The following is a 57,671-nucleotide window of genomic DNA, read 5'->3' as shown; positions in this document are numbered from 1 at the left end:
TGGATATCAAACAGCTCTGGATCAACGTCCTGGACCTTTGGGGTGCCCTCGACCAGCACCCGCTCTTACATTCCAGCCTGGCGCTGCTGCTGTTGCTGGCCATTGCGCTGTTCCTCGGACGGGTGGCGCGCTACCTCATACTGCATGCGGCAAAAATGCTCAGCCGCCAGCCGGCCCTGCACTGGGTCAATGATTTTCTACAGAACAAGGTGTTTCATCGCCTGGCCCAGATCACGCCTTCGCTGGTCATCCAGTTCGGCCTCAATCTGGTGCCGGACCTGAGCAAGACCAGTCTGAATTTCCTCGGCAACGTCGCCCTGTCCTTTACCTTCCTGTTTCTGCTGCTGGCGGTCAGCGCCCTGCTCAATGCCCTGCTGGACATCTACGCCCGCACCGAACACGCCCGCACCCGCTCGATCAAGGGCTATGTGCAACTGGCAAAAATGGTGCTGTACGTGTTTGGCGCGATCATCATCGTCGCAACCTTGATCGACCGCTCGCCGCTGTTGCTGCTTTCGGGCCTGGGTGCCATGTCGGCGGTGATTCTGTTGGTCTACAAGGACACGCTGCTGTCGTTCGTCGCCAGCGTGCAATTGACCAGCAACGACATGCTGCGGGTCGGCGACTGGATCGAAATGCCCCAGGTGGGCGCCGACGGCGATGTGGTGGACATCACCTTGCACACGGTCAAGGTGCAGAACTTCGACAAGACCATCGTCTCGATTCCGACCTGGCGCCTGATGTCCGAGTCGTTCAAGAACTGGCGCGGCATGCAGGCTTCCGGTGGCCGCCGGATCAAGCGCAGCCTGTTCATCGACGCCAGCGGCGTGCGCTTCCTGCGCGACGACGAGGAGCAGAAGCTGTCGCAGGTGCACTTGCTCACCGACTACATGACTCGCAAGCAGGCCGAACTCAAGGCCTGGAACGAGGCCCAGGGCAACGTCGCAGCCATGTCGGCCAACCGCCGGCGGATGACCAACATCGGCACTTTGCGCGCCTATGCGCTGGCCTACCTGAAGAGTCACCCGGGGATCCAGCCGAACATGACCTGCATGGTCCGCCAGATGCAGACCACCGCCCAGGGCATTCCACTGGAAATCTACTGCTTTACCCGCACCACGGCGTGGGCCGACTACGAGCGGATCCAGGGGGATATTTTCGACTACCTGCTGGCGGTGCTGCCGGAGTTCGGGTTGAGCCTGTATCAGCAGCCGAGCGGGACGGATTTGCGGGCGGGGATATTGCCGGCGGTACTGGGCGCGAGCCATCTACCCGAACTGAAAAAGACGCCATGAAATGCTGTACCCGCCACGCGCGACCTGCCCATCAGCAAACGTAGGCGACACCAAGGCTATATCGGTATACTTGATCCCTTTGGCAGATGCATCGAACAATGCTCAATTCCATTCAAACATTACGCGCGCTCGCTGCATGGGTAGTGGTCTTCCACCATTACATGCAGTTAGTCCATAACTTTCAACTAACCGATCCGGTGTCCGTTTCGATGCAACGGTATGGTGCCATCGGCGTCGATTTGTTTTTTGTCATCAGTGGCTTTGTGATTTACCTTTCCGCTACCGGCAAAAAAATTTCCCCTGCAACATTCGTCCGCCATCGATTAGCAAGAATTGCCCCCGCATATTGGATGTTTACCTGTATCACTGCAGTGACATTGATTTTTTTACCCGGTTCGGTACCACTGACACTCTATGAACCCGTATTCCTGCTCAAAAGCCTGTTTTTTATCCCCGCACAGAACCCATCGGAAATCGGTTTTTATCCATTGATGACGGTTGGATGGACACTCAACTATGAGATGGTATTTTACGCCGTCTTTCTGGGCAGCCTGTTTTCCCCTGAGAAGTTCAGAGTACCCACGATCATTCTTGGCATTTTCCTGCTATACAAGGTGCTGCCGCGCCTTGGCGGCGACTTTGTTTTCTACCACAACCCCATAGTGTTTGAATTTACATTCGGAATAATCATTGCGTACGCATACCAAAGAAACCTTGTACAACGTATCCCCTTGGCTCCAGCACTGATAATGGCAGTGGCCGCCCTCGGAGTTATTATCCACTACGGTCAGACGGTTCACTCACCATGGAAATCGGGACTACCTTGCGCTGCCATTTTACTTGCTGCGCTGTCTCAAGAACGTTTCTTCTCTAGAATCGAACTGATCAATAAACTGGGCGATTGGTCATACTCGACCTACCTGTGTCATGTACTGGTGATGTCCTACATGATAAAAATCCAACAAGCTCTAAACCTCAGCCACCTCACCACGCTGGCAATGATTCTTGGGTTGATTGCTGCGATTTCGGCATTGAGTTTCAACCTCATTGAAAAACCGATATCCAGACGGGTCAAGATACGCGAGAAACGCGCATGCGCTGTCCCAACAAGCTCCCCCCAATAAAACGACAACACCTGAAGCGCTGATTGATCTTCAGGTGTTGATCCTCCGGAGGCGGTCAGCGCATCTCGGTATCGTTATGCAGTAATAGAGCAGATCGCGCGCCCAACCGACTGACCCACACCGCCAGCAAAATCACCGAACCGCCGAGCAACAATCGCCCCAGTTCTTCATGCTGGTTCCAGATCAGCAGATTGATCAGCAACCCCACGGGCACATGCAGGTTGTTCATCACCGCCAGGGTCCCGCCATTTACCATGCACGCCCCCTTGTTCCACCAATACAAACCCAGCGCAGTCGAGACCAGACCGAGGAACAGCAGCACGCCCCATTGCAAAGGCGCTTCGGGCAGGAAGTTCTGTTTGCCGAACAACAGAAACGCCGGTAATGCCACCGCCAATGCGCCAAGGTAGAAGTAGCCGAAACGTCGGTAATGCGGCAGATCGCTCGGGTGGCGGGCGACCAGGTGTTTGTAGAGCACCTGCCCGGCGGCGTAGGTGAAGTTGGCCAGTTGCAGCAGCAGGAAACCCATGAAGAAATCCGGGTTGATCCGGTCAAAGCGAATCACCGCCGCCCCCGCTACCGCCACCAGTGCCGCGACCAGGGCCCAGGGATTGAAGCGACGATTGAGTGCATCTTCGATCAGGGTCACGTGCAGCGGCGTGAGGATGGTGAACAGCAACACCTCCGGCACCGTCAGTACGCGAAAGCTCAGGTACAGGCATACGTAGGTCACCCCGAACTGCAACGCGCCGATCAGCAGCATGCCGCGCATGAACGCCGGCTCCACCGAGCGCCAGCGGGTCAGCGGGATGAACACCAGCCCTGCCAGGAGCACACGCACCAGCACCGCGAAGTAACTGTCGACATGACCGGCCAGGTATTCGCCGATCAAACTGAAGGAAAACGCCTGGATCAGCGTGACAAAAAGTAGATAGCCCATGCTCGCCTCGTTTTGAATGGCGGCGACGATAGCGGGTTTTGCTACTGATCGCGAACACCCAAACCATACAAAAATCCATTGTGGGAGCGAGCTTGCTCGCGATAGCGGTGGATCAGTCAACATCATTGTCGACTGACACTCAGTCATCGCGAGCAAGCTCGCTCCCACAGGTTTTTTAGGTGCTTGTTAAATCACAGGCAAAAAAAAGCCCGATCTCGCTAAAGCGTTCAATCGGGCCAGAGCACTCAGGAGCAACAAGTGCGAAGGGAGGTTCGATGCGCGTACAGGCTTGAAGGGGTGCGCCAGGTCACTAGACCATCCAGCGATTATCTGGCGATTAATGGGTCAGGCCACTTGCGCAAGCCTGGCGTTCGCCTGGTTCAGGCCTTTCTCCTGGAAGTCACCGCCCAGGTTCATGCCTTCGGCGTGGATGAACGTCACGTCGTGGATACCGATGAAGCCCATGACCTGACGCAGGTACGGTTCCTGGTGATCGGCGGTGCTGCCGGCATAGATGCCACCACGAGCCGTCAACACATAGGCGCGCTTGCCGCTGAGCAGGCCCTGTGGACCGGTTTCGGTGTACTTGAAGGTCACGCCGGCACGCAGCACGTGGTCAAGCCAGGCTTTCAGCGTGCTGGGGATCGCAAAGTTGTACATGGGCGCGGCCATGACCAGTACATCGGCGGCGAGCAATTCGTCGGTCAGCTGGTTGGAGCGTTCCAGGGACGCCTGTTCGATGTCGCTGCGCTGCTCGGCGGGTTTCATCCAGCCACCCAGCAGGTTGATATCCAGGTGTGGCACCGGATTGACGGCCAGGTCCCGGACAGTGATCTGGTCATTCGGGTGAGCGGCTTTCCACTGGCTGATGAACGTCTGGGTCAGTTGACGGGAAACCGAGTCTTGCTGACGGGCACTGCTTTCGATGATCAGAACGCGGGACATGGGATGTAGCCTCCATCTGAGAATGCTGTAGGTCGATGGAGTGAAGGTTAAACAGAGTCATATCGATGAAAAAGCGCAAATAACTGCTATAACCCATCAATAAATTCGTTTATAAGCTCAACATACCCTGTGGGAGCGAGCCTGCTCGCGAATAGGCCGTGTCAGTCGACATCAACGTTGAATGACACACCGCTTTCGCGAGCAAGCCCGCTCCCACAGGAGATTGCTGTCATTTCGGGGTACAGCTCAGCTCGATGCGCAGCTTGATGATGTTGCGGCTGAATTTGGCGGTGGCATTTTTGTGCTTGCCGGCCGGTACGTCGATCTTGCGGGTACGCGGCGCTTCCGGGCCATTGATGAAGACGGCCTTGCAGCTTGCATCGACGTCGCCGTAGTTGGCCACCTGGATGGAGCCGATGTCGTTATCCGTGTCGTAGGTCTGGTAATCGATCTTCATGCCGTTGAGGTCTTTCTTCACATCGATCGGGTAAGCCATCGCCGTCAACGGCAGCAGCGCCAGCAGCACACAACAGATTTTTTTCATTCAGCAGCCTCCAGTAAGGGCTGCCAGCTTAGGACAAGAGGAGCTCAACATGAAAGCGCCCCGCGTGACCCTTGATCAATGGCGAACGCTGCAAGCCGTGGTCGATCACGGTGGTTTCGCCCAGGCCGCCGAGGCGCTGCATCGCTCGCAATCATCGGTCAGCTACACCGTGGCACGCATGCAGGATCAGCTCGGCGTGCCGTTGCTGCGCATCGACGGACGCAAGGCCGTGCTGACCGAAGCCGGTGGCGTGCTGTTGCGCCGCTCCCGGCAACTGGTGAAACAGGCCAGCCAACTCGAAGACCTGGCCCATCACATGGAACAGGGCTGGGAAGCCGAAGTGCGCCTGGTGGTCGATGCCGCTTACCCAAGCGCCCGCCTCGTCCGCGCCTTGACCGCGTTCATGCCGCAAAGCCGTGGCTGCCGGGTGCGCCTGCGTGAAGAAGTGCTGTCGGGCGTGGAGGAAGTCCTGCTCGAAGGCGTGGCCGACCTGGCCATCACGGGCTTCAGTATTCCCGGTTACCTGGGCGCGGAATTGAGCGACGTCGAGTTCGTTGCGGTCGCCCACCCCGAGCACCCCCTGCACCGCCTCAACCGCGAACTGAGCTTCCAGGACCTGGAAAGCCAGATGCAAGTGGTGATCCGCGACTCGGGCCGTCAGCAACCTCGGGACGTCGGCTGGCTCGGGGCCGAACAGCGCTGGACCGTAGGCAGCCTGGCCACCGCCGCGACCTTCGTCGGCAGCGGCCTGGGTTTTGCCTGGTTGCCCCGGCACATGATCGAACGGGAACTGAAGGAAGGTACGCTCAAGCTGCTACCGTTGGATCAGGGCGGCAGCCGCAACCCGAGTTTTTACCTGTATTCGAACAAGGACAAACCACTGGGACCTGCCACGCAGATTCTCATCGAACTGCTGCGCACCTTCGACACCGCACCACTGGACGCCCCGTTCGCCGCCCCCGAACAAGCCTGACACGGAGTGTATGCATGGCCTATTTCGAACACGAAGGTTGCAACCTGCACTATGAGGAGTATGGCCACGGCACGCCGCTGCTGCTGGTCCACGGCCTCGGTTCCAGCACCCTGGACTGGGAAAAGCAAATCCCGGCACTGGCCACCCGCTACCGGGTGATCGTCCCGGATGTACGCGGTCACGGACGTTCGGACAAACCCCGGGAGCGCTACAGCATTGCCGGTTTCAGCGCCGACCTGATCGCACTGATCGAGCACCTCAATCTCGGCCCGACACACTATGTCGGTTTGTCCATGGGCGGCATGATCGGCTTCCAGCTGGGTGTGGACCAGCCGAAACTGCTCAAGAGCCTGTGCATCGTCAACAGTGCGCCAGAGGTCAAACTGCGCAGCCGCGACGATTACTGGCAGTGGTTCAAGCGCTGGAGCCTGATGCACGCACTCAGCCTGCGCACCATCGGCAAGGCATTGGGCAGCAAGTTGTTCCCAAAGCCCGAACAGGCCGACTTGCGACAAAAAATGGCCGAGCGCTGGGCAAAAAACGACAAACATGCTTATCTCGCCAGCTTCAATGCCATTGTTGGCTGGGGGGTCCAGGAACGACTTTCCAAGGTCACCTGTCCAACCCTCATCGTCAGTGCCGACCGCGACTACACACCGGTGGCGCTGAAGGAAAACTACGTAAAACTGCTACCCGATGCGCGGCTGGTGGTAATCGCCGATTCACGCCACGCCACGCCACTGGACCAGCCGGAACACTTCAACCAAACGCTGCTGGATTTTCTGACCGCAGTCGACACCACCACTCAGGATCACTGACCCATGCTGAAAAAAATCGCCCTCGCCGCTGGCACCGTCCTGTTTGCCGCCAACCTGATGGCCGCAACGCCCGCCAAGGCGCCGCACGTTTTGCTGGAAACCACCAACGGCCAGATCGAAATCGAACTGGACCCGGTCAAGGCGCCGATCAGTACCAAGAACTTCCTTGAATACGTCGACAGCGGCTTCTACAACAACACGATTTTCCACCGTGTGATCCCAGGTTTCATGGTTCAGGGCGGTGGTTTCACCCAGGCCATGCAGCAAAAAGACACCAAGGCGCCGATCAAGAACGAGCACAACAACGGTTTGGTCAACGTTCGTGGCACCTTGTCCATGGCCCGTACCTCGGTACCTGACTCGGCCACCAGCCAGTTCTTCATCAACGTCAAGGACAACGACTTCCTTGACCAGGGTGACGGCTACGCGGTGTTCGGCAAAGTGGTCAAAGGCATGGACGTGGTCGACATCATCGTCAATTCGCCAACCACCGTTCGTAGCGGCATGAAGGACGTGCCGGCCGACCCGGTGTTCATCAAGTCGGCCAAGCGCATCGACTGAGACTAAGCTGGACAAGGATGTCCGAGCCGTTGCCGGTGTTTGCCGGCAACGCTCAAAACGTTAAAAGGAGAGCCCGCTCGCGGGCGAACAACCCATGCTTTATCGCCGCTTTGAAAAACTGATCGATGTTTTCCGTGAAGCACCGACGGCGTCCCCGCCAGATCGTGTATTCCCTTTTTATACCTACTACCTCAAGCAGGTCTGGCCGAGCTTCGCCGCCCTGTTGATCGTCGGCCTGATTGGTGCATTGATCGAGGTGGCGCTGTTCAGCTACCTGAGTCGCATCATCGACCAGGCCCAAGGCACACCGAACGCCAATCTGTTTCGCGAACACGCCCTCGAACTGACCTGGATGGTGGTGGTGGCGCTGGTGTTGCGCCCCATATTCGTGGGCCTGCATGACCTGTTGGTGCACCAGACCCTGAGCCCCAGCATGACCAGCATGATTCGCTGGCAGAACCACAGCTACGTGCTCAAGCAGAGCCTGAATTTCTTCCAGAACGACTTCGCCGGGCGCATCGCCCAGCGCATCATGCAAACCGGCAACTCACTGCGTGACTCCGCCGTGCAAGCGGTGGATGCGTTGTGGCATGTGCTGATCTACGCCATCAGTTCGCTGGTGCTGTTCGCCGAAGCCGACTGGCGCCTGATAATTCCGCTGCTGACGTGGATCTTCGCCTTCATCGGCGCCCTCTGGTACTTCGTGCCACGGGTCAAGGATCGCTCGGTGGTAGCGTCCGATGCGCGCTCCAAACTCATGGGGCGGATTGTCGACGGCTACACCAACATCACCACCCTGAAGCTGTTCGCCCACACCCACTTCGAGCAGCAATACGCCCGCGAAGCGATCAAGGAACAGACCGAAAAAGCCCAACTGGCCGGCCGCGTGGTCACCAGCATGGACGTGGTCATCACCAGCATGAACGGCCTGCTGATCGTCTGCACCACCGGCCTGGCCCTGTGGCTGTGGACGCAGTCGCTGATCAGCGTGGGGGCCATCGCCCTGGCCACTGGCCTGGTGATCCGCATCGTCAACATGTCCGGCTGGATCATGTGGGTGGTGACCGGCATCTTCGAAAACATCGGCATGGTGCAGGATGGCCTGCAGACCATCTCGCAACCGGTCAGCGTCACCGACCGCGACCAGGCCAAACCCCTGGCGGTGGCCCGTGGCGAAGTGCGTTTCGAGCAGGTGGACTTCCACTACGGCAAGAAGAGCGGGATCATCGGCGGCCTCAACCTGACCATCAAGGCTGGCGAGAAAATCGGCCTGATCGGCCCGTCCGGCGCGGGCAAATCGACCTTGGTCAACCTGTTGCTGCGCCTGTACGACGTCGAAGGCGGACGCATCCTGATCGACGGCCAGAACATCGCCGACGTCAGCCAGGAAAGCCTGCGCGAACGCATCGGCATGATCACCCAGGACACCTCGCTGCTGCACCGCTCGATCCGTGACAACCTGCTGTACGGCAAACCCGACGCCACCGATGCCCAACTCTGGGAAGCGGTGCACAAGGCCCGGGCTGACGGTTTCATTCCTTTGCTGTCCGACGCCGAAGGCCGTACCGGTTTCGATGCCCATGTCGGTGAGCGCGGGGTGAAACTTTCCGGCGGCCAGCGCCAGCGCATCGCCATTGCCCGTGTGCTGCTCAAGGACGCGCCGATCCTGATCATGGACGAGGCCACATCCGCGCTGGATTCGGAAGTCGAAGCGGCGATCCAGGAAAGTCTCGAAACCCTGATGCAGGGCAAGACCGTGATCGCCATCGCTCACCGGCTCTCGACCATCGCCCGGATGGACCGGCTGGTGGTGCTGGAAAACGGCAAGATCGCCGAAACCGGAACCCACGCCGAGTTGCTCGCCCATGGCGGCTTGTATGCGCGGTTGTGGCAACACCAGACCGGCGGGTTTGTCGGGATCGATTGAGTCCCGGAACAACACACCGCCCCTGTGGGAGCGAGCTTGCTCGCGATGACGGAGTGTCAGTCGACAGAAATGGCGTCTGATCCACCGCTATCGCGAGCAAGCTCGCTCCCACAGGGATAAGCGTTATACCGAAGATTGAAAAACCGCCAGGCCCTGTCAAACACGGGGCCTGGCGGTTTTTCATGCCTGCTGGAATTCTGAAAAAACCGTGCTGTACTCACTGCAACGTTCTGGAGGTGGTTCTGCAGTCCATCGGCTGGAGGCTCAAGGCAGCATAATCTCGAAAGGACACTCTCTTATGTCTCTGTTAAAACGTTCGGCGACTGAGTTGGTAGGTACGTTCTGGCTGGTATTGGGTGGTTGCGGCAGTGCGGTGTTGGCGGCGGCTTTTCCAGAGGTGGGGATCGGCTTGCTCGGGGTGTCCTTCGCGTTTGGCCTGACCGTGCTGACAATGGCTTTCGCCATCGGTCATATTTCCGGCTGTCATCTCAATCCTGCGGTATCCCTCGGCCTGGTGGTCGGTGGACGGTTTCCGGCCAGGGAATTGCCGGCCTACATCATTGCCCAGGTCATTGGCGGCGTGATTGCAGCCGCCCTGCTGTACTTCATTGCCAGCGGCAAACCCGGTTTCGAACTGGCAGGAGGCCTGGCGTCCAACGGCTACGGCGAACACTCGCCCGGCGGCTATTCAATGGCGGCAGGGTTTGTCTGTGAACTGGTGATGACCGCGATGTTCATCCTGATCATCCTCGGCGCCACCGATAAACGTGCACCGGCAGGACTGGCGCCGATTGCCATCGGCCTGGGGCTGACGCTGATCCACCTGATCTCGATCCCGGTCACCAACACCTCGGTCAACCCGGCGCGCAGCACCGGCCCGGCGCTGATCGTCGGCGGCTGGGCGATTCAACAACTGTGGATGTTCTGGGTCGCACCGCTACTCGGTGCAGTCGCCGGCGGTGTGCTGTATCGCTGGCTGGGCAAGGAAGACAACTGACACGCCATACGGTGAAGATCAGCCTTGTCGATAAGGCAAGGCTGACTTCGCATCCTCAGCATAAGCCAGCACTCCCAACCGCTCCTGCTCCAAAAAGTCTTTCACCGCCGCCTTCAACCCCGGATGCCGCAGGTAGTGCCAGGAATGGGTGATGACAGGCTCGAATCCACGAATCAGTTTGTGCTCGCCTTGCGCACCGGCATCGAAACGCTGGAAACCGTTGGCGATGGCGTAGTCCATCCCCTGGTAGAAGCAGGTCTCGAAATGCAGGCGATCGAACTCCGCCAGGCATCCCCAGTAACGGCCATAAAAGCTGTCGCCCCCCACCAGACTGAACGCCATCGCCACCGGCCGTGAACCCTGCCTGGCCAGCACCACGCGAATCGACTCTGGCATGCGTTCGGCCAACAGGCTGAAAAACTCCCGCGTCAGATACGGCCTTTGCCGGCGCACCGCGTAGGTATTGGCGTAGCAGGCATAGACGAAATCCCATTGCGCCTGACTCAACTCCCGCCCTTGCAGCCATTCAAACTCGAAGCCCTGCCCGGCCACCTGCTCGCGCTCCTTGCGCATCTGTTTGCGCTTGCGCGAACTGAGCACGTCGAGGAAGTCCTGGAAATCCCGATAACCGCGATTCTGCCAGTGATACTGACAGCCAACGCGCTGCAGCCAGCCGGGCTGCTCGCTCAATGCCGCATCGGTGAATGGATCGGTGAAGTTGATGTGGGCGCTGGAAAGCCCTTCGAGTTCAAGATAGCCCGGCAGGCTGTTCAACAGTTCGAAACCGTCTTCGACCGTGGCCGCCAGCAGTCGCGGCCCGGCGACAGGACTGAACGGCACCGCGGTCAACAGCTTGGGGTAGTAATCGATGCCGGCGCGTTCGCAGGCATCGGCCCAGGCGTGATCGAACACGTACTCGCCGTAGGAATGCCACTTGCGATAACCGGGCAGCGCGGCGATCAGGCGATCACCTTCAACGTGTAGCAGATGCTCGGGCTGCCAGCCGGAATGGGGGCCGACACTGCCGCTGTCTTCCAGTGCACTCAAAAAAGCGTGACGCAGAAAAGGCTGACTCTCCGGCACCATGGCATCCCAGGTCTGCGGGGCGATTTCTGACAGTTTTTGCAGGCGTTGCAACGGCATCACCGTCCTCACTCTTCATGGCGTGAAAGCCCCGCGAGTATCGCCTATCGCTCCACATTGCACACGGGCAAAGCGACGACAGTGCTCTAACTCAATCGTTCACGGCGGCTTTGTATCGTCATGGACATGACATCACATTGCCACTGCTCTGTAATAAACCATCGCGATACTGGCGCCTGTTTTTAGAGCGCCGGGTTATACCCGGCCACAGTTTTCCGCCCCTTACGGTCGGTTGTGCCCCGGATGGCTCTGTCATCCCCTCTCATCTTCGGAGATTGATATGCGTCTTGCTTCCACGAAAACTGCGGCGGCCTTGTGCGGTGGCCTGTTGCTGGCCATGAGTGTTCCGGCCAGTGCCGCAGTCGACGCCAAACTGCTCGACATGCTCAAGGCTAACGGCTCGATCACCAACGCGCAGTACAGCGAATTGCAAGCCGAGCTGGCCAGGGATCAGAAAGAACAGCAGATTGCCCGTCAGGCTCAGCAAGAGACCAACGAGCAAATCGCGGCCACCGCGAAGAAAACCGACACGCTGAGCGCCTTCGACCAGAAGCTTGCCTGGGCGGCGAAGACCCAGTTCAAGGGCGACGTGCGCTTTCGTCAGGAAAACGTCCACAACGATGGCGTGCCAAACAACAAGGACCAGGATCGTCAGCGCATTCGTGCCCGCCTGGGTGCCTACAGCGAAATCAACCCGCAGGTCGACACTGGCATCCGTATCGCCACCGGCAGCAACGACGACGCTCGCTCGACCAACCAGGACCTGAACAACTACTTCGACAAGAAGCAGATCTGGCTGGACCAGGGTTACATCGACTACCACCCGGACGCGATCAAGAACCTGCACCTGGTTGGCGGCAAGATGCCGCAACAATGGGTGAGCATGGGCGACATCATCTGGGATAGCGACATCAACCCGGAAGGCCTGGCCGTCACCTACAAATACCCGTTGAGCGGCAGCACCGAACTGTTCGGTAGCGCCGGTCACTACACCCTCAAGGACAACGTCGACGGCGAAGGCGTGCAATTCAAGCACGACCTGCGTCTGTACGCCGGCCAGTTGGGTGCGCGCTTCGCCATCACCGACAGCATGAAAATGACCTTGGGCGGCAGTCTCTATGCCTACGACAACGATGACAGCAGCGCCTGCCCGACCTCGGGTACCGTTACTGCGCCATGCGCACTGGCCGTCAACGGCAACAGCCCGGGCGAACAGTTCAAACTGTATGAAGGCTTTGGTCAGCTGGACTTCAGCAACCTGCCGGTTCCGCTGTCGATCTACGGTCAGTACGTCAACAACACCGATGCCAGCAACGACCAGGACACTGGCTGGCTGGCCGGTGTGAAGTCCAAGCTCTACGGCTTCAACGTGGACTACAACTACCGCGACGTGCAGCGTAATGCTGTGGTGGGTGCCTTCACCGACTCCGACTTCGCCAACGGCTTCACCGGTTCGCGCGGCAGCAAGCTGAAAGTGAGCTACGACCTGGACAAGAACTTTGCCCTGGGCGCGACCTACTACATGGCGACATCGGACCAGACCAACGCCAACATCAACAAGAAGGATTCGGACATCAACACCCTGCAACTGGATGCCGAAGCCAAGTTCTGATTCACCCCGCTACACGACTCGGGCAAGGAAGCCCGGGCCCCTTTTTACAGCCTGGCGTTGATGTATCGGTCCCCATCATCCTCCGATGCATCAACGCCAGGCTGTTTTCTCTCCCCCCCTTCGAATCAGCTTGATGTGGCGAGCGAGCTTGCTCGCGCTGGACTGCGAAGCGGTCCCGGAACCAGCCACCGCGATTTGACAGACATACCACCTCTGCCTGTTTTACGGCGACTTCGTCGCCGAACGGGGGCAAGCCCCCTCGCCACAAAAGCCCTCAAGACAAAAACTCCCCGCAAAAAAATCGCAGCCTTCGGCAGCTCCTACAGGACCGGATTCATCGCGATATCACGTTGAAACCCAGTCCTGTAGGAGCTGCCGCAGGCTGCGATCTTTTTAAGCCACAGAATCAGCGCTTGCGCAGCAACACGCTACCAATCGAGTAACCGGCGCCGAACGAGCTGAGCACGGCCAGCGAACCGGCAGGCAGATCGTCCTGGTTCTTGTGGAACGAAATCACGGAACCGGCGGAGCTGGTGTTGGCGTAGGTGTCGAGAATCACCGGGGCTTCCTGTTCGGTCGCATCGCGGCCCAGCAGTTTCTTGACGATCAGGTGGTTCATGCTGAGGTTGGCCTGGTGCAGCCAGAAGCGCTTCACGTCGCTGATGTTGAGCTGGTTCTCTTGCAGATGCTCAGCGATCAGCTCGGCCACCATCGGGCAGACTTCCTTGAACACCTTGCGGCCTTCCTGCACGAACAGTTTGTCCTTGGCGCCGATGCCCTCTTCCGCCGCGCGGTTGAGGAAGCCGAAGTTGTTGCGGATGTTGTTGGAGAACTTGGTCAGCAGCTTGGTGCTGACGATGTCGAACTGATACTTGGACGTCGCCAGGTCGGCACGCTCGATGATCACCGCGGTGGCGGCATCGCCGAAGATGAAGTGGCTGTCGCGGTCACGGAAGTTCAGGTGGCCGGTGCAGACTTCCGGGTTGACCATCAGGACCGCGCGGGCCTGGCCCAGTTGCACGCTGTTGGCGGCGGTCTGGATACCGAAGGTCGCCGAGGAGCACGCCACGTTCATGTCGAAACCGAAACCCTGGATGCCCAGCGCTTCCTGGACTTCGATGGCAATGGCCGGGTAGGCACGTTGCAGGTTGGAGCAGGCGACGATCACGCCGTCGATGTCCGCTGCGGTCTTGCCGGCACGCTGCAGGGCTTGTTCGGCCGCGCCAATGGCCATCTGGCACAGCACCGACCACTCGTCGTTGGAACGCTCCGGCAGGCGCGGGGCCATGCGCTGCGGGTCGAGAATGCCGTCCTTGTCCATGACAAAGCGGCTTTTGATGCCGGAGGCTTTTTCGATGAATGCGGCACTGGACTCGGTCAATGCCTGCACTTCACCGCATGCGATGGCGTCGGCGTTGTCGGCGTTGAATTGCGCGACGTAAGTATTGAAAGACTGGACCAGCTCTTCATTGGAAATGCTGTTGGCCGGGGTGTACAGGCCGGTGCCACTGATGACGACGTTATGCATGGTCGTGTCTCTAATCTGTTCAGGCAGAAAGTATTGGCACCGTCGTACCAATACACAAAGGGTCTATTCCCGTCCGGGGACGCAAACCTGGCATCGCTTTATTCCGTGACGTGACCTGGCCGAAGGCTCTAGGTCGCGAAACCGGCGTTTATGGTCGCGAAGTTTGCCATAAACCTTGGGTTTTGGCGCCTTTTTGCTGGATGAACCCTTTGCTACAGGCACCACAGCAACCTGTGGGAGCGGGCTTGCCCGCGAATGCGATGGGTCAATGTTGAAACTGACGGCCCCTTCGCGGGCAAGCCCGCTCCCACAGGGTATTGCAGTGGTATCAGGTCTAGGGTTCGACCTGGCTCCACTGCTTGTTCAGGCGCTTGTCGGAGATCGGCACCTTGGTTCCCAGTTGTTGCGCAAACAGCGAAACCCGGTATTCCTCCAGCCACCAGCGATACAACTCCAGCTGCGGATCGCGCTTGCCTTCCTGGGCATGTTTGCTGGCGCGAGTCTGGTATTGCGTCCACAGGCCGCTCAATTCGCCGCTCCAGACCCGGTCGCGCTGCACCTGGGCAGCGATTTTTTCGAAACGCTGCTCAATGGCCTTGAGGTAACGCGGCAATTCCTTGAGCCACTGCATCGGTGTTTCCCGGACAAACCCCGGATAGACCAGGTGGCTGAGCTGCTGCTTGATGTCGTTCAGGGCCACGGCCTGCGCCAGGTCGATCTTGCCCTTGAAGCGTTTTTGCAGACCATGCCAGAGCTTGAGGATTTCCAGGGTCAGCTTCGCCACACGCTCGGCGTGCTCGGTCCAGGCGCCACGCTTGCGTTCGGCCAGGGACGCCAATCCGGCGCCATCGCGTGGCAGCGGGTCTTCACCTTCGAGAATGCAACTGTCGAGGCTGGCCAGCAAAATGTCTTCCACCAGCGCATCGACACGCCCCATGTCGCGGTACAGCAGGCCCAGCTCGGTCAGGCCCGGCAACTTGCCGCGCAGGAACTTTGCCGACTCGGCCAGTTGCTGCATCAGCAAGCGTTGCAGGGCACGGCGATGCTGGAACTCGGCCTCGGCCGGGGTCGAGAAACGCCCTTCCTTGACCGTGCCCGCCTCTTCCACCAGTGCCGGATAGACCGTCATCGACAGCCCGGCGATCTTCTGCTGGGTTTTCTCGGCCACCGCGGCGAAGACTTTCGGCTCCACCGGCTGCTGGCTCTTCGCGGTTTGCGGCACCGCCAATGCGGCCTGGCTGGCCTCGGCGAAACGCGCCGTCAACTCGGCCAGATCACGCCCTTCACCGAGGAACTTGCCCTGGCCGTCGACGATTTCCAGGTTCATCCGCAGATGGCTTTCGACTTGCTGTGCCGCCTCGGCCCAGGCTTCATCACTGACCCGCGCTCCGGTCATGCGCAGCAACTCACGACCCAGGGCCTGGGGCAGCGAGCCCTCGGCAAAGGTCATGCGCTGCAAGGCGGCCTTGACGAAGTCCGGCACCGGCACGAAGTTCTTGCGCAGGGCCTTGGGCAGGTTGCGCACCAGGGCAATGCATTTGGCCTCGATGACACCCGGCACCAGCCAGTCCAGGCGCTCCGGCGGCAGCATCGGCAACAGCGGTGCCGGCACGCGCAGGGTCACGCCATCCCGTGGATGGTTCGGTTCGAAGTGGTAGCTGAGGGCCAACTCCAGATCGCCGATGTGCAGCGTATCCGGGTAATGCTGTGCGGTGACCTCACTGGCTTCACGGGCCAGCACGTCTTCTTCGCGCATGATCAACAGCTGCGGATCTTTCTGACTGTTGATCCGGTACCAGCTGTCGAAGGTCGCGGTCTGATGAATCTCCGCCGGCAGGCGCGCGTCGTAGAACGCGTACAGAGTTTCTTCATCCGCCAGGATGTCGCGACGGCGGGCCTTGGCCTCCAGCTCGTCGAGTTGTTCCAGCAACTGCTTGTTGGCGGTCAAACACTTGGCTTTGGACTGAATCTCGCCGCGCACCAGCGCTTCGCGGATAAACAATTCGCGCGAAACCACCGGGTCCACCGGGCCGTAATGCACCGGCCGCCGGCCGACCACGATCAACCCGAACAGGGTGATCTGCTCAAACGCAACCACTTGGCCGCGCTTCTTCTCCCAATGGGGTTCGAAGTGGTTTTTCTTGATCAGGTGCCCGGCGAGCGGTTCGATCCAGTCGGCGTCGATCTTCGCCACCATGCGCGCGTAGAGCTTGGTGGTTTCCACCAGTTCGGCGGTCATCAGCCACTGCGGACGCTTCTTGCCGATGCCCGACGACGGGTGAATCCAGAACCGCCGCTGACGCGCGCCGAGGTAATCGCCCTCTTCGGTTTTCTGGCCGATCTGGCTGAGCAAACCCACCAGCACCGCTTTGTGCAGTTTCGGGTAATCCGCCGGCTCTTTATTGAGGTTCAACTGCATGTCGCGGCAGATCAGGCTCAACTGGCGATGGGAGTCGCGCCATTCGCGCAGGCGCAGGTAATTCAGGAAATTCTTGCGGCACCAGTTGCGTAGCGGGTTGGCGGTCAGCGCCTGGCGTTGCTCTTCGAATCCGCGCCACAGATTGACCAGACCGGCGAAGTCCGAGTCGGCGTCTTTCCACTGGGCGTGGGCCTGATCCGCCGCTTGCTGACGCTCCGGCGGGCGCTCGCGCGGGTCCTGGATCGACATGGCGCTGGCGACGATCAGCACTTCCTGCAAGCTGCCGAGCTTCGCCGCTTCCAGCAACATGCGCCCCATGCGCGGGTCCACCGGCAGCCGCGCCAATTGGCGACCAAGCGGGGTCAATTGGCTGTTGCGATCCACCGCCGAGAGTTCCTGCAGCAGGTTGTAACCGTCGCTGATGGCCTTGCCATCCGGCGGTTCGATGAACGGGAACGCGCTGACCTCGCCAAGACGCAGGTGCAACATCTGCAAAATGACCGCCGCGAGGTTGGTCCGCAGGATTTCCGGATCGGTAAATTCCGGGCGACCGAGGAAATCCTCTTCGCTGTACAGGCGCACGCAAATACCCGGCTCGACCCGTCCACAACGGCCCTTGCGCTGGTTGGCGCTGGCCTGGGAAACGGCTTCGATCGGCAGGCGCTGGACCTTGGCCCGGTAGCTGTAGCGGCTGATGCGCGCGGTGCCGCTGTCGATCACGTAGCGGATGCCCGGCACCGTCAGCGAGGTTTCCGCGACGTTGGTCGCCAGCACCACGCGACGCCCCGGGTGCGACTGGAAAATCCGCTGCTGCTCGGCCGGCGACAGGCGCGCGTACAGCGGCAGGATTTCGGTGTGCTTGAGCTGGGCCTTGCGCAGCATGTCGGCGGCGTCGCGAATCTCGCGTTCACCGGGCAGGAACACCAGCACGTCACCGGGACTGCGACGTTCACTGCGCTCATACGCGGCGATTTCGTCGAGGGTGGCGAGGATCGCCTGATCCACCGTCAGGTCGTCCTCGACGCGGTTACCCTCCTCGTCCTGCTCCAGGGTCAGCGGGCGATACCAGGTGTCCACCGGGAACGTACGGCCGGACACCTCGACAATCGGAGCATCGTCGAAATGCTTGGAGAAACGCTCAAGGTCGATGGTCGCCGAGGTGATGATGACCTTCAGGTCGGGACGGCGCGGCAGCAGGGTTTTCAGGTAGCCGAGCAGGAAGTCGATGTTGAGGCTGCGTTCGTGGGCTTCGTCGACGATGATCGTGTCGTAGCGTTCCAGATAGCGGTCGTTCTGGGTTTCCGCCAGCAGGATGCCGTCGGTCATCAGTTTGATCAGGGTATTGGAATCGCTCTGGTCCTCGAAGCGCACCTGATAGCCGACCAGTGCGCCCAACGGCGTGCCCAGCTCTTCGGCAACCCGGCTGGCCACGCTGCGCGCGGCGATCCGCCGTGGCTGGGTGTGGCCGATCAAGCCATGCTGGCCGCGTCCGATCTCCAGGCAGATCTTCGGCAACTGGGTGGTTTTACCCGAGCCGGTCTCGCCCGCGATGATCAGCACCTGATGCTTTTCCAGCGCCTTCTTGATTTCGTCGCGCTTGGCGGCAATCGGCAAACTGTCGTCGTAACGAATCACCGGCAGGCTGGCGCGGCGCGCCAGCACCTGGTCACAGGACGCCTGCATGCGCGCCACCCACTGGCCCAACTTGGCCTCGTCGGGTTTCTTGCGCAGCTCAAGCAACTGCCGCCGCAGCCGGTGGCGGTCGGCGAGCATGGCGTGATCGAGGTTTTTCAGCAGTTTGTCGATGGAGGGCGATTCGTCGGTCATCGGGTACGCAATTCAGTCGTCTAGTGGCGCAGGGTGCGGATTGTCGCAGATTTTACGACCGCTGCGCGGCCGATCGCGAGCGAGCTCGCTCCCACATGGGATCTATAGCGACCACAAAATCGGGGCACGCCACGGTCAAATGTGGGAGCGAGCTTGCTCGCGATCGATTGCGAAGCAATCGCAGAGAACTACTCGTTATCGAGGCCCTTGCGCCGATACGGAAACACATCAATCACCTTCCCCGCCCGAATCGCCTCCTGCAGGCTTTTCCAGTAATCGGCGTTGTACAACTCGCCATGCAACTGATCGAACAACTTGCGCTGCCCCGAGTCGGCAAACAGGAACGGCGGAAACTCTTCCGGGAACACATCCAGCGGCCCGATCGAGTACCAGGGTTCGGACGCCATCTCGTCTTCCGGCGTGCGCGGTTGTGGAATGTGGCGGAAGTTGGCCTCGGTGAGAAAGCAGATTTCGTCGTAGTCGTAGAACACCACCCGGCCGTGACGGGTGACACCAAAGTTCTTCAGCAGCATGTCACCGGGAAAGATGTTGGCCGCCGCCAGTTGCTTGATCGCCAGGCCGTAGTCTTCCAGGGCTTCGCGCACCTGCGCCTCGTTGGCGTTTTCCAGGTACAGGTTCAGCGGAGTCATGCGGCGTTCGGTCCAGCAGTGACGGATCAGCACCGTGTCGCCTTCGACCGACACCGTGGACGGCGCGACGTCAAGCAGTTCCTCCAGGCACGCTGGGTCGAACTTGCTCAGCGGGAAACGGAAGTCGGCGAATTCCTGGGTATCGGCCATGCGCCCGACGCGGTCGACGCTTTTCACCAGGCGGTACTTTTCGATCACCGTGGCGCGGTCGACGTTTTTCGATGGCGAGAAACGGTCCTTGATGATTTTGAACACGGTGTTGAAACCCGGCAGGGTGAACACGCTCATGACCATGCCGCGCACGCCGGGGGCCATGATGAACTGGTCGTCGGTGTTGGCCAGGTGATTGATCAGCGCCCGGTAGAACTCCGACTTGCCGTGCTTGTAGAAGCCGATCGAGGTGTACAGCTCGGCGATGTGCTTGCCCGGCAGGATGCGCCGCAGGAAGCCGATGAACTCCGCCGGCACCGGCACATCCACCATGAAATACGAGCGGGTGAAGGAGAAAATGATCGACACGTCCGCTTCGTCGGTGATCAGCGCATCGATCTGGATGCCGCGACCTTCCAGGTGCAGCAAGGGAATTGCCAGCGGCCATTGCTCGTCGGCGGTGTAGATGCGCCCCACCAGGTACGCACCTTTATTACGGTACAGCACTGAGGAAAACAGCTCGACGCTCAGCTCCGGGTCCTTGCACACCCAGTCCGGCAGGTTCTCGCGCAGTTGCGCTTCGAGGCGCTTCAAGTCACCGGACAGGTCGGCGTAATCCTCGCTGAAGCGGTAGTCGGCGAAGATGCTGGCAAGCATCGCCGACAATTGGCCTTGCGGCTTGTAGGTGCGGGTTTGCGCGGCCCTTGCCCGGCGCAGGCTCGGCCGGGTGGTATGGATGAACATGCAGCCGTCGCTGATCAGGTCATGGCTGAACAGCCCGCAGAAGATCGAGTTGTACCAGGTCTCGGACAATTCATCGTCGAAGCGCAGGTCGATCAGGCTGATGTAGGCGCTTTTCACCAGTGGCCAGCAGCTGACGTCCAGGGTTTCGGCGTCAAACGCGGTGCGCAGTCGCTCCACCGTTTCACTGACTTTATCTTCGTACAGATTGATCCGCGCTGCCGACGCCGATTGTGTCTCTTGCCACCGGGCCTGTTCGAAGCGGGCCCGGGCACCGTCGGTGATCTGCCGGAAATGCTCGCGGTAATCGTCAAAGCCATCGAGGATCAAGCGGGCGATGTCGGCGGCTGGCCATTGCTGCGGCATGGTGAGACCTCTGCGGGAATTCGGGAGGCTTGAGCTTAGCCAGTGAAGCGGGTGCAGGAGAAGCGTAATTTTCCAGGCGCCGCGTCATCGATGCCCTGAAGAGTTCAATGCCCGGTTTTCGGTTGCCATCGATCACGCGCTAAGCAACACTTTCGCCCCTTCATCATGGAAGGAACGCGCTGTGAACCCCGTCGATATTTTCCGTTTACTGTCCCTGGCGGCCATTTGGGGTGCGAGTTTTCTGTTCATGCGCATCATCGCCCCGGTGATCGGCTCCCTGCCCACCGCGTTTTTCCGCGTATCGATTGCCGCCGTCGGGTTGCTGGTGATTCTTGGCCTGATGCGCATCAGCTGGGATTTCAAGGGCAAACTCAAGACCGTGATGCTGCTCGGGGTGATCAATTCCGGCATCCCGGCGACCCTGTACTCCGTTGCCGCGCAGGTGCTGCCTGCCGGTTACTCGTCGATTTTCAATGCCACGACCCCCTTGATGGGCGTGCTGATCGGCGGCCTGTTTTTCCATGAAAGGCTCACTGGCGCCAAGCTCGGCGGCGTGTTCCTGGGGTTGTTCGGCGTGGGCGTGCTGACCCGTGCCGGTCCGGTGGCGTTCGACATGTCACTGCTGATGGGGGCCGTCGCCTGCCTGCTCGCCACCACGTGCTACGGATTTGCCGGATTCCTGGCCCGCCGCTGGCTCGATCAGGCCGGCGGTCTCGATAGTCGTTTGTCGGCACTGGGCAGCATGCTTGGCGCGACCTTGTTCCTGTTGCCGCTGTTCGGCTACAGCGTGATCAGCCAGCCACCGGCGAGCTGGGGCGGCTGGAGCGTGTGGCTGTCGTTGCTGGGATTGGGGCTGGGCTGCACGGCGTTTGCCTACATTATTTACTTCCGGCTGCTGAGCTCGATCGGTCCGGTGAAATCGATGACCACGACCTTCCTGATCCCGCTGTTTGGCGTGTTGTGGGGAGCGCTGTTTCTCGATGAGCCGCTGTCGATGGCGCATATCTATGGTGGGGTTTTGATTGCAGTGGCGTTGTGGCTGGTGTTGAAACCGGCTGCGGTGAAACCGGGCTTGGTGGCTGAGCGGTAGAATTGTTGCGTTGCCGATGACGCCTTCGCGGGCAAGCCCGCTCCCACAGGGTTTGCGCGGTCCTTGTGGGAGCGGGCTTGCTCGCGAAGGCGATAGACCAGACACCAACAATCACAAAGCCGAAACACTCACCTCCCCATCCACCAACCGCCGAATCCCCAGCGGATTGCCGTTCTGCAACGCCTCGGGCAGCAGCGCGTCCGGATAATTCTGGAAGCACACCGGCCGCAGGAAGCGATCGATCGCCAGGGTGCCGACCGAAGTGCCCCGCGAGTCGGATGTCGCCGGATACGGCCCGCCATGCACCATGGACTCGCAGACTTCGACCCCGGTCGGATAGCCGTTGAGCAGGATCCGTCCGACCTTCTCTTGCAACAGTTCCGCCAGCCAGCGGTACTCCAGCAGTTCGTCGGCCTCGCCAATCAAGGTCGCGGTCAATTGCCCGCGCAAGCCCTGCAATGCTGCCGCCAACTGCGCCCGATCCTCGACCTCGATGACGATGGTGGTGGGCCCGAACACTTCCTCCTGCAGCAATTGCTCGCCCTTGAGCAACAGGCTGGCATCGGCCTTGAACACCTGTGGCTGCGCCTGATTGCCCTGTTGCGGCCGGCCCGCCAGATGGCTCAGGCCCGGATGTTCGTGCAGCTCACCAAGGCCCCGGTTGTAGCTGGCCAGCGTCCCGGCATTGAGCATGGTTTGCGCCGGCTGCTGGTTCATGTGGGCGCAAAAAACCTCAAGAAAAGCACTGAACTGCGGCGAGCGCACACCAATGACCAAGCCCGGATTGGTGCAGAACTGGCCACAGCCCAGGGTCACCGAACCTGCCAACTGCGCCGCGATCTGCTCACCGCGCACTGCGAGGGCTTGCGGCAGCAGGAACACCGGATTGATGCTCGACATCTCGGCAAACACCGGGATCGGCTGCGGCCGGTTTGCAGCCATGTGGCTCAGGGCATTGCCGCCCTTGAGTGAACCGGTGAAGCCCACTGCCTGAATCGCCGGATGCTTGACCAGCGTTTCACCGACACCACCGCCGTAGATCATGTTGAACACACCGGCCGGCATCTCGGTTTTTTCCGCGGCACGGATGATCGCGTCAGCCACCCATTGTGCGGTTGCCATGTGCCCGCTGTGGGCCTTGAACACCACCGGGCAACCGGCGGCCAGTGCCGAGGCGGTATCGCCACCGGCGGTGGAAAAGGCCAGCGGGAAGTTGCTCGCGCCGAACACCGCCACCGGCCCCAGGGCGATGCGGTACTGACGCAGATCCGGACGTGGCAATGGCTGGCGATGCGGCAAGGCTCGGTCGATGCGCGCACCATAGAAGTCGCCGCGACGCAGCACCTTGGCAAACAGGCGCAACTGGCCGCTGGTGCGGCCACGCTCACCTTGAATACGCCCGGCCGGCAACGCTGTCTCGCGACACACGGTGGCGACAAACTCATCGCCCAACCCGTCGATTTCATCGGCGATGGCGTCGAGAAACCGCGCGCGTTTTTCCGCACTCAGGTTACGGTAGGTCGGGTATGCCGCAGCCGCCGCCTTGGCAGCGGCATCCACTTCGGCTTCGCTGGCCTGGAAAAAAGTTCCGGGCAAGGGCTCGCCGGTGGTGGCGTCGAGGCTTTGCAGCTGCAACGTGCCGTTGGCGCTGCGGCGGCCGCCGATGTAGTTGTGTCCAGGAAACAGGCTCATGTGGATTCCTTGATCGATTGCAGACCTACGGGGGTCAGAGTGTGCGTACCTGACCGATAGCCAAAGGCTGGGCGCTCTCACCGATGCCGTTGACCAAAGGCGCGCCGAACTCATCGAGACTGATCTGGAAGCTATCCCCCGGCTGGGTCTTCACACCGTCGGCAAACGACAGCGTGGCAGTACCGAAGTAGTGCACGTGAACATCGCCGGGACGCAAAAACTGCGCGTACTTGAAGTGATGAAATTCGAGATTGGCCAGGCTGTGGCACATGTTGTCCTCGCCGCTGAGAAACTCTTTTTCCCAGATCGTCTGGCCGTTGCGCGTGATGCGGCTGGTGCCGACCAGATGTCTGGGCAACTCACCGACACGCAGCTCCGGGCCAAAGGAGCAGCAACGCAGCTTCGAATGAGCGAGATACAGGTAGTTTCGCCGCTCCATGACGTGGTCGGAGAACTCATTACCCAGTGCATAACCGACACGGTACGGCTGGCCGTCGTCGCCGATCACATACAGGCCGGTCAGTTCCGGCTCCTCACCGGCGTCCTCGGCAAACGGCGGCACCGGGAAGTCCGCACCGGGACGCACGACGATGCTGCCGTCGCCCTTGTAGAACCACTCCGGTTGCGCGCCGACCTGCTCCGGTGCCGGTTTGCCGCCCTCCAGCCCCCACTTGAACATGCGCATGGTGTCGGTCATGCCGGCTTCGACTTCACCGTCGTGCTGGTGCATTTTGTCCCGCGTCGCGGCGCTGCCCAGATGGGTCAGGCCGGTGCCGCTGATCAGGCAATGGGCGGGGTCTTCGTGGTCCAGCGGCGGCAGGACCTTGTGTTGCTGCAATAGCTGCGCGTAATCCGGACCGGGGTCGCTGCCGCGCCGGGCGATTTCTTCTTGCAGGCTGCACTGGGCACGGATGGCGGCCAGGGCCAGTTCACGGGTACTGCGGGTATCGCGCAGCACCTGGACCCGAGTGCCCTCAACCACGCCAACCTGGCGTTGCCCGTCGGTGTTTTCAAACTGAATCAGGCGCATGTCGGCCCTCCGAAAAGTCGTGGTGGGCGCCGCGAGAGAGCGGCGCCGGACGGTCACTCGATGATGTTGAAATCGCTCAGGTACTCATCGGAGATTTCAAGGCCCAGGCCCGGCTTGTTGTCATCCAGTTGGATGTAGCCGTTGACTGGTTGCGGCTCGCCCTTGAACACGTAGTAGAAGAGCTCGTTGCCGACTTCGACGTCGAACACCGGGAAGAACTCGGCCATAGGCGAAGCCGTAGTGGACATGGTCAGGTGGTAGTTGTGCATCTGCCCGGCATGGGGGATGACCGGCACCGACCAGGCCTCGGCCATGGCGTTGATCTTGCGCGCGGCGGTGATGCCGCCGACGCGGTTGGTGTCGTACTGGATCACGTCGACGGCACGGCGCTCCAGCAGGTCCTTGAAGCCGTAGGAAGTGAATTCGTGCTCGCCACCGGAGATCGGCATGATCCCCATCTTCTTCAGCTCGATATAGCCTTCGATGTCGTCGGCGATCACCGGTTCTTCGAGCCAGCGCGGTTCGAACTCGGCCAGTTTCGGCAACATGCGCCGGGCATACTCGAGGGTCCAGCCCATGTAGCACTCGAGCATGATGTCGACGTCGGGGCCGGCCAGCTCACGCAGGGCGCGCACTTGTTCGATGTTGCGGCGCATGCCCGCCGGACCGTCCTTCGGGCCGTAACCGAAACGCATCTTCAGCGCGGTGAAACCCTGGTTCAGGTAGCCTTGGGCTTCTTCAAGGAACAGGTCGAGGTTGTCGTTGGCGTAGAGCTTCGAGGCGTAGGTCCAGATCTTTTCCTTGGTGCGCCCGCCCAGCAGCTTGAACACCGGCTTGTTCACCGCTTTGCCCATGATGTCCCAGATCGCGATGTCGATGGCCGAGATCGCCGCCATGCCGATGCCCTTGCGGCCCCAGGCATGGCTCTGGCGGTACATTTTCTGCCAGATGTATTCGTTGTCGAACGGGTCTTCGCCAATGGCGATCGGTGCCAGGTAGGTGTCGATGATTTCCTTGGCCACGCGCGGCGCCAGGGCGCAGTTACCGATGCCGACGAGACCGGTGTCGGTCTCGACTTCCACCACCAGCCAGCCGTGGAAACGGAACGAGCCCATGGCGTCGCCGCGCTCGAACAGGATGTCGCTGGCGTTGGTGCAGAAGTGCGCCTGGGGTGGCACGACCTTGCCTTTCCACTCGAAAACGCGGGTACGGATCGCTTTGATTTTCATGAATAGAGTTTCCTTGCGCTGCCGGCTTCTTGTCATTGTGAGTCGCTGCGCACTGCCGCTCGGGCGGCGGTCTTGCGCATTCGATGGAGCGACTTTAGCCAGCGGCCAAGGGCTGCGGATAATCACTTATGCGTATCCGGCGATAACCTGGAGTGATAGCTGAAACAGATTATTGGGTAGATAAAGTTATCGGCCACGCACAAATAACTGTGGGAGCGAGCCTGCTCGCGATGGCGGTCTGACAGCCACTACAAAGGTGTCTGTACTGTCGTCATCGCGAGCAGGCTCGCTCCCACTAAGGGACTTCGTTGTGTCAGTAGTTGGGGGTGCCCATCCGGCACGCAATCTCGAACGCCTGGCGAATCGCGCCGACGTTGGCCTTGCCCTGCCCGGCGATATCGAAGGCGGTGCCATGGGCCGGGGTGGTGATTGGGATCGGCAGTCCGCCCTGCACCGTGACGCCACGGGAGAAGCCCATCAGCTTGATCGCGATCTGGCCCTGGTCGTGGTACATCGTGACCACCGCATCAAAGGCACTGGCATCGCCCTGAACCTTGAGGAAGATCGTGTCGGCCGGATAAGGCCCGTCCGCCGCGATCCCCAGTGCCTGCGCCGAACGAACCGCCGGGCCGATGATGTCCAGTTCCTCGCGACCGAACGAACCGTTATCACCGTTATGCGGATTCAGCCCGCAAACGCCGATGCGCGGTTTTTCCAGCCCGTTGCGCTTGAGCGCGGTGTCGATCAGTTGAATCGCTTCGACCACCCGTTGCTGGCTGAGCAGGCCCGGCACATCGGCCAGGGCCACATGGGAGGTCACCCGCGAAGTCCAGAGATTGTCGAGCACGTTGAATTCGCAGAACGGTCCATGGAAATCCAGCAGCTCGGCGAACCAGTGCAGCTCATCGCTGTGGGCCATGCCGGCCATGTGCAGTGAAGTCTTGTTCAATGGCCCGAACAACACGGCGTCGGTGATGCCCGCTTCGGTCAGGCGCAGGGCTTTTTCCAGGGTGTCGAGGCTGTAGCGGCCACCGATGACGCTGGCCTCGCTACGCGCAAACTCACCGATAGTGTCGCCGCGAAAGTCGTAGAACAGCGGCGTGTCATCGACGAATGCCAACTGCTCCAGGGACTCGACGCGACGATAGGGAAATTCCATCCCGGCAATGCGCATGCCGCGACGCATTTCCGCTTCGTCGGCGATCAGGATCACATTGGCCTGGGCACGCACTTCAGGCTCGCCCAGCAAGCGCGCAATCAGCTCAGGGCCGATGCCCGCCGGGTCCCCCAGGACCATCGCGATGGTGGATTTGCTCATGCTTCACTCCTCAAGGGTTCAGGCTGCGCCCGGTCGTTGGCGCAAGGCTCGCAGCGATAGACCCGCTGCGCGTTGCTGTAGAAAAGTCGTTCCTGATCGGCTGTCGGCAGATCGGCGACGATGGATTTGAAACCGCTGTAGATGTCGTCGAACGAACCACACAGGCTGTCCACGGGGAAGTTGCTGGCGAACATCGCCCGGTGGCTGCCGAACATGGCGATCACCTCGCGCACGATCCAGGCGTTGTCCTTGGCGCGCCAGCGCTGGCCGCCCTGCCCCAGGCCGGAAATCTTCACCTGCACGTTCGGCCACTGCGCCAGCCGCGCCAGCGCCAGACGCCAGCCCGCCAAGCCTTCGGCACTGCGGTCATTGGGCAAACCGGCGTGGTTGAGAATCAGCGTGGTGCCGGGGAAATCCCGGGCCAGGCGTTCGGCTTCGTGCAGGTTCCACCAGGGCGTCTGCAAGTCGAAATGCAAGCCCAGCCCTTCGAGCGCGGCGTAACTGCGGCGCCAGTGTTCGTCACTCATCAGGCTACGCATGTGCCCCACCTGCGCCGGCGCGATCGGCCCACCGGGTTTGTGGCGCACGCTGCGCACATGCTTGAAACGCGCCTGCTCGGTGAGCACATCGATAGCGTCCGGATGATCGAGCCAGGCTTGCGCCACGACCGCATTGGGCACGCCGTAGCGGGCGGCCAGTTGCTCGATGAAACGGGTTTCGCCAATCGGGTCCTGCGGGTTCCACTCGGTCTCGACGTACACCGTTTGCACGACGTTATGGGAACCCGCATCAGCGAAGTAATCCTCGGGAAAATAGCGGCGCTTGATCGCGCTGTAGTCTCCGTAGCGAAAGGGTATGTTGGCCTCGGGGGCAAGCCATGGGTGGTCGTTGACGGTCGGGTCCCAGAAGTGATGATGGGCGTCGATGATCGGGCCGTTCCACAACGCATTAGTCATGGCGCACCTCGTCGAGACTGATGAACAAGGTCGCCAGCACGAAGACTGCCGAGCACGCTGCGAAGAACCCGAGCACCGGGGCGAAGCCACCGGTCGCCTGCAGAATCACGCCCACCAGGATCGGCACCGCGATGCCGCCGCAGCTGCCGGCCATGTTCATCACGCCGCCGATCAAACCGACCCGCGCCGGCGCCGCCAGCAGCGCCGGGAAGCTCCAGTAGAGGCTGCCCCACATCAGGAAGAACGCGGTCATGGCCAACAGCGCCACTGCCGCAAAAGGATTGCTCAAGGTCGGCAGCAACAGAAATGCGCCGAGGGCCACCAGCCCGGAAAACGCCAGCAGGCTTTTGACCGCCACCGCGCGACTCACGCCTTTGCGAATCAAGCCATCGCAGAGGAAACCACCGGTCAACGAACCCAGTGCACCGCAGACAAAAATCACGAAGGTCGCCGCACCAATCCCCTTGATATCGAAACCCCGGGCCTGGGCAAGGTAACTCGGGCCCCAGGTCAGCAGGCCGAAATACACCATCGCCCAACTTGCCCGGCCGATCAGCAAACCGCTGAGCGAGCGTGGCGCAATACCCAGCCCCTTGACCGGCGCCCGGGCCGCTTCGGCGGCGGGCGTTGCACGGCCGGCGTTGATTTTCTCAAGCTCTGCCTCATTGACTTGCGGGTGACCGGCCGGGTCATCGCGCAGATAACGCCGTGCCAGCCAGGCCAGCACCAGGGTGGCGATACCGGCGATCACAAAGGCCAGGCGCCAGGAGTCCAGCGAGGCAATCAGCCAGGCGATGATCAACCCGCCAAGGGCCACGCCCAACGGGCTGCCGCTGTCCATCAATACCGCGCCGCGACTGCGCTCGCTCGGGGCCAGCCACAGGGAAATCAGCTTTCCGCCCGACGGGAACAGCGGTGCTTCGGCGGCGCCCAGTGCAACCCGGGCAAACAACAACGACAAGCCGCCGGTGGCAAACGCCGCCAGCACCTGAAACGTGCCCCACAACCCGGTGGACCAACTGATGACCCGATGCGCGCCGAAGCGGTCGATCAGCCAGCCGCCGGGAATCTGCAACAGTGCGTAGGCCCAGAAAAAGCTGCTGAGGATCAGCCCTTGCAGGCTCGGTGACAGGGAAAACTCATGGGCGATGGTCGGCATCGCAATGGACAGCGACACCCGGTCGATCAGGTTGACCATGGTCAGCGCGAAGATGATCGCGAAGATCCGCCAGCGCACGCTGCTGGCTTTGACGGCGCAGCTCTGCGCGGGTGCCGCGGCCTGGGGCTGGATATCCGCGCCGGCCAGGTTCAGGGATGCACTGGAACGAGCCATGGTGCGTACCTCTTTTATTATTTTTGTGGGGACTGCAGCGCCGCTTCCTGGCGACATTTGTGAGCACTATCGAAGGCTCGCTGATAACCGTCTAATCAAAACTTGAAATCAGGCGATAGCCTCGGGTTATGTCATGTCCTGCTTTCAACGACCTTTCAACGTTGCCACGCATGCTTTTCTGTAGGAGCGAGCCTGCTCGCGATGGTCTTCAACGAAAACACGTGCTTCCTGAATTAACGCGGTGCCCTTGAGTCCATCGCGAGCAAGCTCGCTCCTACAGTAGGCAGGCGTTTGCCGAGCTATAACCCCAGGCTATCGGTGTATGTATTGTTTTGACTAGACGCCGTGCCCGCACCTTCACACACTCGGGCCAGGCTTGCGGCTTTACCGCGCAAACAAGCCGCTCATAACAATTACAAGAACATGAATACGAGGCTCTTCCATCATGCGAAATGCATTCGTCCGTCGCACCTCCCGTCTGTTTCTTGGCTGCGCACTGATCGCCGCCGGTACCCTTCCCGCTCTCGCCAACGCCGCCTGGCAACCGGACAAGAACGTCGAAATCGTCGTCGCCGGTGGTCCCGGTGGCGGTACCGACCAGCTCGGTCGCCTGATCCAGTCGATCATCACCACGCACAAGCTGCTCGACGTGAATACCATCGTCCTCAACAAGGGCGGTGGCAACGGCGCCGAAGCCTTTCTCGACCTGAAAATGAGCAAGGGCGATGCCGACAAACTGGTGATCGGCACCAACAACATCTACCTGTTGCCGCTGGTGTCCAAGCTCGGCTACGAATGGCAGGAGCTGACCCCGATTGCCGCGGTAGCCGAGGATGACTTCATTCTCTGGAGCTACAAGGGCGCGCCGTGGAAAGACGCGAAAAGCTTCTACGAAGCGGTCAAGGCCGACCCGTCGAATCTGCGCATGGGCGGCAGCCAGTCCAAGGACGTCGACCAGACCCTGACCCTGCTGCTGAACCAGACCAACAACAGCAAACTGGTGTACATCCCGTTCAAGAGCGGCAGCGAAGCCGCGACGCAACTGGCCGGCAAGCACATCGCCGCCAACGTCAACAATCCAAGCGAGAGCATCAGCCAATGGCGTGGCGATCAGGTCGAGCCACTCTGCGTGTTCAGTAAGGAGCGCATGGGCTATACCGATAAAGTCGCCGGCGACAAATCCTGGGCCGACGTCCCGACCTGTCACGAACAAGGCCTGGGCATCGATCAGTACCGCTTCCCGCGCACCGTGTTCATGCCCGGCGACGTCACCGCCGAGCAGCGCGCGTTCTATGTCGAGTTGATGCGCAAAGTCACCCAGACCGATGAATTCAAGGCTTACGTGAAGCAGAACGCTCTGGTGCCAACCTTCCTCGAGGGCGAGCCGCTGACCGCCTACATCGAAAAAGACACCGCCCGCGTCACGCCGGTGTTCAAAGAGGCCGGCTGGCTGAAAAACTGAGTTGCTCACGGCCGCCCGCCCTGCGTACGGCCGTCACCTCTGGAGGTGCTTTCATGTCCCATTCTTCGGATTCACCAGCGCTGGTCGGTACACGCTGGGTCGAACTCGGCCTGACACTCTTCACCACGCTGATCGGCGCGGTGGTGATGTACGGCAGCGTTGAACAAGGTATCGGCTGGGGTGATGCCGGCCCCGAGCCGGGTTACTTTCCCTTCTACATCGGCCTGATGTTGAGCGCCGCCAGTGTGGCCAACGGCGTGTTGACCCTGGTGCGCTGGCAAGCCCTGGGCATTTCCTTCGTCAGCCGCAGTGCGTTCAGGCAAGTGCTGTCGGTGTTCGTGCCCATCGCGCTATTCGTCGGTGCGATGCCGTTCACCGGCATCTACGTCGCTTCGGCCTGCTTCATTGCCTGGTTCATGTGGCGTGACAAGGTCCGCGCCAAGCCTTACGGCAAATGGATGATCGGTAGCGTGTCCCTGGGCGCGGTGCTGGCCAGTTACCTGATTTTCGCGCTGTGGTTCAAAGTGCCGCTGGATGCCGGCCCAATGGGCGACTGGATTGCCCTGGCCGGGAGAAATTTCAAATGAGCGAGTTCGATTCCCTGCTGCAAGGCATGAACCTGATCCTCACGCCGGGCCATATCGGCCTGATGGTGATCGGCGTGCTGCTGGGCATTCTGGTCGGCGTACTGCCCGGTCTCGGTGCCCCCAACGGCGTGGCGTTGCTGTTGCCGCTGACGTTCACCATGTCGCCGGTGTCGGCGATCATCCTGCTGTCGTGCATGTACTGGGGCGCGCTGTTCGGCGGTTCGATCACCTCGATCCTGTTCAACATCCCCGGTGAGCCCTCATCGGTGGCGACCACCTTCGACGGCTACCCGATGGCCCGCGAAGGCCGCGCCGCCGAAGCCCTGACCGCCGCGTTCAGTTCGGCGTTGCTGGGTGCGTTGGCCGGCGTGTTGTTGCTGACATTCCTGTCGACCAAAATCGCCGCGTTCGCCATGTCCTTCAGTTCACCGGAGTTCTTCGCGGTGTACCTGTTGGCGTTCTGCACCTTCATCGGCATGAGCAAGAACCCGCCGCTGAAAACCGTGGTGGCGATGATGATCGGTTTCGCCATGGCCGCCGTCGGCATGGACACCGTGTCCGGCAACCTGCGCCTGACCTTCGACCAGCCGATCCTGATGACCGGCATCAGCTTTGAAGTGGCGGTGATCGGCCTGTTCGGCATCGGCGAAATCCTCTGCACCGTGGAAGAGGGGCTGGTGTTCCGCGGCGAACATGCGCGGATCACGCCGATGGTGATCCTGCGCACCTGGGCCAAATTGCCGCGTTACTGGTGGACGATTGTGCGCAGCACCCTGGTTGGCTGCTGGATGGGCATCACCCCTGGCGGACCGACTGCCGCGTCGTTCATGAGCTACAGCCTGGCGCGGCGTTTCTCGAAAAACCGCGACAACTTCGGCAAAGGCGAACTCGAAGGTGTGATCGCCCCGGAAACCGCTGACCACGCGGCCGGCACCAGTGCCCTGCTGCCGATGCTGACCCTGGGTATTCCCGGTTCGGCGACTGCGGCGGTGATGCTCGGTGGCCTGATGATCTGGGGTTTGCACCCGGGGCCGACGCTGTTCGTCGAGCAACATGATTTTGTCTGGGGCCTGATCGCCAGCATGTACCTGGGCAACGTGGTGAGTCTGATCGTGGTGCTGGCCACTGTGCCGCTGTTCGCTTCGATCCTGCGCATCCCGTTCTCGATCATCGCGCCGATCATCATCATGGTCTGCGCCATCGGTGCCTACTCGGTGCACAACTCGTTCTTCGACGTGGTGTTGATGCTGGGCTTCGGTGCGCTGGGTTATCTGTTCAAGAAACTCGGCTACCCGATTGCGCCGCTGGTGTTGGCAGCGGTGCTGGGCGACAAGGCAGAAGATGCGTTCCGCCAGTCGATGCTGTTCTCCGACGGGCACCTGGGGATTTTCTGGTCCAACCCCTTGGTGGGCAGCCTGACCACGGCGGCGCTGCTGATGCTGTTCTGGCCGTTGATTTCCAAAGCGCTGCAAACCCTGATCGGCCTGCGCAAACCCCAGGTCGCCAAACCAAAATCGGTGCTGTGACACGCCAAAGCTGGCAACGCCTGGCATTTGTTGTCAGGCTTGCCGCTGGACTTTTTCGCGAGCACGGCCCATGACCCGAATTCCTGCTGCCAACGTAATCCACAGCCGACTGCGCCTGCGCCAACTGCGGTTGATGCTGGCGTTGCAGGAGTTCGGCTCGTTGCGCCGCGCCGCCGACCACATCGGCATGACCCAGCCGGCCGCAACCAAGATGCTGCATGAAGCCGAGGACCTGTTGGGCGTCGAGCTGTTCGAACGCCTGCCCCGGGGCATGCGCTCTACCCCGTTCGGGGAAACGGTCATTTATTACGCACGCATGGTGTTCGCCGAACTCAGCGGCATGCGTGAAGAGCTGGTCGCCCTCGAATCCGGCAACCTTGGCCGGGTCGCGGTCGGGGCCATTCCGGCACTGGCTTCGGGGCTGCTGACGCGCACCATCGCCACCTTGAAACAAAGCCATCCACGCTTGTCGATGAGCATTCAGGTCGACACCAGCGACGTGCTGGTGCAGGCGTTGTTGCAAGATCAGCTGGATATCGTATTGGGGCGGATTCCCGTCGGTGCCCGGGCAGAGGAGTTGCTGTTCGACAGCCTTGGCGAGGAAGCGCTGTGCGTGATTTCCGGCGCACAGAATCCATTGGCCAAAGCCACGCAGTTGAGCTGGGCCGAATTGCAGAACATGACCTGGGTACTGCAACAGCAGCCCAGCCCGATGCGCGCGATCATCAATCAGGTGTTCCACAACGCGCGGGTCGACATCCCGAGCAGCATCGTCGAAACCACATCGATCATGACCTTGCTGTCGTTGATTCAGCAGACTGACATGCTCGGCGTCACGCCGGTGTCGGTGGTCGAAGACTATCCCGGTCGGGATCTGCTGGCGGTGTTGCCGATCAAGTTCGAGGCGCGGCTGCCACCGTACGGGTTGATCACCCGGCGTCATCGCATTCAATCGTCGGCGATGCAGGCGTTCATGAATTCGGTACGGGCCGAGCATGCGCTGAGCAAATGACAGGCAAAAGATCGCAGCCTGCGGCAGCTCCTACAGGTACGGCTGCGATCTTTTGGTTTTTTTTTTGCGCGGCCTACGCTGTTTTACGGAACACAAACACCAGCCCGACGATGATCAACAGCATGCCGAACAGGCTCAACAGCGCCAGGCGATTGCCGAAGACCAGATAGTCCATCACCGCCGTCACCGCCGGTACCAGGTAAAACAGACTGGTGACGTTCACCAGGTTGCCCCGGGCGATCAAGCGGTACAGCAACAGCGTCGCCAGCACCGACACCACCAGCCCCATCCATAGCACCGGCAGGATGAAACCGCTGCTGTGTTCGAAGTGAAACGGCTGGAAAGGTACGAAAACCCCGCACAACAGCAGTCCGGCGAGGTACTGCACCGGCAGCGTGCCAAGGGGATTTTCAGTGATGCGTTTCTGCATGATCGAACCGAACGTCATGCTCGCCAGCGCCAGCAGACCGAAAAGCATTCCGGCCAGCGACATCCCGGCCAGGCCGATGCCCTGATAGACCACCATGATCAAACCAGTCAGACCCAGGACCAGACCGAACATCCGGCTCCAGGAACGCTGACGCTCCATCAGCACCACCGTGAGAATCGGCTGCACGCCCATGATGGTCGCCATCACCCCGGGGGTGACTTTCAGGTCCAGGGCCAGCAGATAGAAAATCTGATAGGCCCCCAACAACACCACGCCGGTGGCCATCGCGTACAGCATCGGCTTGCCGCCCTTGGGCAACTTCAGCTTGAACAACGGCACCAGCAACACCAGCCCGCATAGCGCAATGACGAAACGAAACATCAGGAAGGCGAAGGGTGACGCGTGGGCCAGCCCCCATTTGGAGAAGATCGCCCCGCTGCTCCACAGCAGCACGAACAGGCTCGTGGATGCCGCCGCGAGCGCGGATTTTTTCGAAAGGACAAACATGAATACCACCTGTAGTCAGGCAAAAAGCCAACTCAGCAAAAGCTGAAATCCAGTAGTTTTTTCAGGCGGGCGCGGGAACAGCAGAAGACAGCTGATCAGCCCGAAATGCCAACGCCTGGCGGTGAGACGACTGCGCACACCGGCGTGCTACTGACAGGTGGGGGGTAATGACTGATCTGCCCAGGCTGCTGATTCCCGCACGGCACGACGCCAGCGTTGACCGCTGAATCGACTACCGCGTTGAGGAGGAATGCAGGCATTGGGCTGATCTTTGCTCGAGGGATAAAAAGCGAGTCCGAAACTCACCGTGTGCCGACTATAACCAGCGTTCGACATGGATTGCAACGAGTTGGTCAAAAGGCCGTATCCGGCTTCAACCAAACAACCAATACCCCAGCAACGTCAGCACCACCACCGCCAGCACCGGGCGCAGTACACGGTAGGCCTTGGGATTGCGCCGCTTCCATTGCTTGACCACACCACTGAATCTATCGCTGGAGCTCTTGCTCCACTCGTAGGCCTTGTTGATCCCGCCCACACGCTCGTCATCCAGGTTCTGAGGGGCGGTGGCGCGACCCAGCCAGGCGCTGATACAGCGGTTGATGCCGGTCATGAAGCGATTGCTCAACGGACGTTCGATATCGCAGAACAGGATGACCCGGGTCTTTGGCGTTTCATTCTTGACCCAGTGCACGTAGGTCTCGTCGAACATCACGTCTTGACCATCGCGCCAGGCGTAAACCTGACCGTCGACAAAGATGCGGCAATCATCGGAATTGGGGGTGGACAGCCCCAGGTGATAACGCAGGGAGCCGCCAAACGGATCGCGATGCGGGTTGAGGTGGCTGCCGCCCGGCAGCAGCGCAAACATCGCGCCCTTGACGTTGGGAATGCTACTGACCAATGCCACGGTTCTCGGGCACAAGACTTCGGCAGAAGGCAGCGGTTTGTCATACCACTTGAGATAGAAACGCTTCCAGCCCTTCTTGAAGAACGAGCCAAAACCGGCGTCGTTATTCTTTGCCGCCGCACGAATATAGCCCTCGTCGAACAAGTGCATCGCTTCGTCGCGAATCACCTCCCAGTTGTCCTTGAGCACATCCAGTTCGGGAAACTTGCTGCGATCCAGATACGGTTTGGAAGGCACACCGGAAAACAGGTACATCAAGGCGTTATAGGGTGCGAACAGTGCCGAATGGTTAACGAATTGGCGCAAAACCGGCAGACGTGCCTTGCCGCGTAAGTGCACATAGAGGGTGCTGCCGAGAAACAGCAGCAACAACGAGGCTTTCGCGGCAAACGAAAAGGTCATCAACAACTCCTTTGAAGATAAGCGACTTTGCGCCACGCCCATTGCCCGACGTGGTTTGCGGCATGATAAACACTGCCGAACCGGTGAAAAACCTGCACTTTTCAACATTCAATGTTAACGAATGTGCAACAAAGCATTTCTTAACATGTGGCACCTGAACGGCGGCTGATGCGAATCCATCATCAACCACCGCCAGCGACGATCCGCCAAAGTTCAGCGCTTACTGCTGGTTCTCCTGTTCGGTAAACAGATCACTGAACAACATGCTCGACAGATAACGTTCACCGGAATCCGGCAGGATCACGACGATGGTCTTGCCCTGCATTTCCGGGGTCTCCGCCAATCTTACGGCCACTGCCATGGCAGCGCCGCAGGAGATCCCGCACAAGATTCCTTCTTCCTGCATCAAGCGCAGGGCCATGGCCTTGGACTCTTCGTCACTGACCAGTTCTACCCGGTCGACGATCGACAAATCGAGGTTCTTCGGCACAAAACCGGCACCAATGCCCTGGATCTTGTGCGGGCTGGGCTTGATCTCTTCACCGGCCAGGGCCTGGGTAATCACCGGCGACACCGCCGGCTCCACCGCCACCGAGAGAATCGGTTTGCCCTGGGTATTCTTGATATACCGTGAAACCCCGGTGATGGTTCCACCGGTTCCGACGCCTGCCACCAGCACGTCGACGGCGCCGTCGGTATCGTTCCAGATTTCCGGGCCGGTGGTTTTTTCGTGGATGGCCGGGTTGGCCGGGTTGTCGAATTGCGCCGGCATGAAGAAGTTCGACGGGTCGCTGGCAACAATTTCACCGGCTTTTTCGATAGCGCCCTTCATGCCTTTGGCCGGTTCGGTCAACACCAGCTCAGCACCCAGTGCCTTGAGCACCTTGCGACGTTCGATACTCATGGACGCCGGCATGGTCAGCATCAGTTTGTAGCCACGGGCGGCGGCCACGAACGCCAGGCCGATACCGGTATTGCCGGAGGTGGGTTCGACGATGGTCATGCCCGGCTTGAGTTTGCCACTGCTCTCGGCATCCCAGATCATGTTCGCGCCGATCCGGCACTTGACCGAGTAACCGGGGTTGCGCCCTTCGATCTTGGCCAGGATGGTCACACCACGCGGCGCAATGCGATTGATCTGCACCAGCGGCGTGTTGCCAATGGAGTGGGCGTTGTCAGCGAAAATGCGGCTCATGGCTGGGTCCTTAACGACAGCATTGAAATAGGGCATCAAGGTAAGCCCTCTTGCCCGCAGGCGTCCAGTCGGGTCGAACGTCCGCCTGTCAGTGCAGTCAATGGCTTTAGATCGCCAGAGATTTACCGCCATGAAACGTCGATACAGCTGGCCCCTGTGGACCCTCATCGGTCTCGTTGTACTGCTGATAACGCTGCACATCGCCCTGCCCTATCTGGTGCGCGATTACCTTAATGAGAGGCTGGCGGACATGGGCGACTACCGGGGCCAGATCACCGACGTGGACCTGGCCTTGTGGCGCGGGGCCTACAAGATCAACGGACTGAAAATCGTCAAGGTCGATGGCAAGGTTCCGGTGCCTTTCGTCAACGCGCCATTGATCGACCTCTCGGTGAGCTGGCACTCACTGTGGCACGACCACGCGGTGGTGGCCGAAGTGCAGTTCATCAAGCCCGAGGTCAACTTCGTCGACGGGGCCAACAAGCGAAACTCCCAGACCGGCCAGGGCACCGACTGGCGTGCCCAATTAGGCAAGCTGCTGCCCATTACCCTGAACGAAGTGCGGATCAACGACGGCAAGATCAGTTTTCGCAACTTCAACTCCAAACCACCGGTGAACATGAACGCCACGAAGGTGGATGCCAGTATTTTCAACCTGACCAACGTGGTCGACACCAAAGGCAAACGCGACGCACGCTTTGAAGGCAAAGCCTTGCTGCTGGGGCATGCACCATTGGAGACCTCGGCCACTTTCGATCCGTTGAGCGATTTCGAAGACTTCGAGTTTCGCTTGCGCACCACAGATATCGAACTCAAGCGCCTGAACGACTTCGCCGCGGCCTACGGCAAGTTCGACTTCAATGCCGGCCATGGCGACGTGGTGATCGAAGCCCAGGCCAACAAGGGCCGACTGACCGGCTATATCAAGCCACTGATGCGCGATGTTGATGTGTTCAACTGGCAGCAGGACGTGGAAAACAAGGACAAAGGACTGTTCCGCTCGATATGGGAAGCCCTCGTCGGTGGAACCGAGACGGTCCTGAAAAACCAGGGCAAAAACCAGTTTGCGACAAAGGTCGAACTCAGCGGCAACGTTCACCAGAAGGATGTCAGCGCGCTCCAGGCTTTTTTGCAGATTTTACGCAATGGTTTCATCCAGGCGTTCAATGCGCGGTATGAACGGCCCAAGCCGGATGCAGGCTAAGTCACTAAGTGACGCTCCATTCAGAGACTGAATAAGCCGTCTGCGTTCACAGTCGACCGGGCAGCGCGTTATAGTCGGGGCTGACCCTTTTTATTGCGCCCCCCCGCCCTGCCTCGTTCAGGTCGGCGTTACCGTTCGAGGATTAGCAGATGAAGTTCGAAGGCACCCAGGCCTACGTCGCCACCGATGACCTGAAGCTGGCGGTCAACGCCGCCATCACCCTGGAGCGGCCGTTGCTGGTCAAGGGCGAACCGGGCACCGGCAAGACCATGCTCGCCGAGCAACTGGCCGAATCCTTTGGCGCCAAGCTGATCACCTGGCACATCAAGTCCACCACCAAGGCTCACCAGGGCCTGTACGAGTATGACGCGGTCAGCCGCCTGCGCGATTCGCAGCTTGGTACGGAAAAGGTCCACGACGTTCGCAACTACCTGAAAAAGGGCAAGCTCTGGGAAGCCTTCGAATCCGAAGAACGGGTCATCCTGTTGATCGACGAAATCGACAAGGCCGACATCGAATTCCCCAACGACCTGCTGCAAGAACTCGACAAGATGGAGTTCTACGTTTACGAGATCGACGAGACCATCAAGGCGAAAAAGCGCCCGATCATCATCATTACCTCAAACAACGAGAAAGAGCTGCCGGACGCGTTCCTGCGCCGCTGCTTCTTCCACTACATCGCCTTCCCGGATCGCGTGACGATGCAGCGGATCGTCGACGTGCACTACCCGGACATCAAGAAAGACCTGGTCAGCGAAGCGCTGGACGTGTTCTTCGACGTGCGCAAGGTGCCGGGCCTGAAGAAAAAGCCTTCGACCTCCGAACTGGTGGACTGGCTGAAGCTGCTGATGGCCGACAACATCGGCGAAGCGGTGCTGCGCGAGCGCGATCCGACCAAGGCCATCCCGCCACTGGCCGGTGCCCTGGTGAAGAACGAACAGGACGTGCAATTGCTTGAGCGTCTGGCGTTCATGAGCCGTCGCGGCACCCGCTAAGAGGCTGATGCCATGCTGCTCAACCTGTTCAATGAAATGCGCGCAGCCAAGGTGCCGGTTTCGGTGCGTGAACTGCTGGACCTGATCAACGCGCTGAAACAGCGCGTGACCTTCGCCGACATGGACGAGTTCTATTACCTGTCCCGGGCGATCCTGGTGAAGGACGAAAAGCATTTCGACAAGTTCGACCGGGCGTTCGGTGCCTACTTCAATGGCCTGGAAAAGCTCGACGACCATCTTCAGGCGCTGATCCCCGAAGACTGGCTGCGCAAGGAATTCGAACGCTCGCTGACCGACGAAGAACGGGCGGCGATCCAGTCCCTCGGCGGCCTGGACAAGCTGATCGAAGAGTTCAAGAAACGCCTCGAGGAACAGAAGGAACGTCACGCCGGCGGTAATAAATGGATCGGTACCGGCGGCACCAGCCCGTTCGGTTCCGGCGGTTTCAACCCGGAAGGCATCCGGGTCGGCGATGCCGGCAAGCGCCAGGGCAAGGCCGCCAAGGTCTGGGACCAGCGCGAATACAAGAACCTCGACGATTCGGTGGAACTGGGCACGCGCAACATCAAGGTCGCCCTGCGCCGCCTGCGCAAGTTCGCCCGCCAGGGCGCGGCGGAAGAACTGGACATCGATGGCACCATCGACCACACCGCCAAGGATGCCGGCCTGCTGAACATCCAGATGCGGCCGGAGCGGCGCAACACCGTCAAGCTGTTGCTGCTGTTCGACATCGGCGGCTCGATGGACGCCCATGTGAAGATTTGCGAGGAATTGTTCTCGGCCTGCAAGACCGAGTTCAAGCACCTGGAGTACTTCTACTTCCACAACTTCATTTATGAATCGGTGTGGAAGAACAACATGCGCCGCACCTCCGAACGCACTTCGACCATGGACCTGCTGCACAAGTACGGCGCCGACTACAAAGTGATCTTCATCGGCGACGCCGCCATGGCGCCCTATGAAATCACCCAGCCGGGCGGCAGTGTCGAGCACTGGAACGAAGAAGCCGGTTACGTGTGGATGCAGCGGTTCAAGGAAAAGTACAAGAAGCTCATCTGGATCAACCCGTATCCGAAGGACACCTGGGGCTATACCTCGTCGACCAATATTGTGCGGGACTTGATCGATGACCAGATGTATCCGTTGACCTTGCGGGGGTTGGAGGAAGGGATGCGGTTTCTTTCCAAGTAGTTTTTATTGCCTGGTCTGACGCCATCGCGAGCGGGCTCGCTCCCACAGGGTCTTATGTACGGCAAAGATCCAATGTGGGAGCGAGCCTGCTCGCGATGCTTTTAAGGGCTAACAAACCGGCGCAGATACTGAATCTGTTCTCGATGCGCCACTTCCTGCACCACCGGCCTCAACCGCACCTGCGCCCCCGGCAGGCACTGCGCCAGCCGCGCCAGCGCCAATGGCGTCAACGCCCCCAGACGCGGATACCCACCAATGGTTTGCCGATCATTGAGCAACACAATCGGTTGCCCGTCGGGCGGCACCTGCACGGCACCCAACGGAATGCCCTCGGAAATCATTGGTTTGCCCTGGTACTGCAACGCCGTACCGAGCAGGCGAATACCCATTCGGTCGGCACGGCTGTCGAGGTGCCATAGGCTGTTGAACGCGTCGAACAGGCTCTGCCCGCTGAACTCGCCGATCTGTGCTCCGAGGACCAGGTCCAACGGCGCATCAAGGTTCAGGTCCGGTCGTTGGTCTGCGGTCAATTCGCGCAGCAACATCACCGGGTTGCCCGAATAGCTCAAGCTCGCCCCTTTACCCAGCGCACGGCCCATGCCGTCCAGCCCGCCGAGTTCCTCCCGGACCACCGTCGCGCTGCTGCCCAGCACTTTCGGCGCATCAAACCCACCCGGCGCCGCCAGATAAGCCCGGGCTCCGAGCAACGGCTGAGTGAATTGCAAACGCTGGCCTTTGTGCAGTCTGAAACTGCGCCACGGGGTCAAAGCCTCGCCGCCCACCCGTGCGCCAAGATCCGCCCCGGCCAAGGCCAGCACGCAGTCTTCTTCAGCCACCACGGTGAACCCGCCGAGGGTGATTTCGATCACCGGTGCATCCAGTGCGTTGCCCAATAGCCAGTTGGCCCAGGACATCGAACACCAATCGGCCGCTCCGCCCTGGGTCACGCCCAGATGCCGCACGCCGAATCGCCCGGCATCCTGCAACAGGCACAGCGGCGTACTCGCTTCAATCATCAGACGGCTCATGCGTGGGCCTCCAGAGGCGTATCGTCCCCCCCAAGGTTAATGAACTCGGCATGGTCGACCGCTTCGAACCGTACGGTGTCACCGGGTTGCATCAGGCTGTAGCCGTCACGGTTACGGTCGAACAATCTGGCCGGCGTGCGGCCGATCAGGTTCCAGCCGCCCGGCGACACCACCGGGTAAGCCGCCGTTTGCCGCTCAGCGATGCCGACACTGCCGGCCGCGACTTTCTTGCGTGGCGTGTTCAGACGCGGCGCAGCGAGCGCTTCTTCCACCAGCCCCATGAAGGCGAAGCCCGGTGCAAAACCCAAGGCGAACACCTGGTATTCACGCTCACTGTGGCGGCGGATCACCTCCTCCACCGCCAACCCGCTGCGCTGCGACAACAGCGTCAATTCCGGTCCGACGCTCAAGTCGTACCACACCGGCAACACATGACAGGTACCGCGAGTACGCGCATTGGGCGACAGATCGATCAGTGCCTGGGCAATCAGTTCCCGTGCCTGGCTCGGGCTCAATGCCGTCAGGTCGTAATGCACCATCAATGTGGTGTAGGACGGCACCAGATCGATCAGGTGCCCGGCAAATGCCATGCGCAGACTTTCACTGGCCGCGAGCATCCACGGCATGTTGCTTTCGGCAATTTCATCGAACAGGCGCACCATCAGGCAATCCAGCGCCACCACTTCCACCCGCAGCTTCATGACGCACTCTGCCGGTTCAAGGCTTCGCGGATGCGTTGCACGGCAGCGACCGAACTGGCGTTGTCGCCGTGCACGCAGAGGGTGTTGGCCTGCAAATGCAGGGCGCTGCCGTCACTGGCGGTGAGCTGATCGCCACGGGCAATGGTCAGCGCCTGCTCGATGATTGTTTCCGGGTCGTGATGCACCGCGCCCGGCAGTTGTCGCGAGACCAGCCTGCCGGCGCTGTCGTAAGCGCGATCGGCGAAGGCCTCGAACCACAGTGTCACGCCGTATTCATCGCCCAGTTGTTGGGCAGCGCTGTTGTCGCGGGTCGCCATCAGCATCAATGGCAGCGTGCGGTCGTAGGACGCCACCGCTTGCAAAACGGCGCGCAGCTGCGCCGGGTTGGCCATCATGTCGTTGTACATCGCGCCATGGGGTTTGACGTAACTGACCCGGCCGCCCTGGGCCCGGCAGATGCCGTCGAGGGCGCCGATCTGGTAATGCAGGATGTCTTGCAGCTCCTGGGTGGCATAGGCCATGGAGCGGCGGCCGAAGCCCACCAGGTCCTGATAGGCCGGATGCGCGCCGATTTGCACACCGTGGCTGAGGGCCAGGCTGACAGTCTTGCGCATGATGCTCGGGTCGCCGGCGTGAAAACCGCAGGCGACGTTGGCGCAATCGATGAAGGGCATGATTTCGGCGTCCAGACCCATGGTCCAGCTGCCGAAACTCTCGCCGATGTCGCAGTTCAATAGCAGGCGGCTCACACTGAACACTCCTGTAGGCTTTATTCTTTTCAGCTGCGGGACCTATCTATAAGACAGTCCCGCAGATTATCAGTTACTGGGCGTCGAGTTGCTTGCCACGGGTTTCCGGCAGGCTCAGGGCCGCGAGGATCACCACACCGTAGGAAACCGCCGCGAAGGCACCGATGCCCACGCTCAGTGGTACGGTCTGGCTGAGCAGGCCGATCAGCAGCGGGAACAACGCCGCCAGCGCGCGGCCGATGTTGTAGCAAAAACCCTGGCCCGAACCGCGAATGCGCGTGGGGAACAACTCGGTCAGGAATGCGCCCATGCCACTGAAAATCCCCGAGGCGAAAAAGCCCAGCGGAAAGCCCAGCCACAACATCACGCCGTTGCTGACCGGCATTTGCGTGTACAGCAACACAATGATGAACGAGCCGACGGCGAACAGGATGAAGTTCTTCTTGCGTCCGAGGATGTCGGTCAAATAGGCGCTGATGACATAACCCACGTAGGAACCGACGATCACCATCGCCAGATAACCGCTGGTATTGAGTACGCTCAAACCGCGTTCGTTTTTCAGGAAAGTCGGTAGCCAGGACGTGATGGCGTAGTAGCCGCCCAATGCGCCGGTGGTCAGCAACGAAGCGCGAATCGTGGTGAACAGCATGCCGGGGGCGAAGATCTCGTAGAACTTCGAAGGATTGGTCGGCGCCTCCTTGGCTTTGGCTTGACGATAGATTTCCGGATCCTTGACCAGACGGCGGACAAAAATCACAAAAATCGCCGGCACGATGCCAAGGATGAACAGCGCACGCCAGGCGTCTTCCGGTGGCAATACCGAGAACAGCAGCGCATACAGGATCGCCGTCAGCCCCCAACCCAGCGCCCAGCCGGATTGCACCATGCCCACAGCCTTGCCGCGGTCCTTGGCGCGAATCACTTCGCCGATCAGCACGGCGCCGGCCGTCCACTCGCCGCCGAAACCGAAGCCCATCAGGGTCCGCGCAATCAGCAGTTGTTCGTAGTTCTGGGCAAAGCCGCAGAGGAAGGTGAAGAAGGCAAACCACAACACGGTCAGTTGCAGGGTGCGCACACGGCCGATGCGGTCGGAGAGAATCCCTGCGACCCAGCCACCGATGGCCGAAGCGATCAGGGTGCTGGTGTGAATCAGCCCGGCCTGGCCGGTGGTGATGCCCCACATGGCAATCAGGGTCGGCACCACGAAGCTGAGCATCTGGGTGTCCATGCCGTCCAGGCCATAGCCGATCTTGCAGCTCCAGAAGGTGCGGCGTTCCTGCTGATTGATGTTGCGATACCAGTCGAAAGGTCCCGGGCGAGCCGTGGCTTTCGCGTTGACGGGGGTGTCGGGCGCACTCATGGCAAATCTCCGCGCTGATTTTATTGGTATTGTTCTGAGCCCCGACGACGCCTATCGTGGGAACCGGATGCGCCGATTTTTGGACGCGCGCCCCTGCTGCGTCCAACTAATAAAAACCCGCCTTAGACATAAGAAATCTTTATCCCATGAACCTGAAGTTTCTCGAGACCTTTGTCTGGGTCGCCCGACTCAAGAGTTTCCGCCTGACCGCCGACAAGCTCTTCACCACTCAGGCTTCGATTTCCAGCCGGATTGCGGTGCTTGAAGGCGAGCTCGGGGTGAAGCTGTTTCTGCGTGATTCGCGCGGGGTGAGCCTGACGCCCGAAGGCCTCAAAGTGCTCGATTACGCCGAGCAGATGCTGGACACCATGCAGGCACTCAAGCAGTCGATCGAGACCCGTTCGAGCAAGGCCGGACGGGTGCGCATCGGCGTGATGGACACGGTGATCCATACCTGGCTCAGCCCGTTGGTGGCGCAGATGACCGATCACTACCCACTGGTGGAAATCGAGCTGGTGGCCGATACCTCGCTCAACCTCTGCGATCAGCTGCAAAAAGGCTTTCTCGATGTGATCCTGCAAACCGACCTGCTGCGTCAGGAAAGCGTGCGCAGCCTGGAACTGGCCAGCCACCCCATGGGCTGGATCGTCGCCAGCAATTCCATTTACAACCGCGAGTACTCAGGCATCGCTGACCTGGCGGGCGAGCGGATCATCACCTATTCGAAAAACTCCCATCCGCACCAGGAAGTACTGGCCCTGATGCAGGCCAATGGCGTGATGGCGCCACGACTGAACTGCGTGAACTCGGTGTCGGCAATTACCCGGCTGCTGCGCGACGGATTTGGCATTGGCGCGTTGCCGCCGGTGCTGGTGGCCGAGGAACTGGCGCGCGGCGAATTGACCCTGCTGGACATCGATCAGCGACCACCCGACTTGCAGGTGGTGGTGTCGTGGCGAGTAGGCGTGGAGTGGGTCGAGGAGATTGTGGCGTTGTGTCAGCAGGTGCTGGAGGGGTATGCGCGGAAGGTGGGCGAGCGCTACATGGTCTTGAGCAAACCCCTGGCCAGGCTCTGAAAAGGGCTTCCATATCACAAGAGCAATTACTATCATTTGCATTAATAATTTGAAAATGTATTCTCTGCGCGCATTCAGCTAAACCACTGTCCAGAAGGAATCGGACTTGATGCGCGCTTTCACGCAAAGACAGCAGCAATGGCTCTCACACTGGAGGGAAACCCTCGACACTCCGGCCTTCCAGTCCCGCCGCATCACCCCCGACCATTTGAGCACTGCCCTGGTGCCCGCCGCGCAGCGCTGCCTCCACCCCCTGATCCTGCTTACACCTTGCGCCTCATCGAGGGCGTTGCCTGGCTCTGCATCCTGACGCTGGCGGCCACGGCGCTGGCTAACGAATGACTGGGTTTCTCGTCAGCCGGTATCTCTGGGGCATCTGGCAAGGCGCCCTGCTCCCCGTCGCCTACGCCCTGGCCACCATCGGGACCCGCCGGGTGCGCTCATATACCGCCACATCCGGCAGCGAAATCTTGCCTGGCCACACTTTTCACGACTAAAAAAAGACCACCTCATGACCCGAACCAAACTTTCCTTGCTGATTCCGCTGCTTGGCTCCGTCAGCGCCCAGACCTGGGCCGAGGACACCGAACAGCAACCCGGCACGTTGACCATGCAAGCCACCGTCGTTTCCGCGACGCGTAGCGAAGCGACCATTGCCTCGATCCCAGGCTCGGTCCAGGTGATCGACGAACAGCAGATCCGCCAACAGAGTGGCGCCGGGCGTCGGGTCTCCGACATTCTGGGGCAACTGGTTCCCGGCCTGGCGCCGTCCAGCGGCGGGATGAGCAACTTCGGCCAGACCCTGCGCGGGCGCAACATGCTGGTGTTGATCGACGGCGTATCGCAGAACGCCACGCGCGACAACTTCCGCCAACTCAACAGCATTGCACCGGCCAGCATCGAACGCATTGAGGTGGTGTCCGGCGCCAGCAGCATTTATGGCGCCGGAGCTTCGGGCGGCATCATCAACATCATCACCAAGCGCAACCAGGGTCAGGACCTTGCCTACAGCAGCAAACTGGGCCTGACCACCGGCAACAACCTCAACAGCAAGGGTTTCGCCTACGAGGCTTTTCAGAGTGCGACCGGGCGCAAGGATGCCCTGGACTGGTACCTGTCCGCCGACCTGACCCAGCGCAACGACCAGTACGACGGCAACGGCAATCGCATCCCTCAGGACACCTCCCAGGGCAGCAACATGGACACCGACACCTATGACCTGCAAGGTCGTTTCGGTTACGAACTGGATGCCGATAAAAAACTCAGCCTGTCGCTGCAGGACTACAAGGACCAGCAGGACACCGGCTACACAAAAGACCCGAAAAACCTGCAAGAGGCCGTGGCGGTCAAAGGGCTGAAACTCGACGACCAGCCCTACACCCATAATCAGGCGGCCAACCTCAACTTCACCGACAACGACTTCTACGGCCAGGGCCTGCAACTGGAAAGCTACTGGCGTCGGGCCGACGCGCTGTTCTTCCCGGACCTGTCGCGGGGCAAGGCCGGGATCGCCGACAACAACAGCGTGCAGGATGTGTACGGCCTTCGTGCGGCCATCGACACGCCGTTGCCGGCCATCGGCAGCGCCACGGGCAACCTGGTCTGGGGCGCCGACTATGATCACGAACGCTCCCGTCAACGCGGTGACCAATACACCCTAAAAGGGCTGAACTACACCAAGACCGGCACCACTTACGAGATGGGCCCGGATATCGAAACCACTACCAAGGCGCTGTTCGGGCAGATGTCATGGGACATCGGTGACTGGACCTTGCGTGGCGGTGTGCGCCGCGAATGGATCGAAAGCGAGGTCTCCGACAGCATCGCCTACGGGCAGATCGTCCAGACCGGCGTACGCGCCATCCTGCCAGGCGACACCCTCAAATACGACGCCACGCTCTATAACCTGGGCGCGGTCTATCACCTGAGTGAACATCAGGACGTCTTCGCCAATTTCAGCCAGGGGTTTTCGCTGCCGGACATCCAGCGCTTCTTGCGTGACGTGAGCAGCACCTTCGACATCCAGAGCCTCAACGCCCAGGCCATCAAGGTCGACAGCTACGAGCTGGGCTGGCGCGGTGACTGGGACCAGTGGCAGGCCGACGTGACCGTCTATGAAAACACCTCGGACGTGACCCAGTTCTACGATGCCAATAGCCGTGTTTTACGTCTGATCAACCAGAAGGAGCGGGTTCGCGGCATCGAAAACAGCCTGACCTACCGCGCGACCGATCACTGGTCGGTGGGTGGCACCTATGCCTGGGCCAAAGGCGAGACCCAGCAGAACGGAAAATGGATCGATCTGCCGGCGACACGCATTTCACCGGCCAAGACTACGCTGTTCGTCGGCTACACCGAAGACGACTACAACTTGCGCCTGCAAGGCATGCACCTGTCCAGCTACGACGCGGCCGCCAAGGACAACAACGGGCGAGACATCGAAGGCTATACGCTGGTGGACCTGCTCGGCTCCGTGTACCTGCCGGTCGGTCGCCTGGAAGGCGGGGTGTACAACCTGACCGACCGCACGTACGTCAATCTGTTCGCCCAGGCCAATGCCAGAGCGCCGTACCCCAACGCCGAAGGCCGCACCCTGAGCATGACCTATTCGATTGATTGGTAACCAAGCAAGGAGCCGGCTTGCCGGCTCCCTGACGTTCGACGGTGTTACAACCCGCGCAGATCCCGCTCTTCAATCGGCCGGCTCTGGCGCAGACGCTTGCCGCCCAGCACCACCCAGTCGATCAGCCGGAACAGGCACTCGATCCCGAACGACAGCAGCAAGGCACCACTCATGCCCCAGATCATCGCTTCGGGCGTCAACAGAATCTGGTAGCTGTAGCCGTTCCAGGTTTCCTTGCGAATGTCCGGATCGGCGGCCAGCACCACTTGCAGGAAGCGGATGTACCACGGGCCCTGCATCGCCTGGAATTGCTTGTCCAGAGCCACCTGACGGGTCAGCAGGTTGCTCAGGCTGTCGGCGTCGCTGCGAAAGATCGGGTCCTCGCTGGCGCGGTAATGCGCGACCAGCGCCTGCATGTCACCCTTGAAGAACTGATTGGCGGTGTTCTGGAAGCCGCTCAACCCGGCTTGCGCCTCGATCAGATGGGCTTCGACCCGCTTGGCGTAATCGTTGATGAACCCCGGCACCTGGACACCGATCAGCAGGCCCGCCGCAAACAACACCAGCCGTAGATAACTGAGCAACATGCAAGGAGTCCTTATTCGGTCGTGCCCTGGCTGACGCATTCGCCGCGTCGCCACAGGCTCCATTGACCCGGTTCGTAACGGGTCCAGGTTTCGTTTTCGGTCAAAGGTTCGGTGGCGATGACAGTGACCACATCGTCAGGGGTGGTTTCGGCCTGAAAGTCGACGATCACGTCGACATCTTTCAGGCGCGCCGGGCCAAAGGGGGCGCGACGGGTGATCTGCGCCAGCTTGGTCGAGCAATAGCAGAACAGCCAGTCGCCATCGCTGAGCAGGCAGTTGAACACGCCTTTGCTGCGGTACTCGGCGCAAGCGGCCACCAGGTCCGGCAGCAACGCTTCGACCTCGACCGGTTCGGGGAACGCCGCACGCACACGGTTGAGCAAATCGCAGAATGCCGCTTCGCTGTCGGTATCGCCCACGGGGCGGTAGAAACTGGCCGTTGGCTGAAAATCCGCCAACTGGCCGTTATGGGCGAAACACCAGTTGCGCCCCCACAGCTCGCGGACAAACGGATGGGTGTTGGACAGGCAGACCTTGCCGACGTTGGCCTGGCGGATGTGCCCGATCACCACTTCGCTCTTGATCGGATAGCGCTGCACCAGGTTGGCGACTTCCGACTCACAGCTGGCCGCCGGGTCCTGGAACAGCCGCAGCCCACGGCCTTCATAGAAGGCAATGCCCCAGCCATCGCGATGCGGGCCGGTGCGGCCGCCGCGTTGCATCAGCCCGGTAAAGCTGAACACGATATCGGTCGGGACATTGGCGCTCATGCCCAATAACTCACACATGTTCGGACTCTCGATCAATCGCAGGGGCAAGGTTACAGACGGGGTTCGACTCGCATCCGCTGAGGATTGCTCGGCACGGGCGGACGACCGTAACGATCATCGCCGGCACCGCCAAACGGTTGATCATCCTCAGGCTCTTCGGCGCGGACGGCAGCTTTGGTGGCAGCCTCACGCTCCTTGCGGGCGTTGGCGGCGCGTTCGATGGGGAAACGGATCGCCACCAGCACCAGATAGAGGCCGAATGCGATCATGCCGTACATGAACAGATCGGAAATGGCCCGCCAGGCGTTGTTGCCGACCTTGAACAGCAGGTCGAGCGCGGTAATGGCGACGGCCGGTGCGACTTTGTCCTTCACCGGGTCGATGATGGTCGGGCTGAACAGCAGCACGACCATCGCCAGCCGCAGTGGCTCACGCAGCCAACGCCACATCCAGCGGGTCAAGCGCATCCACACCAACAGGCAGCCCAAAGCGGCGAAGGCGTAGAGGCCCCAAGCGATCAGATAGTCGTTCTCGGTCATGGTGTCCATGGCAAGGCAGGCAAGTCGGGTAGAGACAGGCCATTACTGGCCTGCCTCCCCCTAAGAACCGTACGTGCGCCTTTCAACGCATACGGCTCAAGTCTTTAGAAAGCCCCTTGCGGAGCCGGTTTGTTCACTGTCAATCCACGGCTGTGAAGCTGTTGGTGACAAATAGGATGCAATAGTACCCGGTTATCCAGGGTGTCTCTACCGCCATGAGTGCGGTGGATAATGTGATGGTCATGCCATCCCGTTTCCTTCGTAATCGGTTGTTTGCACATCAGACACAGTCCTTTCTGGCTTTGATAGAGACTGAGAATCTGTTTGCGATACTTCAGCTTTTTCAGCATCTGTGCCGTCCGCAGCTTCTCGCCCATTTCTTCCATGGAAGGGTCAAAGGGGTTGTACTCCCCACTAACCTTCCTGTGTCGTTCGATCGGTGTACTCGCAAGCGAATACAGAGCGACCTCCTTTTTCGTCCCGTTTTCCTCCAACATCGTGGTGGCAAACACCCAACTTCTGCTTCCTTGAGTTCGGAAATACTTCTTCCCTATCCATTGCAGTGACTTGTTCGGGTGCCGCCGCTTTGCCCAACGCCATAGAGCATAAAACAACAAATTATCCATGCGGCTGTAGGCCTGCTTGGCTACTACAGGCTGGTGATACAGCGCCCAGCCTTTCAAGATGGGATTGAGCAATCGAATCAAATACTCCTGCTTCGCCATCTTGTTGGCGTCGATGACCTCCTTCACCTTGTGATAGAACGCCTTGACGTTCTTCTTACTCGGTTTGATCAGAAGCTTCCCGTCGTACTTACGGAAATTCCAACCCAGAAAGTCGAAGCCTTGATCGGTATGGACGATATGTGTTTTCTCAGGGGATAACTGCAACCCGCGTACTGCCAGGAATTGCTCCACCCAAGGTCTGATTTCGCTTTCCAGTACCTCTTTCGAGTCTCCAGTAATCACAAAATCATCCGCATACCGCACCACGTTGATCTTCAGCTTTCTGGCCCTTGTCACGCCCAGATACTGCTTGAGCTGTGTTTCCAGACCATCGAGCGCCATATTTGCCAAGGTAGGCGAGATAATCCCGCCTTGTGGCGTACCAGCATCCGTTGCCTGTAGCTGGCCTTTATGAATCACGCCAGCCTTCAACCATTTCCGAAGAATCGCTTTGTCCATAGGGACGTGGGCGAGCATCCAGTCATGATTAATGTGATCAAAGCAGCCTTGTATGTCCGCCTCCAGTATCCATTGGGCCGAAACCTTCTTGGACAGGCAAACAAACAACTGCCCCATCGCATCCGCCGTAGAGCGTTCGATCCTGAAGCCGTAGCTGTTCGGATCGCCCTTGGTTTCTGCAATGGGTGCCAGAGCTAGCAAATACAGCGCCTGCATAGCCCTGTCAGTCATGGTTGGGATACCCAAAGGGCGTTCCTTCCCATTCGACTTCGGAATGAACACACGCCGTAAAGGTCGTGGCTTATATCCGTGACGCTTCAACACATTTGCCGCTTTCCATTTTGCGTCGGGTGTATCCCAGAGCACGCGGTCGACTCCCGCCGTGCGCTTACCCTGGTTTTCAGTGACTCGCCGTACGGCCAAGTATCTGGCCGATCGAGAGCGGGTCAGCATCCGTTGCAGGGCTTTAACCCTGCGCCATTTGCCTTCCCGACAAGCCTTCGCAATCCGCACCTGCATTGCCCGAACATTCCGCTGAACACGACACCAATCGATGTCATGCCATTGTTGCGGAGTGCCAGAAAGCGCAGGCACGGCCATTTGGCTGTGCTCTATCATGCTGCCTTCCTCTCAAGTTTCCCCGAGCAGAAGACGTACGCATCCCCTGACGGGAATGGACGCTCCCGTCAGGGTTGGATTAGTAGGAGGCCCAATACTGCGGGTCTCTAAGATCATTGAGACAGGTTCAGTCAGAGTTCATGCGACGAAAGACCACGCAGAAGTCTGCCCGGTTTCCCGTGAGGTAATGTCCCAACCCCTATCCGAGCCATTACAGCCCGGCTTTCGCTTTCTCTGCGATCCCATACCCGCACAGCCAACAGATCCCCTTGCGGTTCACCTGCCCGAAGGCGGCCATACGGGCTTACCACGTTCCCTGCCTGTCACACGATTGGTTTAGGGCCTGCCTTTTCACCGATGGTCCTATGACGACGTACCTCAAGCCTCTACAGAGGTATCCGACCACGTGCCTTTTGGCTCAAGCCTGACAGCAGTTTTGGCTTGTTCATAATTACGGCGTTTATCAGCAGTTCACTTACGTTACCCATACCAACCAGCCTAGCGTCTCAACCCGGCACTGCTCCGAGTATCTATGCTTTACCTCGCGGCAAAAGCACACCCTGACGGGGACTACATTGTGAGAAGAGCTTCACACCTCACCGTTACCAGTGACGCATGTCTTCCTAGGCTATCGTTGGTCGCACAACGAGTCCGCTGCCACCTTGCGAGCAAGGTAGATGGACAATGACAGACAGAGCTTTCGCTCATGTCTCCGGTTTGATGTGAGCAGGGACTGCCGAGGCAGCATGCCCAAAGAAATTGTTACCTCCTGTTTCAAAAGCAGGAGGGAACCCCAGCGGGGATTCTCTCCCGCATGGGTTTAGCCCTGAACAGGGCTGATGTGTAGTAGGCACTCCAGTACCGGAAAATCTGGTACTGCGGTCGAGCTACCGAGCGCTAATCGACCTTGAGTTTGCCACCGCCGCTGCGGCAAGTCCTTGAAGGCATTGGACTTCTGGGAGGGTTTTGTTTCTTGGGGTTGGGTACCCAAGCTCTTGGCTTCCTTTCGGAAGCCCTTCAAGATGACTCTACACCTCGAAGTCTTGGAGACACGCTACGCGTGTCGCACAGAGGCGCTTATGATAACGGCTTTTCGCCCGTCAGGCTGCATCAATGCCTGACTGTTGAACGCTATCCATGTGGGAGCGGGCTTGTGTGGCGAGGGGGCTTGCCCCCGTTGGGTCGCAAAGCGGCCCTAAAACAAGTCACTGCGGTATTTAAACAACGCGGTGTCTGTATTACGACTGCTTCGCAGCCGAACGGGGGCAAGCCCCCTCGCCACACAAGCCCGCTCCCACAGGTTGCCAAGCCCCTATTCCGTACACTGCTCGAGAGTCCTTCATGCCCCTACCCGCCAACATTCACGACGCTCCGATTGCCCACAAGGCTGATGGCTCCGATCCGTATGCCTGGCTGCAAGAGCGCGACACCGATGCAGTGCTCGATTATCTGAAAGCCGAAAACAGCTATCAGGAGGCGCAAACCGCCGACCAGGCCGGGCTGCGCGAGACCCTGTTCGAAGAGATCAAGGGGCGAATTCTCGAGACCGACCTGTCCCTGCCCTCACCCTGGGGACCGTATCTGTACTACACCCGCACCACCGCAGGCGATGAGTATGCCCGGCACTACCGCTGCCCCCGTCCGGCCGATGACAGCCTGACCCTCGACGAAAGCCGCGAACAACTGCTGCTGGACCCCAACGAACTGGCCAACGGCGGCTTCTTTTCCCTGGGTGCGTTCAGCATCAGCCCGGACCATCAGCGCCTGGCCTACAGCATCGACTCCAGTGGCGACGAGATTTACACGCTGTTCGTGAAGGAATTGTCCGACGGCCGCGTCAGCGAGCTGGAATTCCAGGATTGTGACGGCAGCATGACCTGGGCCAACGACAGCCTGACGCTGTTCTTTGGCGAGCTGGACGACACCCATCGCCCACACAAGCTGTATCGCTATCGACTGGACGGTACGGCGGCCGAAGAAGTGTTCCATGAGCCGGACGGTCGCTTCTTCATGCATTGCTACCGTTCAAGCTCCGAGCAGCAACTGCTGCTGTCCGTGGGCAGCAAGACCACCAGCGAAGTCTGGGTGCTCGATGCCTCCCGGCCCCAGCGGGCGTTTACCTGCCTGGCGCCACGGGTTGAGGATCATGAGTACGACGTGGATCACGGCGCACTCGACGGGCAATGGACCTGGTTCATCCGCACCAACCGCGACGGCATCAATTTCGCCTTGTACACGGCCATCGATACCGGCGCCGTGCCCACCGAAGCCGACTGGCAGAACCTGATCCCCCATAGCGACACGGTGATGATCGACGGCATCAGCCTGAACACCGGGGCCATGACCCTCAGCCTGCGGCTTGGCGGTCTGCCGGTCATTGAAGTACACCCGCAAGGTCTGGCGCCTTATCGCGTGCAGCTGCCGGATGCGGCCTACAGCCTGCACGTGCAAAACAGCCTGGAGTTCGAAAGCCAGCGGATTCGCCTGCGCTACGAAGCGTTGAACCGTCCGGCGCAAATCCGCCAGCTTGAGCTGGCCACCGGCGAACAGAAAGTGCTCAAGCAAACCCCGGTGCTCGGTCCGTTCGACGCCGACGCCTACATCAGCCAGCGCCTGTGGGCCACTGCGCCGGACGGCACCCAAGTGCCCATCAGCCTGGTGATCAAACGGACAGACCTCGGCAAACCGGTGCCGCTGTACCTCTACGGTTATGGCGCCTACGGCGAAAGCCTCGACCCATGGTTTTCCCATGCGCGCCTGAGCCTGCTGGATCGCGGTATGGCGTTTGCCATTGCCCACGTGCGTGGCGGCGGCGAACTGGGGGAAGCCTGGTATCGCGCCGGCAAGCAGGAGCACAAGCACAACACCTTCAGCGACTTTATCGCCTGCGCCGAACACCTGATCGCCCAAGGCTTCACCACTGCACCGCAGTTGGCAATCAGCGGCGGCAGCGCCGGCGGCTTGCTGATCGGCGCGGTGCTCAATCAACGGCCGCAGCTGTTTGGCGCCGCCATCGCCGAAGTGCCGTTCGTCGACGTCCTCAACACCATGCTCGACCCTGATCTGCCATTGACCGTGACGGAATACGACGAGTGGGGCAACCCTGAAGAACCGGATGTTTATGATCGGATCAAGGCCTACGCCCCTTACGAAAACGTCACCGCGCAAGCTTATCCGGCGACGCTGGTGATCGCCGGTTACAACGACAGCCGCGTGCAGTATTGGGAAGCGGCCAAGTGGGTGGCGAAACTGCGCGCGACCAAGACCGACAGCAATCCGCTACTGCTCAAGACCGAACTGGGTGCCGGGCATGGCGGGATGAGCGGTCGATATCAGGGATTGCGTGACGTAGCTCTCGAATATGCATTTTTGTTCAAGGTGTTGGGTATAGCCTGAGGAACCTGGCGCAGTGTGCCAGTCTTAATTGCGCACACCGACAGCCGATACAACCCGTACCCCTTGTGGGAGCGAGCTTTTGTGGTGAGGGGGCTTGCCCCCGTTCGATTGCGCAGCAATCGCAAACCTGTCACTGCGATCGAGATCAGGATTGCGGCAAATGGTTTCAGGGGCGCTTCGCACCCCAACGGGGGCAAGCCCCCTCGCCACAGACCCGCTCCCACAGGGGATTTGCGGTGAATTCAAATTCGAGTCAGCAACACACAAGAAGACCGTGACGACATGTCTGAATCAACCTTTCTGAACAACGAAATTCGCGACTGGCTGATGGATTGCGGCCTGTTCAATCAACTGTTGCCGGCGGACTTCGTCGCGGCCTCGGGCTACTTCAGTATCAGCACCATTGCCCAGGGCGAGGAGATCTTCCAGGAGGGCGATGCCGGCAGCTTCATGTGCATCATCCATACCGGTCAGGTGGCGGTGCAGAAAACCACCGCTGACGGGCAACGAGTCACCATCGCCACGTTGCGCAGCGGCCGCTCGTTCGGGGAAATGGCCGTGCTCGACGGCGAACGGCGCTCGGCCAGTTGTGTGGCCGCCAGCAACTGCCAGTTGCTCAACCTGGGCAAGGACTCGCTGGAAAAGATGCTCAACGATGCACCGAAAATCGCCGCCAAGATCATCCGCGCCCTCGCCGTTTCCCTGTCCAAACGCCTGCGCATGGCCGACGGTCAATTGCTGTCGCAGCAGGTCTAGCCACCCGGTGATTTGACTTTCGGCGGGTTCGGTTCGATTCCCGGCACGGGCTGATCCTTGGTTGGCGGGCTGGGCATTTCAATCGGCACCAACGGCGGCCCGCTACTGCCGGGGCCGACTTTCGGCAACGGCGCCGGGCTGATTTGCGGGTAAGGCGTGGGCGTGGCGGTGCCGGGCGAACCGGGTATCGGCGCGGGGCTGACGGGAATCGTTTGCAACTGTTGGGCCTGCGCTGCAGTTATCGAGAGCGCGGCCAGGGCAATGACCGTTAGAATGGTGCGCTTCATCAATGGCTCCGTTGGCCTTGTCGTCATGAACAGGCTACTCCCAACTGCGTCTGTTTGCCCTCCCGAGTTCTGCCAATTTTCTTCAAGTGAGCCCCATGAAACGTTTCGTTCTGCTGGACACCACCCCCATTCCTGAAAACGGCGGTGCCCTGTGCCTGTTCGAATATGGCGAGGATTTCGTCATCAAGATCCAGGGTGGCGACGGCGGACAATTGATGAACACGCGCATGCACGGCTCCGAAGATGCCCTGGCCGAGATCCCCTGCCGCAAAGTCGCTGGCCGAGCGAATTCACGGGTGCTGATCGGCGGCCTGGGCATGGGATTCACCCTTGCCTCGGCGCTCAAGCACCTGGGCAAGACCGCCGAAGTGGTGGTCGCCGAACTGGTCCCCGGTGTGGTTGAGTGGAACCGTGGACCGCTGGGCGAAAAGGCCGGCAACCCGCTGCTCGACCCGCGCACGGTGATTCGCATGGAAGACGTGGCCAAGGTCCTGCAAGCCGAACCCCAGGGCTTCGATGCCATCATGCTCGATGTCGACAACGGCCCCGAAGGCCTGACCCAGAAGGCCAACAGCTGGCTGTACTCCGCCGCTGGCCTGAACGCCTGCGCCAGGGCCATGCGCCCCAAAGGCGTGCTGGCGGTCTGGTCGGCCAGCGCTGATCGGCAATTTTCCGACAAACTGAAGAAAGCCGGGTTCAAGGCCGAGGAAGTGCAGGTCTTCGCCCACGGCAACAAGGGCACCCGCCACACCATCTGGATTGCCGAGAAGCTCAAGGGCTAGGCTAAACTTCACCCTATAACCGTCATCAGTCTTTCTACAAAGGTGAACCCATGAGTTCGTCCACCCCGACCAACACTTCGAAGCTGGATCGCATCCTCGCCGACAACCAGCGCGACAAGGAAATGGGCTACCGCGACAAGGCCCTGAAGATGTACCCGCACGTCTGTGGCCGCTGCGCCCGTGAGTTCTCTGGCAAGCGCCTGAGCGAACTGACCGTGCACCACCGCGACCACAACCACGACAACAACCCGCAGGACGGCTCGAACTGGGAGCTGTTGTGCCTGTACTGCCACGATAACGAACACTCGCGCTATACCGATCAGCAGTATTTCGGCGAAGGCTCGCTGAGCACGCCGAAAATCGCCAAGGCTACGCACAACCCGTTTGCGGCGTTGGCTGGGCTGATGAAAAAAGAAGAGTAAAAATCTTCAGTGCCTGAACTGGCCTCTTCGCGAGCAGGCTCGCTCCCACATTGTTCTGCTATGACCACAAATTATGTGATCAACAGTGATCCCTGTGGGAGCGGGCTTGCCCGCGAAAGCATTGGCTCAGACACCACAAGTCTTGAATCTGCCCACCCTCCCCC

47 protein-coding genes and 1 pseudogene (1 of these 48 running past the window's edge) are annotated in these 57,671 nt (G+C 60.2%); 23 read left to right on the top strand and 25 right to left on the bottom strand.

What is annotated here, in order from left to right; translation table 11 throughout:
• Nucleotides 1-1,295, top strand: partial view of a mechanosensitive ion channel family protein gene (locus Q8X48_RS05665; protein ID WP_407799401.1) — the 3' portion only. 1 nt of this gene lie to the left of the window's left edge; 1,295 of the gene's 1,296 nt are visible here — the last part of the coding sequence; only part of the start codon is in view: it crosses the left edge, with 2 bases visible at nt 1-2; its stop codon occupies nt 1,293-1,295.
• Nucleotides 1,296-1,393: 98 nt separating this feature from the next.
• Complete coding sequence (locus Q8X48_RS05660; RefSeq protein WP_407799400.1) at nt 1,394-2,419, top strand: acyltransferase family protein; 1,026 nt, start codon at nt 1,394-1,396, stop codon at nt 2,417-2,419.
• Between the two features lie 55 nt (nt 2,420-2,474).
• Here the strand turns inward: Q8X48_RS05660 and Q8X48_RS05655 are convergent, their stop codons facing one another.
• The 3 genes from Q8X48_RS05655 to Q8X48_RS05645 all read right to left on the bottom strand — a co-directional run bounded on the left by Q8X48_RS05655 (nt 2,475) and on the right by Q8X48_RS05645 (nt 4,848).
• The gene (locus Q8X48_RS05655) at nt 2,475-3,359 is read right to left on the bottom strand and encodes a carboxylate/amino acid/amine transporter (RefSeq protein WP_407799399.1); all 885 of its coding nucleotides are present in this window, start codon (nt 3,357-3,359) and stop codon (nt 2,475-2,477) included.
• A gap of 345 nt (nt 3,360-3,704) precedes the next feature.
• Nucleotides 3,705-4,304 carry an FMN-dependent NADH-azoreductase gene (locus tag Q8X48_RS05650; RefSeq protein ID WP_015096339.1) on the bottom strand — a complete coding sequence of 200 codons (600 nt, stop codon included), beginning with the start codon at nt 4,302-4,304 and terminating at the stop codon, nt 3,705-3,707.
• A 229-nt stretch (nt 4,305-4,533) separates the two neighbouring features.
• On the bottom strand, nt 4,534-4,848 hold the full coding sequence (locus Q8X48_RS05645) for a 3-phosphoglycerate kinase (RefSeq protein WP_102673858.1): 315 nt from the start codon (nt 4,846-4,848) through the stop codon (nt 4,534-4,536).
• Nucleotides 4,849-4,897: 49 nt separating this feature from the next.
• On the opposite strand from Q8X48_RS05645, the gene Q8X48_RS05640 reads away from it, so the two are divergent.
• The 5 genes from Q8X48_RS05640 (at nt 4,898) to aqpZ (ending at nt 10,124) form a co-directional block, all read left to right on the top strand.
• Complete coding sequence (locus tag Q8X48_RS05640) at nt 4,898-5,821, top strand: LysR family transcriptional regulator (protein ID WP_057715975.1); 924 nt, start codon at nt 4,898-4,900, stop codon at nt 5,819-5,821.
• Between the two features lie 14 nt (nt 5,822-5,835).
• Nucleotides 5,836-6,639 carry an alpha/beta fold hydrolase gene (locus tag Q8X48_RS05635; RefSeq protein WP_095963784.1) on the top strand — a complete coding sequence of 268 codons (804 nt, stop codon included), beginning with the start codon at nt 5,836-5,838 and terminating at the stop codon, nt 6,637-6,639.
• A gap of 3 nt (nt 6,640-6,642) precedes the next feature.
• On the top strand, nt 6,643-7,200 hold the full coding sequence (locus tag Q8X48_RS05630; RefSeq protein ID WP_007972474.1) for a peptidylprolyl isomerase A: 558 nt from the start codon (nt 6,643-6,645) through the stop codon (nt 7,198-7,200).
• A gap of 94 nt (nt 7,201-7,294) precedes the next feature.
• Nucleotides 7,295-9,127, top strand: coding sequence for an ABC transporter ATP-binding protein (locus Q8X48_RS05625; RefSeq protein WP_407799398.1), 1,833 nt, complete (start codon nt 7,295-7,297; stop codon nt 9,125-9,127).
• 298 nt (nt 9,128-9,425) lie between these two features.
• Nucleotides 9,426-10,124, top strand: coding sequence for an aquaporin Z (gene aqpZ / locus Q8X48_RS05620; RefSeq protein ID WP_126046891.1), 699 nt, complete (start codon nt 9,426-9,428; stop codon nt 10,122-10,124).
• Nucleotides 10,125-10,142: 18 nt separating this feature from the next.
• Here aqpZ and Q8X48_RS05615 read toward each other — a convergent pair whose 3' ends face one another.
• Entirely contained in the window at nt 10,143-11,267 is a 1,125-nt protein-coding gene (locus tag Q8X48_RS05615; RefSeq protein WP_407799397.1) for a GNAT family N-acetyltransferase, read from the bottom strand.
• Between the two features lie 280 nt (nt 11,268-11,547).
• On the opposite strand from Q8X48_RS05615, the gene Q8X48_RS05610 reads away from it, so the two are divergent.
• Nucleotides 11,548-12,879, top strand: a complete 1,332-nt coding sequence (locus tag Q8X48_RS05610) for a putative porin (RefSeq protein ID WP_102698949.1) — start codon at nt 11,548-11,550, stop codon at nt 12,877-12,879.
• 406 nt (nt 12,880-13,285) lie between these two features.
• Here Q8X48_RS05610 and Q8X48_RS05605 read toward each other — a convergent pair whose 3' ends face one another.
• The 3 genes from Q8X48_RS05605 to aceK all read right to left on the bottom strand — a co-directional run bounded on the left by Q8X48_RS05605 (nt 13,286) and on the right by aceK (nt 20,560).
• Nucleotides 13,286-14,407 (bottom strand): beta-ketoacyl-ACP synthase III, encoded by a 1,122-nt coding sequence (locus Q8X48_RS05605; protein ID WP_407799396.1) that lies wholly within the window; start codon nt 14,405-14,407, stop codon nt 13,286-13,288.
• A gap of 334 nt (nt 14,408-14,741) precedes the next feature.
• Complete coding sequence (gene hrpA / locus Q8X48_RS05600; RefSeq protein ID WP_407799395.1) at nt 14,742-18,653, bottom strand: ATP-dependent RNA helicase HrpA; 3,912 nt, start codon at nt 18,651-18,653, stop codon at nt 14,742-14,744.
• Between the two features lie 188 nt (nt 18,654-18,841).
• Entirely contained in the window at nt 18,842-20,560 is a 1,719-nt protein-coding gene (aceK, locus tag Q8X48_RS05595; RefSeq protein ID WP_116580286.1) for a bifunctional isocitrate dehydrogenase kinase/phosphatase, read from the bottom strand.
• 181 nt (nt 20,561-20,741) lie between these two features.
• On the opposite strand from aceK, the gene Q8X48_RS05590 reads away from it, so the two are divergent.
• Complete coding sequence (locus Q8X48_RS05590; protein ID WP_407799394.1) at nt 20,742-21,650, top strand: DMT family transporter; 909 nt, start codon at nt 20,742-20,744, stop codon at nt 21,648-21,650.
• A gap of 111 nt (nt 21,651-21,761) precedes the next feature.
• Here the strand turns inward: Q8X48_RS05590 and Q8X48_RS05585 are convergent, their stop codons facing one another.
• The 6 genes from Q8X48_RS05585 to Q8X48_RS05560 all read right to left on the bottom strand — a co-directional run bounded on the left by Q8X48_RS05585 (nt 21,762) and on the right by Q8X48_RS05560 (nt 29,208).
• Entirely contained in the window at nt 21,762-23,342 is a 1,581-nt protein-coding gene (locus tag Q8X48_RS05585) for an aldehyde dehydrogenase (NADP(+)) (protein WP_407799393.1), read from the bottom strand.
• A 34-nt stretch (nt 23,343-23,376) separates the two neighbouring features.
• Nucleotides 23,377-24,372 carry an AraD1 family protein gene (gene araD1, locus Q8X48_RS05580; protein ID WP_407799392.1) on the bottom strand — a complete coding sequence of 332 codons (996 nt, stop codon included), beginning with the start codon at nt 24,370-24,372 and terminating at the stop codon, nt 23,377-23,379.
• A 53-nt stretch (nt 24,373-24,425) separates the two neighbouring features.
• Nucleotides 24,426-25,601: an L-rhamnonate dehydratase gene (locus Q8X48_RS05575; protein ID WP_007972458.1), complete on the bottom strand. Its 1,176-nt coding sequence runs from the start codon at nt 25,599-25,601 to the stop codon at nt 24,426-24,428.
• 313 nt (nt 25,602-25,914) lie between these two features.
• The gene (locus Q8X48_RS05570) at nt 25,915-26,919 is read right to left on the bottom strand and encodes a 4-hydroxythreonine-4-phosphate dehydrogenase PdxA (protein WP_407799391.1); all 1,005 of its coding nucleotides are present in this window, start codon (nt 26,917-26,919) and stop codon (nt 25,915-25,917) included.
• Nucleotides 26,916-27,875 (bottom strand): amidohydrolase family protein, encoded by a 960-nt coding sequence (locus Q8X48_RS05565; RefSeq protein ID WP_407799390.1) that lies wholly within the window; start codon nt 27,873-27,875, stop codon nt 26,916-26,918. Before Q8X48_RS05565 ends, Q8X48_RS05570 begins: the two co-directional genes overlap by 4 nt.
• On the bottom strand, nt 27,868-29,208 hold the full coding sequence (locus Q8X48_RS05560) for an MFS transporter (RefSeq protein ID WP_407799389.1): 1,341 nt from the start codon (nt 29,206-29,208) through the stop codon (nt 27,868-27,870). The genes Q8X48_RS05565 and Q8X48_RS05560 overlap by 8 nt, the downstream gene beginning before the upstream one ends.
• A 445-nt stretch (nt 29,209-29,653) precedes the next feature.
• On the opposite strand from Q8X48_RS05560, the gene Q8X48_RS05555 reads away from it, so the two are divergent.
• The 4 genes from Q8X48_RS05555 to Q8X48_RS05540 all read left to right on the top strand — a co-directional run bounded on the left by Q8X48_RS05555 (nt 29,654) and on the right by Q8X48_RS05540 (nt 33,795).
• Nucleotides 29,654-30,670 carry a Bug family tripartite tricarboxylate transporter substrate binding protein gene (locus Q8X48_RS05555; protein WP_007972451.1) on the top strand — a complete coding sequence of 339 codons (1,017 nt, stop codon included), beginning with the start codon at nt 29,654-29,656 and terminating at the stop codon, nt 30,668-30,670.
• A 53-nt stretch (nt 30,671-30,723) separates the two neighbouring features.
• Nucleotides 30,724-31,257, top strand: a complete 534-nt coding sequence (locus Q8X48_RS05550) for a tripartite tricarboxylate transporter TctB family protein (protein ID WP_407799388.1) — start codon at nt 30,724-30,726, stop codon at nt 31,255-31,257.
• Complete coding sequence (locus Q8X48_RS05545) at nt 31,254-32,783, top strand: tripartite tricarboxylate transporter permease (protein WP_104450490.1); 1,530 nt, start codon at nt 31,254-31,256, stop codon at nt 32,781-32,783. The genes Q8X48_RS05550 and Q8X48_RS05545 overlap by 4 nt, the downstream gene beginning before the upstream one ends.
• A 70-nt stretch (nt 32,784-32,853) precedes the next feature.
• On the top strand, nt 32,854-33,795 hold the full coding sequence (locus Q8X48_RS05540) for a LysR family transcriptional regulator (RefSeq protein ID WP_015096357.1): 942 nt from the start codon (nt 32,854-32,856) through the stop codon (nt 33,793-33,795).
• Nucleotides 33,796-33,868: 73 nt separating this feature from the next.
• Here the strand turns inward: Q8X48_RS05540 and Q8X48_RS05535 are convergent, their stop codons facing one another.
• The 3 genes from Q8X48_RS05535 to cysK all read right to left on the bottom strand — a co-directional run bounded on the left by Q8X48_RS05535 (nt 33,869) and on the right by cysK (nt 37,239).
• Complete coding sequence (locus Q8X48_RS05535; protein WP_407799387.1) at nt 33,869-34,732, bottom strand: DMT family transporter; 864 nt, start codon at nt 34,730-34,732, stop codon at nt 33,869-33,871.
• Nucleotides 34,733-35,105: 373 nt separating this feature from the next.
• On the bottom strand, nt 35,106-36,044 hold the full coding sequence (locus tag Q8X48_RS05530) for an aspartyl/asparaginyl beta-hydroxylase domain-containing protein (protein ID WP_407799386.1): 939 nt from the start codon (nt 36,042-36,044) through the stop codon (nt 35,106-35,108).
• Between the two features lie 220 nt (nt 36,045-36,264).
• Complete coding sequence (gene cysK, locus Q8X48_RS05525) at nt 36,265-37,239, bottom strand: cysteine synthase A (protein ID WP_007972439.1); 975 nt, start codon at nt 37,237-37,239, stop codon at nt 36,265-36,267.
• Between the two features lie 100 nt (nt 37,240-37,339).
• Between cysK and Q8X48_RS05520 the strand changes: the two genes are divergently transcribed.
• The 3 genes from Q8X48_RS05520 (at nt 37,340) to Q8X48_RS05510 (ending at nt 40,629) form a co-directional block, all read left to right on the top strand.
• Complete coding sequence (locus tag Q8X48_RS05520; RefSeq protein WP_442085913.1) at nt 37,340-38,443, top strand: DUF748 domain-containing protein; 1,104 nt, start codon at nt 37,340-37,342, stop codon at nt 38,441-38,443.
• Between the two features lie 149 nt (nt 38,444-38,592).
• Nucleotides 38,593-39,438, top strand: a complete 846-nt coding sequence (locus Q8X48_RS05515) for an AAA family ATPase (RefSeq protein ID WP_007984829.1) — start codon at nt 38,593-38,595, stop codon at nt 39,436-39,438.
• Nucleotides 39,439-39,450: 12 nt separating this feature from the next.
• Nucleotides 39,451-40,629: a vWA domain-containing protein gene (locus Q8X48_RS05510; RefSeq protein WP_126046941.1), complete on the top strand. Its 1,179-nt coding sequence runs from the start codon at nt 39,451-39,453 to the stop codon at nt 40,627-40,629.
• A 101-nt stretch (nt 40,630-40,730) separates the two neighbouring features.
• Here the strand turns inward: Q8X48_RS05510 and Q8X48_RS05505 are convergent, their stop codons facing one another.
• The 4 genes from Q8X48_RS05505 to Q8X48_RS05490 form a co-directional block, all read right to left on the bottom strand.
• The gene (locus Q8X48_RS05505; protein WP_407799384.1) at nt 40,731-41,657 is read right to left on the bottom strand and encodes a biotin-dependent carboxyltransferase family protein; all 927 of its coding nucleotides are present in this window, start codon (nt 41,655-41,657) and stop codon (nt 40,731-40,733) included.
• Entirely contained in the window at nt 41,654-42,358 is a 705-nt protein-coding gene (locus Q8X48_RS05500; RefSeq protein WP_102673866.1) for a 5-oxoprolinase subunit B family protein, read from the bottom strand. Before Q8X48_RS05500 ends, Q8X48_RS05505 begins: the two co-directional genes overlap by 4 nt.
• Entirely contained in the window at nt 42,355-43,107 is a 753-nt protein-coding gene (locus Q8X48_RS05495) for a 5-oxoprolinase subunit PxpA (protein WP_102673867.1), read from the bottom strand. The genes Q8X48_RS05500 and Q8X48_RS05495 overlap by 4 nt, the downstream gene beginning before the upstream one ends.
• 73 nt (nt 43,108-43,180) lie before the next feature.
• A complete protein-coding gene (locus Q8X48_RS05490) occupies nt 43,181-44,467 on the bottom strand; it encodes an MFS transporter (RefSeq protein ID WP_407799383.1) in 1,287 nt (428 codons plus the stop codon).
• A gap of 146 nt (nt 44,468-44,613) precedes the next feature.
• On the opposite strand from Q8X48_RS05490, the gene Q8X48_RS05485 reads away from it, so the two are divergent.
• The 3 genes and pseudogenes from Q8X48_RS05485 to Q8X48_RS05475 all read left to right on the top strand — a co-directional run bounded on the left by Q8X48_RS05485 (nt 44,614) and on the right by Q8X48_RS05475 (nt 48,166).
• Nucleotides 44,614-45,543 (top strand): LysR family transcriptional regulator, encoded by a 930-nt coding sequence (locus Q8X48_RS05485; RefSeq protein ID WP_126046950.1) that lies wholly within the window; start codon nt 44,614-44,616, stop codon nt 45,541-45,543.
• A 258-nt stretch (nt 45,544-45,801) separates the two neighbouring features.
• Nucleotides 45,802-46,040, top strand: a pseudogene (locus tag Q8X48_RS05480) (hypothetical protein); the annotation flags it as partial.
• 14 nt (nt 46,041-46,054) lie between these two features.
• Entirely contained in the window at nt 46,055-48,166 is a 2,112-nt protein-coding gene (locus Q8X48_RS05475; protein ID WP_095963765.1) for a TonB-dependent receptor, read from the top strand.
• Between the two features lie 44 nt (nt 48,167-48,210).
• Here the strand turns inward: Q8X48_RS05475 and Q8X48_RS05470 are convergent, their stop codons facing one another.
• From Q8X48_RS05470 to ltrA, 4 genes are all read right to left on the bottom strand, one after another.
• Nucleotides 48,211-48,753, bottom strand: coding sequence for a DUF2937 family protein (locus Q8X48_RS05470; protein WP_015096367.1), 543 nt, complete (start codon nt 48,751-48,753; stop codon nt 48,211-48,213).
• Nucleotides 48,754-48,764: 11 nt separating this feature from the next.
• A complete protein-coding gene (locus tag Q8X48_RS05465; RefSeq protein ID WP_015096368.1) occupies nt 48,765-49,541 on the bottom strand; it encodes a class II glutamine amidotransferase in 777 nt (258 codons plus the stop codon).
• Between the two features lie 32 nt (nt 49,542-49,573).
• Nucleotides 49,574-50,071 carry a hypothetical protein gene (locus tag Q8X48_RS05460; protein ID WP_007972419.1) on the bottom strand — a complete coding sequence of 166 codons (498 nt, stop codon included), beginning with the start codon at nt 50,069-50,071 and terminating at the stop codon, nt 49,574-49,576.
• A 95-nt stretch (nt 50,072-50,166) separates the two neighbouring features.
• Nucleotides 50,167-51,864, bottom strand: coding sequence for a group II intron reverse transcriptase/maturase (gene ltrA, locus Q8X48_RS05455; protein WP_407799382.1), 1,698 nt, complete (start codon nt 51,862-51,864; stop codon nt 50,167-50,169).
• 1,341 nt (nt 51,865-53,205) lie between these two features.
• Here ltrA and Q8X48_RS05450 point away from each other — a divergent pair.
• Both Q8X48_RS05450 and Q8X48_RS05445 read left to right on the top strand, forming a co-directional pair.
• The gene (locus Q8X48_RS05450) at nt 53,206-55,260 is read left to right on the top strand and encodes a S9 family peptidase (protein ID WP_407799381.1); all 2,055 of its coding nucleotides are present in this window, start codon (nt 53,206-53,208) and stop codon (nt 55,258-55,260) included.
• Nucleotides 55,261-55,542: 282 nt separating this feature from the next.
• Complete coding sequence (locus Q8X48_RS05445; protein WP_007972417.1) at nt 55,543-56,016, top strand: cyclic nucleotide-binding domain-containing protein; 474 nt, start codon at nt 55,543-55,545, stop codon at nt 56,014-56,016.
• Here Q8X48_RS05445 and Q8X48_RS05440 read toward each other — a convergent pair.
• Nucleotides 56,013-56,303, bottom strand: a complete 291-nt coding sequence (locus tag Q8X48_RS05440) for a hypothetical protein (protein ID WP_104450506.1) — start codon at nt 56,301-56,303, stop codon at nt 56,013-56,015. The genes Q8X48_RS05445 and Q8X48_RS05440 overlap by 4 nt on opposite strands.
• A 95-nt stretch (nt 56,304-56,398) precedes the next feature.
• Here Q8X48_RS05440 and Q8X48_RS05435 point away from each other — a divergent pair, with 95 nt between their 5' ends.
• Nucleotides 56,399-57,085: a spermidine synthase gene (locus Q8X48_RS05435; protein ID WP_407799380.1), complete on the top strand. Its 687-nt coding sequence runs from the start codon at nt 56,399-56,401 to the stop codon at nt 57,083-57,085.
• Between the two features lie 50 nt (nt 57,086-57,135).
• Nucleotides 57,136-57,507, top strand: coding sequence for a YajD family HNH nuclease (locus Q8X48_RS05430; protein WP_053156205.1), 372 nt, complete (start codon nt 57,136-57,138; stop codon nt 57,505-57,507).
• Nucleotides 57,508-57,671 lie beyond the last annotated feature (164 nt).

This window comes from Pseudomonas sp. QLc11A (assembly GCF_052112305.1).
GTDB classification, from domain to species: Bacteria; Pseudomonadota; Gammaproteobacteria; order Pseudomonadales; family Pseudomonadaceae; genus Aquipseudomonas; species Aquipseudomonas laurylsulfatiphila.
Note: the sequence above shows the minus strand (reverse complement) of the source record. Positions and strands in the feature narration are given on the sequence as shown.

Bases quoted from the DNA above. Each gene is read 5' to 3' on its own strand.
- Q8X48_RS05660 (WP_407799400.1), top strand. From the start codon at position 1,394: ATGCTCAATTCCATTCAAACATTACGCGCGCTCGCTGCATGGGTAGTG.
- Q8X48_RS05655 (WP_407799399.1), bottom strand. From the start codon at position 3,359: ATGGGCTATCTACTTTTTGTCACGCTGATCCAGGCGTTTTCCTTCAGT.
- Q8X48_RS05650 (WP_015096339.1), bottom strand. From the start codon at position 4,304: ATGTCCCGCGTTCTGATCATCGAAAGCAGTGCCCGTCAGCAAGACTCG.
- Q8X48_RS05645 (WP_102673858.1), bottom strand. From the start codon at position 4,848: ATGAAAAAAATCTGTTGTGTGCTGCTGGCGCTGCTGCCGTTGACGGCG.
- Q8X48_RS05640 (WP_057715975.1), top strand. From the start codon at position 4,898: ATGAAAGCGCCCCGCGTGACCCTTGATCAATGGCGAACGCTGCAAGCC.
- Q8X48_RS05635 (WP_095963784.1), top strand. From the start codon at position 5,836: ATGGCCTATTTCGAACACGAAGGTTGCAACCTGCACTATGAGGAGTAT.
- Q8X48_RS05630 (WP_007972474.1), top strand. From the start codon at position 6,643: ATGCTGAAAAAAATCGCCCTCGCCGCTGGCACCGTCCTGTTTGCCGCC.
- Q8X48_RS05625 (WP_407799398.1), top strand. From the start codon at position 7,295: ATGCTTTATCGCCGCTTTGAAAAACTGATCGATGTTTTCCGTGAAGCA.
- aqpZ (WP_126046891.1), top strand. From the start codon at position 9,426: ATGTCTCTGTTAAAACGTTCGGCGACTGAGTTGGTAGGTACGTTCTGG.
- Q8X48_RS05615 (WP_407799397.1), bottom strand. From the start codon at position 11,267: ATGCCGTTGCAACGCCTGCAAAAACTGTCAGAAATCGCCCCGCAGACC.
- Q8X48_RS05610 (WP_102698949.1), top strand. From the start codon at position 11,548: ATGCGTCTTGCTTCCACGAAAACTGCGGCGGCCTTGTGCGGTGGCCTG.
- Q8X48_RS05605 (WP_407799396.1), bottom strand. From the start codon at position 14,407: ATGCATAACGTCGTCATCAGTGGCACCGGCCTGTACACCCCGGCCAAC.
- hrpA (WP_407799395.1), bottom strand. From the start codon at position 18,653: ATGACCGACGAATCGCCCTCCATCGACAAACTGCTGAAAAACCTCGAT.
- aceK (WP_116580286.1), bottom strand. From the start codon at position 20,560: ATGCCGCAGCAATGGCCAGCCGCCGACATCGCCCGCTTGATCCTCGAT.
- Q8X48_RS05585 (WP_407799393.1), bottom strand. From the start codon at position 23,342: ATGAGCCTGTTTCCTGGACACAACTACATCGGCGGCCGCCGCAGCGCC.
- araD1 (WP_407799392.1), bottom strand. From the start codon at position 24,372: ATGCGCCTGATTCAGTTTGAAAACACCGACGGGCAACGCCAGGTTGGC.
- Q8X48_RS05575 (WP_007972458.1), bottom strand. From the start codon at position 25,601: ATGAAAATCAAAGCGATCCGTACCCGCGTTTTCGAGTGGAAAGGCAAG.
- Q8X48_RS05570 (WP_407799391.1), bottom strand. From the start codon at position 26,919: ATGAGCAAATCCACCATCGCGATGGTCCTGGGGGACCCGGCGGGCATC.
- Q8X48_RS05565 (WP_407799390.1), bottom strand. From the start codon at position 27,875: ATGACTAATGCGTTGTGGAACGGCCCGATCATCGACGCCCATCATCAC.
- Q8X48_RS05560 (WP_407799389.1), bottom strand. From the start codon at position 29,208: ATGGCTCGTTCCAGTGCATCCCTGAACCTGGCCGGCGCGGATATCCAG.
- Q8X48_RS05555 (WP_007972451.1), top strand. From the start codon at position 29,654: ATGCGAAATGCATTCGTCCGTCGCACCTCCCGTCTGTTTCTTGGCTGC.
- Q8X48_RS05550 (WP_407799388.1), top strand. From the start codon at position 30,724: ATGTCCCATTCTTCGGATTCACCAGCGCTGGTCGGTACACGCTGGGTC.
- Q8X48_RS05545 (WP_104450490.1), top strand. From the start codon at position 31,254: ATGAGCGAGTTCGATTCCCTGCTGCAAGGCATGAACCTGATCCTCACG.
- Q8X48_RS05540 (WP_015096357.1), top strand. From the start codon at position 32,854: ATGACCCGAATTCCTGCTGCCAACGTAATCCACAGCCGACTGCGCCTG.
- Q8X48_RS05535 (WP_407799387.1), bottom strand. From the start codon at position 34,732: ATGTTTGTCCTTTCGAAAAAATCCGCGCTCGCGGCGGCATCCACGAGC.
- Q8X48_RS05530 (WP_407799386.1), bottom strand. From the start codon at position 36,044: ATGACCTTTTCGTTTGCCGCGAAAGCCTCGTTGTTGCTGCTGTTTCTC.
- cysK (WP_007972439.1), bottom strand. From the start codon at position 37,239: ATGAGCCGCATTTTCGCTGACAACGCCCACTCCATTGGCAACACGCCG.
- Q8X48_RS05520 (WP_442085913.1), top strand. From the start codon at position 37,340: ATGGCTTTAGATCGCCAGAGATTTACCGCCATGAAACGTCGATACAGC.
- Q8X48_RS05515 (WP_007984829.1), top strand. From the start codon at position 38,593: ATGAAGTTCGAAGGCACCCAGGCCTACGTCGCCACCGATGACCTGAAG.
- Q8X48_RS05510 (WP_126046941.1), top strand. From the start codon at position 39,451: ATGCTGCTCAACCTGTTCAATGAAATGCGCGCAGCCAAGGTGCCGGTT.
- Q8X48_RS05505 (WP_407799384.1), bottom strand. From the start codon at position 41,657: ATGAGCCGTCTGATGATTGAAGCGAGTACGCCGCTGTGCCTGTTGCAG.
- Q8X48_RS05500 (WP_102673866.1), bottom strand. From the start codon at position 42,358: ATGAAGCTGCGGGTGGAAGTGGTGGCGCTGGATTGCCTGATGGTGCGC.
- Q8X48_RS05490 (WP_407799383.1), bottom strand. From the start codon at position 44,467: ATGAGTGCGCCCGACACCCCCGTCAACGCGAAAGCCACGGCTCGCCCG.
- Q8X48_RS05485 (WP_126046950.1), top strand. From the start codon at position 44,614: ATGAACCTGAAGTTTCTCGAGACCTTTGTCTGGGTCGCCCGACTCAAG.
- Q8X48_RS05475 (WP_095963765.1), top strand. From the start codon at position 46,055: ATGACCCGAACCAAACTTTCCTTGCTGATTCCGCTGCTTGGCTCCGTC.
- Q8X48_RS05470 (WP_015096367.1), bottom strand. From the start codon at position 48,753: ATGTTGCTCAGTTATCTACGGCTGGTGTTGTTTGCGGCGGGCCTGCTG.
- Q8X48_RS05465 (WP_015096368.1), bottom strand. From the start codon at position 49,541: ATGTGTGAGTTATTGGGCATGAGCGCCAATGTCCCGACCGATATCGTG.
- Q8X48_RS05460 (WP_007972419.1), bottom strand. From the start codon at position 50,071: ATGGACACCATGACCGAGAACGACTATCTGATCGCTTGGGGCCTCTAC.
- ltrA (WP_407799382.1), bottom strand. From the start codon at position 51,864: ATGATAGAGCACAGCCAAATGGCCGTGCCTGCGCTTTCTGGCACTCCG.
- Q8X48_RS05450 (WP_407799381.1), top strand. From the start codon at position 53,206: ATGCCCCTACCCGCCAACATTCACGACGCTCCGATTGCCCACAAGGCT.
- Q8X48_RS05445 (WP_007972417.1), top strand. From the start codon at position 55,543: ATGTCTGAATCAACCTTTCTGAACAACGAAATTCGCGACTGGCTGATG.
- Q8X48_RS05440 (WP_104450506.1), bottom strand. From the start codon at position 56,303: ATGAAGCGCACCATTCTAACGGTCATTGCCCTGGCCGCGCTCTCGATA.
- Q8X48_RS05435 (WP_407799380.1), top strand. From the start codon at position 56,399: ATGAAACGTTTCGTTCTGCTGGACACCACCCCCATTCCTGAAAACGGC.
- Q8X48_RS05430 (WP_053156205.1), top strand. From the start codon at position 57,136: ATGAGTTCGTCCACCCCGACCAACACTTCGAAGCTGGATCGCATCCTC.